The organism is Pseudomonas sp. 22082, assembly GCF_052046055.1.
Classification (GTDB): Bacteria; Pseudomonadota; Gammaproteobacteria; order Pseudomonadales; family Pseudomonadaceae; genus Aquipseudomonas; species Aquipseudomonas pharyngis.
This window is the reverse complement of the sequence record NZ_JBQEQB010000003.1, coordinates 29,304-86,974: the sequence shown is the minus strand read 5'-3', so window position 1 is coordinate 86,974 and position 57,671 is coordinate 29,304. Positions and strand designations below refer to the sequence as shown.

Here is a 57,671-nt window from a genome sequence, read left to right as displayed (position 1 = left end):
GTTCATTCTGAGTTCGCTGCAAGAAGGCATGCCGACCGTGCTGATCGAGGCGTTGGCGCTGGGCACGCCGGTGCTGGCCTGCGATTGCGAGACCGGGCCCAGAGAACTGCTGGACCACGGCCGACTCGGTCAACTGGTGATCGTCAACGATGTACAGGCACTGGCCGACGGCATGCTGCGCAACCTGACCTCAGGTCATGCCATCGGCCCCGGCGAAGAGACGCTCACTGCCACCCTGCGCCCGTACACCAGTCAGTACGCGGCGCAGGCGTACTACCAGGTCTGGAATCAATGAAAAAATTACTGATCATCCTCCATGACCTCAGCGCCGGCGGTGCTGAAAAAATGATGTCGCGCCTGGCCAAAGCGCTGGTGGATGCAGGCAACGACGTGACATTGCTGATGCTCACCGGCGGCGGCATTCACGCAGCCCATCTCGACCCGCGCGTGAAAAAAGTCGAATTGCACAGCCCGCGCAGCGTCCGTGCGGTGCCGGCACTGACGCGATTCCTGCGTGACAATCGCTTTGACGCCCAACTGGCAGCCCTCACCCACGTCAACGTGGTGGCGATCATCGCGGCGGCACTGTCCGGCACGCTGACCCGCCTGCACGTCAGCGAGCGCAATGCCTTTTCCCATGACCGGCACGTGAACCCCGATTTCATGGTGCGCATGGCATATCGGGTGGCGCCGCTGCTGTATCGGCTGATTCCCAATCCGGTGATCTGCGTTTCGCGCGGTGTCGCCCAGGACCTGGTCGATACCACACTCGCCCGACGCCGGGACGTGACCATTGCCGACAACCCGGTGCTCGACAACGACTTTCGCGAGAAGACACCGGGACTGCCCCGCCACCGCTGGCTGCTGGAAAAGTCCGGCACGGTGATTGTCGCCGTGGGGCGTCTGGCGCCACAAAAAGGTTTCGACACGCTGATCACAGCGTTCGCCGCACTGCCGGATCGCGATGCCCGCCTGATCATTTTTGGCGAAGGCGCCCTCAGGGCCGAACTGCTTGAACAGGCGAAACAGCTGGGGGTGGCGGAGCGCTTCGATCTGCCGGGGTATGCCAACGATCCCCTGGCAGAAGTAGCCGCAGCCGATTGCTTCGTGCTGTCGTCGCGTTTCGAGGGCAGCCCCAACGCGCTGGTCGAGGCGTTATCCACGGGTACGCCGGTGGTGGCGACCCGCTGCCCCCATGGCCCTCAGGAGATTCTCGGCGGCGGCGTGGTTGCCCCGCTGGTCGCAGTGGAGGATCCCATCGCCCTGGCACAGGCCATCGTCGAGCAACTGTCCATACCGCGCGATCTGCAGCGTCAATCACGCCTTGATGCGGCCGCACGATTCATGAGTGCCAGTGCAGTGCAGACCTACCTCAAAGCACTGGTTGGAGACCCGTCATCATGAGCCCACTGACGATCCGCTATTCGACACTGCGCGACGCCTTCACGCTGTTCGGCATCCTGTTCTACATCCAGGTGATTACCTTTGTCCTCGGTCTGGGCAGTGCCGCGAGCTTCGGCGATATCAACAAAGACCTCGAAGGCAATGTCGCCAATCAGGTCTGCGGCCTCATCACGCTGCTGGTGCCGTTGTTCTTTTTCATCCGCAACAAGGTGTTCCTCAGCAAGACCTTTTATCGCAGCAACTTCTTCCTGCTGGTGTTCCTGCTCTGTGTCATCGCATCGATCGGCTGGTCCCACGACCCGATGCTCAGTCTCAAGCGGTTTATCGCCCTGCTCGGCGTGGTGTTTTTTGCAGGCTTCATTGCCTATAACTACTCCCTTGAAAAAATCGCCTTCATGCTCGGCTGCGCCATTGGCATCGCGGCGTTGATCGGGTTGTTGCTCGCCGTTGTCATGCCTGAAGTGGCGTTTCTCTCCGGGGGCATTCGCGACGGCGCGTTCAAAGGCGTTTTCGCCGAAAAGAATGCCGGCGCCCGACTCAATGCGATCGCCATCATGCTGTTGCTGCCGATGATCCGGCAGCGCAATCGCTGGGCGCTCTTGTGCTCATTCTTTTCGCTGGTCGCGATCCTGCTTGCCCAGTCAGCCACCGGTGTAGCGCTGATTATTTCCGGCACGATCAGCTACTGGTACTTCCTCACGATGATCCGCCTGGGCATCAATCGCTCACAGTTGCTGTTCCTCGGATGCACCCTCCTTTACCTGCTGGTTTGCCTGTTTCTGTACAGCAACTTTGCGATGCTGCTGGAAATGGCCGGGCGCGACCCGTCACTGACCGATCGGACCCTGATCTGGGAACTGCTCGCGCCTTTCATCGACAGCCAGTTACTCAAGGGCTACGGCTTCGGCGCCTTCTGGGCAAGTCCCGATGCCGATGCGTTCATTACCCGCTGGGGTTACATCGGCAACGCCCACAGCGGCTACATGGAGACCCTGCTCAATGGTGGCCTCATTCAGCTGACGGCGCTGGCGTTGATGTTCGGTGAAGCACTGTTCAAGCAATACCGCGCCGTGACGGCGAATCAGGCAGCCCGGTTTCGTGCCAGTGCGCTGGTCATCATCGGTCTGTTCGCCGTCACCAATTATGTGGCGTACGTGATCCCCAACTACCGCTCCGCCGAGTTTCTGGTGTTCTGCACCCTGGCCCTGACCTTCCGGCACCACCACGCGACCTACCCCGAATCCTCACCGGCAGCGCTGCGTCAGCGTTCGTCGGGCCGCGCACTACCGCGCGATTCCGCCCGCGCGTAACCCAAGGAGAATCACCGTGCCCAACCAAGCTCCCCGTTCAGCAGATTCAGTGTGCGTCATCATTCCGATGTACAACGGCGCCGACAGCATCGAGCAGACGCTGACCTCCCTGGCCCGGCAAACCCGACTGCCCGATCACGTCATCGTCATCGACGACGGGTCCACCGATGACGGACCACAACGGGTCCGAGACTTCACCGCGCCGTTTCGCCTGACCCTGTTGCAGCAAGCCAACGAAGGCCAGGCCAGTGCCCGTAACCATGGGATGCGCCACTCTAAAGAGACGTTTGTGGCGATGCTCGATGCCGATGACCAATGGCATCCGCGAAAGCTGGAGTTACAGCTGGCACTGTATGGCGAGCTCACGCAACAGGGCCGGCCGGTGGGGCTGATCGACTGCTACGCGCAAGTCAACTACAGCGATGGCAGGCGCCAACTGGACGACCGGTTGAAGAACGGCCGGCACTTCTACGATTTCATCCACGCCAACGTCGTCAATGGCGTTTCCACCGCGCTGGTCAAACGTGACGTGATCATGCAACTCGGCGGCTTCGACGCCAGCCTGCGTTATTCCGAAGACCGCTTCATGTGGACGCGGATCGCCGAACACTGGGAGATCCACACGGTGCCGGAGGTGCTGCTGGAGCGCACGGTCAATGGCGGCAACATGACCGCGAATCCGAAAAAGTACTACCAGAACAAAATCCGCTTCATCGAGGTGTACCTCGCCCGTTACGGCGCGCAACTGACCCGGCAGCAGCGGATCGATTTCGTGCTGGGCAACCACACCGATTTTCTCGAGGCGTTTTCCCGACGTGGCGAGCATGACCAGGTCCTTGGCGTATACCGGCGAATGCTGGATTGCTCCTGGCAGGCCCTGATCTTCGCCAGCGGCAAACCGACCTTGCGCTACCTGTATGCCCGCGCCAGAACCTTGCGCAAGGCAACGGCTTCAACCACGGCTCATTGATCCGGTATCCGCCATGGCCAACCACCGTCTGACGACATTGACCTGGATCTTCACCGAGAAATTCGGCCTGATCCTGTTGTCGATGATTACCTTTGTCGCCTACGCCAGGCTGCTGTCGCCTGCCGAGCTGGGTGTGGGCACGGTAATCATCGCCATCGTCGAGTTGATCGGTCTGGTGTACTCCTCGGTGCTCGAAGACCCGCTGGTCCGGCTTGAGCGACTGGAAGACAAGCACATCAGCACCGCCTACTGGGCGGCGGTGCTGGTCAGTCTGGCGAGCATTGGCGTCATTTCGGGCGCGGTCATGCTGTACACCCCCGACCCGCTGCTGCAATGGATGACGGCGATAGCCTCGATAAAGATCCTGTTCACCATGATGGCGCGGGTCTATGTGGCGCAGATGCGCCGCTGCGGTAACTTCAAGATGCTGGCGTCGCGCACATTGCTGGGCAAAGTGGCGGGTGGCGTCGGTGGCATTGCCGTTGCGCTTTGGGGACTGGGTGCGTGGGCGGTCATTGCCCAGGCGCTGATCATGGAACTGGTGTCGATCATTGTGTTGATGCGCGCCGACCCGCGACGTATCCCTTTCTACATCGACGGTCCGATCCTGCGTGAATTGTTGAGGTCAGGCGCACCGGTGGCCATCAACGCGCTGAGCTCGCAAACCTTGCAGCGCGGGGTCAACGTGGTGCTGGGCATCACCGCCGGCGCGAACGCGGTCGGCATGTTCAACATGGCGATGCGCATCATTGAACTGCCACGCACCGCAATCTACAACGGCTTGCTGAGCTACGCACTGCCGGCGTTCTCCCGGCGCAGCGCAGAACCCAAGCGATTGATCGGGATCGTTGGCGATTCAACCGCCGTCAGCGGCTTTCTGTTGACGCCCCTGTTCATCGGACTCGCACTTACGGCAAGCGACCTGATCCTGTTGATCTTCGGCGCCAAATGGGCAGCGGCCATCCCGCTGCTGCAAGTGCTGGCCTGCACCGCCGCCATCGGCAACAGCGCCATGTACGCCACCACCGCACTGGTGGCGGTCAACCGCAGCCACCTCACGATCAAGGCTGAAGTGCTGACCACCGCGCTGGCCCTGGCGCTGGTCTACGCCCTCGGCAACCTGTACGGCGGCATGGCTGCAGCCGTCGCTCTGCTGGCGCGCATGCTGGTCATCACGCCGCTGCAGATCCGTGGCCTGAACACGGCGATCGGTTACAGCTGGCGCGGCTTTTTCGAAGCCAGTTACCGCAGCGTGATCGCCTCCCTGGTCATGGCTGCAACCGTGCTGCTGGTGCTACCGCAGCTGGGTCTTCAGGGTTACCTGCATTTGATCGGCAGCGTCGTGCTCGGCGCACTGAGTTATGCCGTGGGTTACAGCGCCCTGCACCCGCACTGGCCACAGGAATTCAAATCGGTTTTCACCTCCCGCTGAGTTCAGCCCTGAGACAGGAAGGCCTCACCATGCGCAAAACCACGTTGATTACTGGCGGTGCCGGCTACATCGGCTCGCATACGGCTCTGGCCCTCATTAACGCCGGCCACAAGGTGCTGGTGCTCGACAACCTGTGCAACAGCTGTCGAGAGTGCATCCGGCGCCTCGAGCAACTGACCCTGACCCGCGTCGACTTCATCAAGGGCGATATTCGCGACCCGGTCCTGCTCGACGATATCTTCAGCCGATACGACATCGACGCCGTCGTGCACTTTGCCAGTCTCAAATCCGTCGAAGAAAGCGTGCGCAAGCCGCTGGACTACTACGTCAACAACGTTGCCGGCACGCTTGGCCTCTGTCAGGCGATGGCCCGCAATAACGTATTCCGGCTGGTGTTCAGCTCGTCAGCCACGGTGTACGGGGAGCCGACGCGCACGCCGATTGCCGAAGATTTCGGCACCGGCAAACCGGTCAATCCCTATGGCCGCACCAAGCTGATGATCGAAGAGTTACTGACGGATCTGTGCAACTCCGATCCGCGCTGGAGCATTGGATTGTTGCGTTACTTCAACCCGATCGGCGCCCACGAAAGCGGAATGATCGGCGAAGACCCGAGCGGCCGCCCCAACAACCTGTTGCCGTGCCTGACCCAGGTTGCCATAGGCCGGATACCCGAACTCACGGTGTACGGCAGCGACTATCCCACCGTGGACGGGACCTGCGTGCGCGACTACATCCACGTGGTCGACCTGGCCATCGGTCACCTCAAGGCCCTGCAAGTGCTGCAGCACGACAATGGCATTCACTTCTGGAACCTCGGCACCGGCGTCGGCTACAGCGTGCTGCAGATCATCCACAGTTTCGAGGACATCACCGGCATCAGCATTCCCTACCGCTTCGCCCCTCGACGTCTCGGCGACATCGCCAAGTGCTGGGCCGATCCGGCCAAGGCGGGACGCGAACTGGGCTGGAGCGCGCAGCGCGGCCTGGAACAGATGATCACCGATAGCTGGCGCTGGCAGTCGTGCAATCCGCAGGGGTATCAATCGTCATTCAAGATTCCGGCACCCGTTGCGGTGAAGTGATGCCGATGCTCAAGGAATGTCTGCTGGTCGTGCTGTTTTCGGTTGCGCTGGCAAGCAACGCCGCGCAGGCGCCTACGCCCGTACCGACCACCGGCCTCGTGTTGTGGCTGGACGCGGCCGACTCATCCGCGATGACCCTGGATGCGCAGAACCGGCTCCAGCGCTGGAGTGACAAGTCGGGCAAGGCCAATGACGCGACGGTCGCTGACGCCACCTCACCGCCACAGTGGGCAAGAAACAGCCTCAATGGCCATTCGGTGGTGCGCTTCGACGGCAATTCGGGATTACTCGGCCGGGCCCTGCGCACGGCTAAAGGATCTGTGACCGTACTGATCGTGTCCCGGCGGTTGCCGGAACAGGCCGGAGTCGATCCCTGGCAACGGTTGTTCAGTTCACGCCCGCAGGCCGCCAGCAACGACAACGTGCTGCCGAATTTCGCGGTCAGCCTGGCGCAAACCGGGGAGTACGAGCCGACGGTTTCCGTGCTGGAACTGCACGACGTGCCGATCGGCCCCTACGGGGTCGGGCGCAATGCCGTCGGTCACTCGGAAAACTTTCGCGGCGACATCGCCGAAGTGCTGGTGTATGACCGTCCATTCGCCTCGCTCGCCGAGCGCCAGCGCGCCTTTCAATACCTGGCAGACAAATGGTCCGTGGCCATCCCCACGCATGCCGACACCTGGACCCGCGTCGGCCCATTGGGGACATTGCCGACGCGCATCAACGCCCGGTTGCCCTTGTCCGATCAGGCCAATGCCGGTCAATGGGTGCTCAACACGACGCTGTCCGACGAGTTCGATGGCACCACCCTCGACCGCACACGCTGGCACGTCAACAATGCCGTCGGGAATGAGTCGCTGGGCCGCAAGCCGGCGTTGTTCACCGAGCGCAACGCCAGTGTCGGCAATGGCAACCTGAACATTGTCTTTCGCAAGGAAACCTTGCCGCAGAAATACGTCGAGCTCGGCTTCAAGGACTACACCTCAGCCATGGTGCGTACCCTTGAACGCGGCTTCTACGGGTACTACGAAGCGCGGGCCAAACCCATGAATTCCGCAGCGTCCAGCGCCTTCTGGCTGGCCTGGACGGGCATGACTGACAACGCCACCGAAATCGACATCTTTGAAATCGGCGGCAAGACCAAAAATGCGCTTTCAGACCGCGCCTACAACATGAACGCCCACCTCTGGGCCACGCCGCACAGCACCGAACATATCGCCAACGGCAGCACCTGGACCAGTCCCTGGCGGCTGGCCGGCGACTTTCATGTCTACGGCTTCGACTGGCAGCCCGATACCCTGCGCTGGTACGTCGATGGTGTGCTGGTCAGAGAATCGAAGAACCATTATTTCTTTTTCCCCATGCAGATCGTCTTCGACAGCGAGGCCATGTGGAAATGGTTCGGCGTGGTCGACGATGCTGACCTGCCCTCCACTTTTGAAGTCGATTACATCCGCATGTGGCAACGCAATCCTTGACCCTCACACCAAGCCTGGGGCCAGACGATGAGCCGCCCCAACCGTCATAGCTTTCGCCTTGAGTCGATTTTCACTCGGCACAGTCGTCAGTTTTCAATCCGCGCTAACACCCCCGGAGCGCATGCACATGAACAACAGACGGCTGACAGAACTGGATTTGCTGCGCTTTCTTGCGGCGTTCGCGGTGGTGATCTTTCACTATGCGTTTCGCGGCTATGCGAGGGGTGAGATGTCGGTCATGCCCTATCCACTTTTGGCTGACGTTGCCAAATACGGTTATCTGGGCGTTGAACTGTTTTTCATGATCAGCGGATTCGTGATCCTGATGACGGCTTCGAGCAACAACCTCAAGGTGTTCTTCATTTCCCGCGTCATTCGTCTCTGCCCGGCGTTCTGGGTGTGTTGCACGATCACGTTTCTCATCACGCTGGCCATCGGGCAGCCACGATTTTCGGCCGATTTCTATCAATACTTGATCAACCTGACCTTTCTGGGCGACCTGCTTGGTGTGCCCCCCATAGACGGGGTCTACTGGTCATTGTTCGTCGAGATAAAGTTCTACTTGATGATCGCGATCCTGTTGGCTTTCAAGAAGATAGAGAAAATAGAAACCTTCCTCGTACTGTGGCTGCTGATCTCGGCCGCTGCGGAAGTCTTTGCTTTCGAAAAACTGCGCTCGGTCTTGATCACCGACTACGCGGCCTATTTCATCGCTGGCGCCACGTTCTACATCATCTGGGACAAGGGTTTTACCAAATCCCGTATTTCCCTGCTGGCAGCCGCGCAGGCATTGGCCAGCTTCAACGCGATCAAGTGGGCCGAGTCGATTGAACTGAAATATTCGACCGAATACGACTCCTTGATCATCTGCGGTGTCATTGCCCTGTTTTTCATGACCTTCCTTTTTATCGCGACGCATAAGACGTCAGCCGTGGGGAAGTTCGACTGGACAGCATTGGGCGCACTGACTTACCCGCTTTACCTGCTGCATCAAATGATCGGCTTCATGATCTTCAACATCGCTTATCCGACCATCAATCCACACGTGCTGCTCTGGGGCACCATCGCTTTGATGATAGGTGCGTCCCATGTCATCCATAAGGAAATAGAAACCCCGATGGCCAGACTGATGAAAAGATCCCTTTCGTCCTCCTTCAAGCGTCTCAGAGTGGGTTAGCCGGTAACGCAACAGGCTTAGCAATATCGGCAGATGAAAAAGGCGGGAGAGGCTTCGGTGAATACCGAAACCTCTCCCGCCTTTTTTTTGTTTGTGGCGCAGAGCACCCGTTACAAGGACGATGAGCGCTTCAACGTCTCGCTCGGTAACTCCTTGAACAATGCTCGATAACTGCTTGAAAAACGGCCCAAATGCCAGAACGACCAGTTCATCGCCACTTCCGCCACGGTGGTCTCCGCAGGCGAACGATTGAGCAATTCGCGCCGCGCACTGTTGAGCCTGCGCAACCGTAGCCAGTGGCTCGGCGACATCCCCGTATAGGCCTTGAAGGTCTGCTGCAACTGGCGCAGGGAAACCCCGGCGACCCGCGATAATTCCAGCAGATTGAGGGTTTCTTCCGGCGAATCCGCCGCCCACTCGCCCACGCGTTTGAGGGTGATTCGCTCCTCGGCGCGACGCTGCAAACCGCCGCCATCCAGACACACGCTCGCGTTGTCGAGGATGAACAGGCAATCCTCCAATAGCTGCTGAGTCAGTGCCTCTTTACTCGGCAGATCAAGGGCTTGCGACAACTTCGTGAGAGTCGAGCTTAACCAGCGGCTGAACAATCCATTCTGCGCGCCATTGAGCGGCGCCATGAACAGACCTTCCAGCCTGGCCACGTCCAGTCCGTTGCGCTGGACGAATTCCGGGCCGAACACCACGGCGATTTCCTGGTAGTTCTCCGGGGTGATCCAGATGTTGCGGCTCTCTTCATTGAGCAGATACAGCGCGTTGTCGCTGCGATCGAAACAGAACGCCAAAGACCCTTGCGGTGCGCTGAAATTCTGCTCGACCCGGGTGTTCATCTGTTCTTCGTAAACCTCCACTCCCTGCAAATCCAGATAGCGGATCTGCCCGGCGAAATGCCCTGGCGACATCTGCTGGTAATGCTGCACCCAACCCGGCGTGGCGCGGATTTGTTCGGTGACATCGGCGGTGTTGAACGCTTGGACCTGAAGCGGATTGCACGTCGTCATGGGGAACCTTGCGCACTCTTTTGGTGCGCTTTGGTGCTGCTGAAAGTGGATAGATGGAACGGCAAGGCCCGCCCAAGATAGTCGTCAACGCGCCACAGGGGAAGCCTGCGAAAGATGAAATCGCGTTCCCCCGCGTCAACAAAACCAACGACGAGGTCTTTATGAATGCCCCTTTCGATCAGCTGTTCACATGGCTGAAAGATCACAAGATTACCGAAGTGGAATGCGTGGTCAGCGACCTGACCGGCATCGCCCGCGGCAAGATCGCACCGACCAACAAGTTCCTGCATGAGCGAGGCATGCGCCTGCCGGAAAGTGTGCTGCTGCAAACGGTAACCGGGGATTTTGTCGACGACGACATCTACTACGACCTGCTCGACCCGGCCGACATCGACATGGTCTGCAAGCCGGTGAGCGACGCGGTGTACGTGATTCCGTGGGCCATCGAGCCGACCGCCATCGTCATCCACGACACCTTCGACAAGTTCGGCAACCCGATCGAACTGTCGCCGCGCAACGTGCTGAAGAAAGTCCTGCAGCTGTACACCGACAAAGGCTGGAAGCCGATCGTGGCGCCGGAAATGGAGTTCTACCTGACTCAGCGCTGCGAAGACCCGGACCTGCCACTCAAGGCGCCGCTCGGCCGTTCCGGTCGCGCCGAAAGCGGTCGTCAGTCGTTCTCCATCGACGCCGCCAACGAATTCGATCCGCTGTTCGAAGACGTCTACGACTGGTGCGAACTGCAAGGCCTGGACCTGGACACGCTGATCCACGAAGACGGCCCGGCGCAGATGGAAATCAACTTCCGCCACGGCGATGCACTGGATCTGGCCGACCAGATCACCGTGTTCAAACGCACCCTGCGTGAAGCCGCGCTCAAGCACAACGTGACCGCGACCTTCATGGCCAAGCCGATCGGCGATGAGCCCGGCAGCGCCATGCACCTGCACCAGAGCGTGGTCGAGATCGCCAGCGGCCAGCCGATTTTCGCCAATGCCGACGGCAGCATGAGCGACCTGTTCCGCCATCACATCGGCGGTCTGCAGAAGTACATCCCGAAGGTGCTGCCAATGTTCGCGCCCAACGTGAACTCGTTCCGCCGTTTCCTGCCGGACACCTCGGCACCGGTCAACGTCGAATGGGGCGAAGAAAACCGCACCGTCGGCCTGCGTGTACCGACCTCCGGGCCCGAGGCGATGCGGGTCGAAAACCGTCTGCCGGGCGCCGACGCCAACCCGTACCTGGCCATCGCCGCGAGCCTGCTGTGCGGTTACATCGGCATGGTCGAAGGCATCGAACCGAGCGCTGCCGTCGAAGGTCGGGCCTACGAGCGCCGCAACCTGCGCCTGCCGATCACCATCGAAGAAGCCCTGACCCAGATGGAAGAGTGCGACACCGTCGCGCAATACCTGGGCAACAAGTTCGTGCGCGGCTACGTCGCGGTGAAACGCGCCGAACATGAAAACTTCAAGCGCGTGATCAGTTCCTGGGAGCGGGAGTTCCTGTTGCTGAGCGTGTAACCAACACCCGCCCTTGTGGGACCTGGCTTGCCAGCTCCCACAAGGGAACGTGCTCACCTGAAAAACCCAATAATTCGAAGAGGTGTCGATATGCGTCTGTTGAAATCCCTGATTCCCGCCGCGCTGGCCCTGGCGTGCAGTGCCGGCGCCTTCGCCCAACCCCAGGTCAGCGTCTACAACTGGACCGATTACATCGGCGAAACCACCCTCGCCGACTTCCAGTCCAGCAGCGGGATCAAGGTGATTTATGACGTCTTCGACTCCAATGAAACCCTCGAAGGCAAACTGCTCGCCGGGCGCACCGGCTATGACGTGGTGGTGCCGTCCAACCACTTCCTCGCCCGTCAGGTAAAAGCCGGTGCGTTCCTCAAGCTGGACCGCTCGCAACTGCCGAACTGGAAAAACCTCGACCCGAAACTGCTGGCCCTGCTTGAGAAGAACGATCCGGGCAACGAACACTCGGTGCCGTATCTGTGGGGCACTAATGGCATCGGCTACAACGTCGACAAGGTCAAGCAGGTGCTGGGCATCGATCACATCGATTCCTGGGCCGTGCTGTTCGAACCGGAGAACCTGAAAAAGCTCAGCCAGTGTGGCGTGTCGATGATGGACTCGGCCGATGAAGTGTTCCCGGCGATCCTCAACTACATGGGCATGGATCCGCGCAGCGAGAAACCCGAGGACTACAAGAAGGCCGAAGAGAAACTGCTGAGCATCCGGCCGTACATTACCTATTTCCATTCCTCGAAATACGTGTCCGACCTGGCCAACGGCGACATCTGCGTGGCCTTCGGTTATTCCGGCGACGTGTTCCAGGCCGCCAACCGCGCCAAGGAAGCCAAGAACGGCGTGAACATCGCGTACTCGATTCCCAAGGAAGGCGCGAACCTGTGGTTCGACCTGCTGGCGATTCCCGCCGACGCCGGCAACACCAGGGAAGCTCACGCCTTCATCAATTACCTGCTCGATCCGCAAGTGATCGCCAAGGTCAGCGCCTCGGTCGGCTACGCCAACCCGAACCCGGCGGCCAAGCAATACATGGATACGGAGCTGGTCAACAATCCCGAGGTCTATCCGTCTCAGGAAGTCCTCGACAAGCTCTACATCTCCTCTACCCCGCCCCAGTCGATCATGCGTCTGATGACCCGGTCCTGGAGCAAAGTGAAGTCGAACAAATGAATCAGTACACCCAGGAACACGCCCGCTCCTATTACGCCGCGTCGGCCCGGGCCAGCACACCCTATCCGGAACTGACGGGTGACTTGATTGCCGATGTCTGCGTGATCGGTGGCGGGTTCACCGGCGTCAATACGGCGATTGAACTGGCGCAGCGCGGGCTTTCGGTGATTCTGCTCGAAGCCCGGCGCATCGGCTGGGGCGCCAGCGGGCGCAATGGCGGGCAGTTGATTCGCGGGATCGGTCATGACGTAGAAGGCTTCGCCCGGCATGTCGGCAGCGAAGGCGTGCGCTACCTGCACCGAGCCGGGATCGACTCGGTGGAACTGGTGCGCCAGCGTATCACCGACAACGCCATCGAGTGCGACCTGCGCTGGGGCTTCTGCGAACTGGCCAACACGCCAGCGCAGTTCGACGCCTTCAGGGCCGAGCAGGACAGCCTGGCGCAGTTGGGCTACCGCCATGAAACGCGGCTGGTTGCCCCTGAGCTGATTCGTCAGCAAGTGGTGAACGCGGGGGTCTACAAGGGCGGCCTGATCGACATGGGCTCAGGCCATCTACATCCGCTGGATCTGGTGCAGGGTGAAGCGCGGCTGGCGGCATCCCTCGGGGTGCGGATTTTCGAGCAGAGCCCGGTGCTGGAAATTCTCCACGGCCCGACCGTTCAAGTCCGCACCCAGAGCGGCAGCGTGCGCGCCGGCAGTCTGGTACTCGGCTGCAACGCGCATCTGGACGAACTCGAACAGCAACTCAGCGGCAAGGTCCTGCCCGCCGGCAGCTACATCATCGCCACTGAACCGCTGCCGGCGGAACGCGCCGCCGAGCTGATTCCGCAGAACCTGGCGCTGTGCGACCAGAAAGTCGGCCTCGATTACTACCGGCTCTCGGCGGACCGACGCTTGCTGTTCGGTGGCGCCTGCCATTATTCGGGGCGGGATCCGACGGACATCGCCGCCTACATGCGACCAAAGATGCTCAAGGTGTTCCCGCAACTGGCGGATGTGCGCATCGACTATCAGTGGGGCGGCAAGATCGGCATCACCGCCAACCGCTTCCCGCAGGTCGGTCGATTGAAACAGCACCCGAATGTGTTCTACGCCCAGGGCTATTCCGGCCATGGCCTGAACGTCACCCACTGGTGCGCCAAACTGCTGGGCGAAGCAATTCATGCCGGTCACAGTCAGGGCATGGATGTGTTCAGCAGCGTGCCGCACATGACCTTCCCCGGCGGCCCGGCGCTGCGTTCGCCACTGCTGGCACTGGGCATGTTCTGGTATCGCCTGAGGGAACTGCTGGGATGACGCTTCCCGGTTAAAGCGGCCTGCGCATTTGCTCTATCGCGAAGCACTTCTATATTGATGAAGTGCTTTTGCGTTCCTGACGCTCAGTGCCCAACACACCCTGGAGGTCATGGATGGAGTCGTCAGCCGCCGATCAACCGCGAGCGCCCGGCCAGGCGCCGGTCAAGACCCGCCGTTTCAGCATTTCGCTGGTGTGGATCGTGCCGATCGTCGCGGTGCTGGTGGGCTTGTCGCTGGTGGTGCACAACCTGATGCAGGAAGGCCCCACCATCACCGTCACCTTCAAGACCGGCAGCGGCCTGACCGCCAACAAGACCGAAGTCAAATACCGCAACGTGGTCATCGGCCAGGTCACAGACGTCGAGCTGAGCGACGACCAGAAAAGCGTCAACGCCACCATCAAACTGGCCAAGCAGGCCGAAACCTTTACCCGCGAAGATTCGCAGTTCTGGGTCGTCCGGCCGCGCATCGGTGCGGGCGGTGTCTCGGGCATCGATACGTTGCTTTCCGGTGACTACATCGGCGCCGACATCGGTCAGTCCAACTCGCGTTCGAAGCATTTCAAGGGACTGGAAAACCCGCCGCCGATCACCTACGGCGAACCGGGTAAACGCTTCAACCTGCACGCTTCGGATCTCGGCTCGCTGGACATCGGCTCGCCGGTCTATTACCGCAAGATCCCGGTCGGCCAAGTCGTGGCCTATGCGCTGGACGCCGATGGCAAAGGAGTGAACATCGAGGTGTTCATCCATGCGCCGAACGACGCCTACGTCACGGAAAACACCCGGTTCTGGAACGCCAGCGGCATTGACGTCAACGTCGGCGCCAACGGTTTTGCGGTGAAAACCGAATCGTTGTCGACCTTGCTGGTGGGCGGCATCGCCTTCCGCGCGCCGGAGTACAGCCCCAACGACGTTGCCGCCGCCGAAGAAAGAACTTACGACCTGTTCGACGACCAGCAAACCGCCCTCGCCCCGCCCAACGGCAAGGCGCAATACCTGACCCTGCGTTTCGATCAGGCCCTGCGCGGGTTGAAAGTCGGCGCACCGGTGGAGTTTCTCGGCATCGAAATCGGCCGGGTGGTGAGCGTCAACCTGGATTTCGACGCGAAGAAACGCAGCTTCCCGCTCAACGTCGGCATCGTGATTTACCCGCAACGCCTCGGTCAGGCTCACGTGAAGATGCTCAAGGTACTCGAGCACAATCCGGACGACGAAGCCGCCGCCGTGCGCCTGATCGGCACCTTTATCGACAACGGCCTGCGCGCCCAGGCCCGCAGCGGCAACCTGCTGACCGGCCAGTTGTACATCGCGCTGGATTTCTTCCCCAAAGCCGAAAAAGTCGCGTTCGACCCGACCGCCCGCCCGATCAGCGTTCCGACCGTCCCCGGCAGCCTCGAACAGTTGCAGGAAAAACTCGAAGCGATGATCGACAAGCTCAACAAACTGCCGGTGGAACGGATTGCCGGCAACCTCGACAGCAACCTCGTGGAATTGCGCAAAGGCCTGACCCAGTTCAATGCCAGGACCCTGCCCGGCGTGCAGAACACCCTCGCCGACCTGAGCAAGACCCTGCAGTCGGCCAGCTCGACCTTGGCCGAAGATTCGCCGCAACGCGAACAACTGACCGAAACCCTCGACGAGCTTGGGCGCATGTCGCGTTCGCTGCGTGAACTGTCCGATTACCTGGGCCGTCATCCGGAATCGTTGATTCGCGGCCGCCCCGACAACGCCCCGCCGCTGGACCTCAAAGGGCCGCCGCGTAATTGAGCACAGGAGCTGTCCCATGGCTTTAAAGCTGAAGTTCACCGTGCTCGCGATCGGCCTGCTGCTGGGCGCCTGCAAAAGCGCCCCGATCAGCTTTCACACCCTGACGCCGACGCAACCGATGGCCGGCCGCGCCGGTTCGGAAATCACCATCGAAGGCATCAGCGTGCCGCCGCAGGTCGACCGGCCGCAGATCGTCATCCGCCAGGGCAACAGCGGCCTGGCGATTCTCGAGACTGAATGGTGGGGCGCCAGCCTCAGCGATGAGTTGCGCAGCGCGCTGGTGGATCAACTGAGTAATGCCGGCGGCCCGCGCAAAACCTCGGTGCGCATCGATGTGCAACGCTTCGATTCGATTCCCGGGCAGTACGGGCTGATCGACGTCAAATGGCGCCTGCGCCAGGCCAACACCGGTGACGACGCCCTGCTCGCCTGCCGCTCGCTGCTGCAAACCCCGTCCGGGCCGAGCATTGACGATCTGGTGGCGGCCCAGCAGAACAACGTCAAGCGCCTGGCCGCGTTGATCGGTCAGGCGGCGGGCACTGCGCGGGGCTGTCCACCGGCGTCCTGAGCGTCCGTCTTCAAAAGGACGGTAAAGCGACAACCGTGGGGCTCACGGGTTGTCAGCTCGACCTGCCAGTGCTCGCGATTGCAAATCCGCTGCACCAGTGACAACCCCAGCCCAAGCCCCTCGCCTCGACGCTCGTCACCCCGCACGAATGGCTGGAACATCGCTTGTCGGCGTTCTTCGGGAATGCCGATGCCACTGTCTTCAACCACAAATCCGCATTCCCCGACGGTCAGCCTGACAAAACCCTGATCGGTGTAATGCCAGGCATTGCGCAGCAGGTTACCCATCACTGACTGCAAAAAGGTCTGGTTGTAACGAGCCGTGCCGGCCGGATTGATGTCGCAGAAAAATTCCAGCCCTTTTTCGCGGATCAGCCTTCCCCAGATCTCCGCCTGAACGCGTGCAACCTCCCCGAGGGAAACGCAAATGTCGCCACCGGTATCTTCCTGGGCGCGGGCGAGCATGAGGAAGGTGTCCACCAACTGACGCATTTCATGGCTGGCCCGTGCGATGCGGTTGACCTGCGCGGCCGAGCGGGTATCGAGCGACGGATTGGCGAGCAGCAACTCGCAGGCGCCGCCGAGCACCATCAATGGTGTGCGAAGTTCATGGCTCACGTCGCTGGTGAAGAGCTTTTCGCGGCTCAGTGTTTCGCGCAGCCGGCCCAGTGTCTGATCGAACGACAGTGCCAGTTCTCCGACTTCGTCCGCCGCGTAGTCCGGATGCAGGGGCGGCGCCAGTACCAGTAACTGGTCGCGGTGACGAACCTGCCGCGCCAGGCGAATGACCGGGGCCATCACCCGTCGCGCCAGCAATCGACCCAGCACAATCGCCAGCAGAATGCTCAGGATGAACCCGACCGCCACCACAATGAACAACAGACGCTCACGCTGTTCGAGACTTTCCTGGTCACGCAACAGCACGTACTTGCGTCCGCCCACCATCTCGACCATGGCGAAAAAGCCATCGCCCTCGAACATGACCTCCTGAAACCCCGGCGACAGAGCCGCCAGTGACGGGACGAGCGCCATGGCGCCCGGTCCACCTTCGAAGAAAAACAGCTCGCTCTTTTCCGGTCGATGGCTCCAGCGACTGATGTCATCCATTGCCAGCAGACGATGCAGTCCGCCCATCAAGGTCGTGGCCGTCAACTTGTGTTCCACCACATGCACGGTGGCTACGATTCCCAGCGCAAATACGCCGGCCACCAGCGCACTCATCGAGGCGAATACGATGACGATCCGTTTCGTCAGGCTTTGCTTGAAATCCATTCGGCTGGAGGACTCCACCTCGGTTATCAGACTCAGCGGTCAACATCAGGTGTGTACTCAATAGATGGACCGAACAGATTCAGCTTCACCTCAAACAGCAACAGTTGTTAAGCCAGCCCGGTAAAAAAAGCGTATTTGAGTCTGGTTATCAGAAACTTGATTAATTGCACATTTTCAACTCCCGCAAATTTTTCACATGTTCTTCACTGCGGCCCGACGTGAACAGTCCCAACATTCAGCCAGCATTCAAGTACGCAACCATAAAGTTGATTAAATCGCAGGCCAGTTGCGCCTGCGAAGTTAAGGGGCATGGCGTGGAGCGACAGATGCTATTAACAGCAGTCTATAAACAACGTCGAATATTGCGACTTGGAAAACTGCTGACGGTCATCGGTGCAGGGGTGGCGATTGCACTGGTCAGCGGCTTTGTCTGGGTCACCCGCTCACCCATTGATCTGGGCCAGGCGGGCAAGGCGGCAAGGGCTGACTGGACCAGGGCCTGGCAGGCGGGCGAAGTGGTGGCACTGGTGCGCCATGCTGAACGTTGCGACCGCTCCGACCATCTTTGTCTGGGCCCGGAAGACGGCATCACTCAGGTAGGCAATGACTCGGCTGTGCGAGTGGGCAAGGGTTTCACGAGCCTGGGCATGCAGCAGGCACAGGTATTCACCAGCCCGCTGACCCGAACCGTGCAAACGGCGCGTGCCATGTTCGGGCAGGACGCTACTGCCCAGCCCTGGCTTGAATCCTGCGGTTCGTCGCTGCGTAACGAGGTGGTGGCGCACAAAGTTGCACAGCGCAATCTGGTGCTGGTCACCCACAGCGGCTGCATCAGCGACTTTGAAAAACAGACCGGTTTTCCCCATGCAATCGCCGCTGATTATGGAAGCACGCTGTTTGTTCGCATTGATGCCAAGGGGCAACTTGAAGTGCTGGGCATTCTGAATGCCGAGGCCTGGTCACGACTCAATAGCGATTAACGTCCTGGTTACAGCTAATTGACAGTTCTGAGCTGTTTTTAATTAAACAAAGCACACTTCATTAAATTGTAATGAGAGATGTATCTGCCCCCCGACTTGCTGGACAGCTGGTTTTTTCATGCTTGGCTATATCGCGAGAACTTCGGCCTGGAGGTACGACAGTTCTCTGGATACAGGAAATGCCCGACACCTGCATTCATTCAACATGATGACTCGCCCGCTCAGGAACACGCCGGGCAGGTCATCGACATCAGAACTTCGTACGGTACCAAGGCTTTGTCATGACGTCTGAAAACAACCCGCTGCGACACACTGCCCTTTTCCCTTCGACGACTGCGGTCGAACGCTGGGCCGTCCCCGGCCTCATTCTGGCGTTCGTAATGTTTTACCTGCTGCCATTGATGAGCCACGGCCTGTGGATCCCCGATGAAACCCGCTACGGCCAGATCAGCCAGGAAATGCAGCTGAGCGGTAATTGGGTCGCCCCGCACTTCATGGGCATCCGTTATTTCGAGAAGCCGATTGCCGGCTACTGGATGATTGCCATCGGCCAGGCGATTTTCGGTGACAACCTGTTCGGCGTACGCATTGCTTCGGCGCTGAGTACCGGAGTGAGTGTCTGGCTGACCTACCTGCTGGCCCGTCGACTCTGGAACAACCCGCGTATAAGCGTCGCGAGCGCCCTGCTGTACATGAGTTTCGGGCTGATCGCAGGTCAGGCCGGCTATGCCAACCTCGATCCGCAATTCACCTTGTGGGTCAACCTGAGCATGGTGGCTGCGTGGTTTGCCATCGACAGCCGTACGCCCCGCGCTCGCCTGGGTGGCTGGGCACTGCTGGGTGTTGCGTGCGGCATGGGTCTGATGACCAAAGGGTTCCTGGCCCTGCTGTTGCCGGTGCTGATCGCCCTGCCCTACATGGTCTGGCAACGGCGGTTCGGTGAGCTGGTGCGTTACGGACTGATCGCTGTGGTGGTCTGCGCCCTCGTCAGCCTGCCGTGGGTATTGGCGGTCCATTACCGGGAACCGGACTTCTGGCGGTTCTTCTTCTGGCACGAACACATCCGTCGTTTCGCCGCCGGTGACGACGCGCAACATGCCCGCCCGTGGTGGTTCTACCTGCCCTTGCTGTTTGCCTCGACCCTGCCCTGGGCGCTGCTTCTGCCTTCGACCCTGCTGCGCATGTGGCGCGAAAAGCGTGAGGTAAAAACCGCGTACCTGGCACTGTGGTTCCTGCTGCCACTGGCATTTTTCAGCCTCAGCAGCGGCAAACTTCCTACGTACATCATGCCGTGCCTGCTTCCCGTCGCGCTGTTGATGGGGCAGACCGTGGTCAAGTGGCTGGATCAACGCAATGGCCGGCTCTTGCGTCTGAACGGTGTGATCAACACGGTGCTCGCCAGTGCTGCGCTGGTGGCCCTGCTCTATCTTCAGGCCACGAAGGAAATCTACGAAAACACCGAGATGTTCAGCCTGTCGCTGGCTTATATCGTGCTGGTGGGCTGGATCATCGCCAACGCCTTGCAAGTGCTGCGGCCACTGACATTGTGGGCAATGCCGGCGCTGGGCATCGGCCTGCTCGTGGCGTTGCTGCCTGCAGCCATGCCGGCGCAGATCGTCAACAGCAAGATGCCCGATCAGTTCATTGCCGAGCATCAACGGGAACTGAGTGAAACCGCGTCCCTGCTGAGCAACGACCTGGGCGCGGCCTCGGCGCTGGCGTGGCGCCTGAAGCGTCCGCAGGTGGATCTGTTCAATACCATCGGCGAATTGAAATACGGCCTCGAAGACCCGGCCATGGCGGCACGCAAAGTCACCCTGGACAGCGTCGGCCAGTGGATGACTGACGCGCGGAAAAAAGGCGCCGTCGGTGTGGTCTTGCGCGTCAACAGTACGCAGGAAGAACAGGAAGTCGAATTGCTGCCCGTGGACGGCAAGCATTATCGGCGCGGCAATCTGCACATTTTCATCTTTGCGCAGAAACAGCCATGACGGTGAGCAACAACGACCGCGCCGCCCTGTTGCTCCTGCTGGCGGCCAGCGCCCTGATGTTGCTGCTCGGCCTGGGCAGTCGCGAACTGTGGGGCGCGGAAACCCGCTGGGCGAACATCGCGTTGCAGATGTTGCAAAGCGGTGATTACTTCGACCCGTACCTCAAGGGTGATCCCTACTACGACAAGCCGCTTTTGTCGTACTGGCTGATCACCGCGACCGCCTGGCTGACCGGCAGTCTCGATCACTGGTCGCTGCGCCTGCCTTCGGTGGTGTCCGCGTGGTTAAGCGTGTGGATGGTGTATCAACTGGGCGAGCAGTTGTTTCGCAAAGGCACGGGGCTGATCGCCGGGTGGATGCTGGCGACCACCTTCTACTTCGTGTTCTGGGCGCGGGTCGCCACTGCCGACATCCTGACGGTCTGCGGTGTGCTGGCGGCGGTCTGGTGGTACTGGCGCGGGCCGGACGATACGCGGTTTTCGCGCTATCTGGTGTTCTGCGTCCTGCTGTCCCTGACGTCGTTGTTCAAAGGCCTGATCGGTTTCATCCTGCCCGGGCTGGTGCTGCTGCCGCACCTGTTGCATGAAGGCCGCTGGAAGCGTCATCTCAATCTACGTCTGCTGGCAGCGCTGGTGATTGCCGGGGCGTTCTACATGACGCCGTTCCTGCTGTCCCACTTCTACGGCGCGCCAAATTACGGGGAAAGCGGCCTCGGGCTGGTCTTGCGGGAAAACGTCGTGCGGTTTTTCCAGCCATTCGACAACATTGGCCCGATCTACACCTATTTGCTGTACCTGCCGATCTACACCCTGCCCTGGGCACCGTGCTGGATCATTGCCCTGTGGGTCGCGGCGCGTAACTGGAAACACATCGAACCGGACACCCGCTGGCTGATTCAGGGCCTGGGGTTATTAATGCTGTTCTTCACGGCCAGCGGCAGCCGACGCAGTTATTACGTGCTGCCACTGGTGCCGTTCGCGCAACTGCTCGGGGCGTGGTGGATCACCCGGCGTCTGGCGGCTCGAAATGCCGCAGGCCCGTTCGGCGGACGTGGTTTGAAAATCGGTTTCGGCGTGGCCACTGTCCTGCTGCTCGGCATACTCGGTGTGCTTTACCCGTGGACCAACAGCGGAGGCGGTGCAATCCGTTTCGGCGAAACCGTGCGCCTGCAAGCCAGCCAACGCGCTCCCTTGAGTCAATGGCATCTGGTCATGGTCGAGGTCGACAATAAAGTGCCGATGTACCTGCAGACCGGCGGTGCGCCGTTTTACTACGTGCCGCAGAGCCGGGATTTCCCGCGCGACGGCGATGCCGCAGCCATGTTCGCCTGGCTGGAACGCACCAGCGGCCAGCACTGGGATCCGCAACGGACCCTCTTTATCGCCCAGTACCGCACCGGCGATCCCGTTCCGCTGAGTCACCTCAGCCGCGATCATCAGGTCATTACCACCACGCCCACCCGCGGCGAACAGCTGTTCCACGGTCGCGAGGATCAAAGCGTCGCCTACCTGCCCCAAGGCTCCTGAAAGACGGCGCCGGGTCCTCCCGGCGTCCCCGCCAAGTGACTGCTAACCTGAATGGCAATGACATGTATTAACGGTTGTTTTGACGTTTTTTTCTCATTTGCCTCTCTACATTGCCAGCCAGCCAACATATGCAAATCATTCGCATTGAAACTCCCGCGAATGCTTGCCCATAACGTCTAAAAACAGGAGCTGCCCCCGCCATGAGTCCATCCCTTCCGTCCTTTCTGAAACAGGCCGCGCTGGCGACTGCGCTGCTCGCGGCCGGTCAGGTGTTTGCCGCCGACTCCGTCGGCCTTGTGGTCTACAACGCCCAGCACGAAACCCTGACCAAGGCATGGGTCGCCGGCTTCACCGAGGAAACCGGGATCCCGGTCACCGTGCGCAACGGCGACGACACGGAAATGGGCAACCAGATTGTCCAGGAAGGCGCGTCTTCTCCTGCCGACGTATTCCTGACGGAAAACTCCCCGGCCATGGTGCTGGTGGACAACGCCAAGCTGTTCGCGCCGGTGGCTCCGGCAACCCTTGAGCAAGTCGATGCGGCTTATCGCCCGGCCCACGGCCAATGGGTCGGTATCGCCGCGCGCTCCACGGTGTTCGTCTATAACCCGGCCAAACTGCCGGAAAAGGACCTGCCCAAATCCCTGATGGACCTCGCGACCCCGGCCTGGAAAGGTCGCTGGGCCGCGTCGCCTGCCGGTGCGGATTTCCAGGCCATCGTCGCCGCCGTGCTGGAACAGAAAGGCGAAGCCGCCACCCTCGAATGGCTCAAGGGCATGAAAGCCAACTTCACCGCCTATCGTGGCAACAGCTCGGTGCTCAAAGCGGTGAATGCCGGGCAAGTCGACAGCGGCGTGATCTATCACTATTACGCGTTCGTCGATCAGGCCAAGACCGGCGAAAACAGCAAGAACACTGCCCTGCACTACTTCAAGCATCAGGACCCGGGCGCGTTCGTGAGCATTTCCGGCGGCGGCGTGCTGGCTTCCAGCAAACACCAGGAGGAGGCGCAGAAATTTCTCCAGTACATCACCGGCAAACAAGGCCAGGAAGTGCTGCGCACCGGCAATTCCTTTGAATACGCCGTGGGCAAGGACACTGCTTCCAACCCAAAACTGGTGCCGTTGAAGGACCTGGACGCGCCGAAAGTCGATGCATCGAAGCTCGACAGCAAGAAAGCCGTCGAACTGATGACCCAGGCAGGACTGCTGTAATTGATGCCTGAAACGCTGCCTGCGGAGATCGCTGCGGCGCCCTCCGCCCATTTGTCACGCCGGACCCGCGCCCTCAATGGGCGCGGAAGTCCGTGGGTGGTCGTGCTGGCCATCGCGGTGTCGCTGTTGTCGCTGCTGCCGATCGGTTTTGTGGTCGGCGTGTCGTGGTACACCGGCTGGGCGACCATCGAAGCCTTGATCTTCCGTCCGCGGGTCGCCGAGTTGCTGATCAACACTGTGTTGCTGGTACTGATCACGCTGCCGATCTGCATCGTGCTCGGCACCACGCTGGCGTGGTTGACCGAACGCACCGACCTGCCGGGGCGACGGCTGTGGTCATTGCTGGCGGTTGCGCCGCTGGCGGTGCCGGCGTTCGTGCACAGCTACGCGTGGGTCAGCCTGATTCCGTCGATCAATGGATTACCGGCCGGGGTGCTGGTGTCGGTGATCGCCTATTTCCCGTTTCTCTATCTGCCGATTGCCGCGACGTTGCGTCGTCTCGATCCGGCGATTGAAGACGTGGCCGAATCCCTCGGCCTGAAACCGTGGGCCGTGTTCTTCCGGGTGGTGCTGCCGCAATTACGGTTGGCGATCTGTGGCGGTGCGTTGCTGGTCGGCCTGCACTTGCTGGCCGAATATGGCCTGTACGCAATGATCCGTTTCGACACCTTCACCACGGCGATCTTCGACCAGTTCAAATCGACCTTTAACGGCCCGGCCGCCAACATGCTCGCCAGCGTTCTGGCGTTGTGCTGCCTGGCGATGCTGGTGGTGGAATCCGGCGCCCATGGTCATGCGCGATACGCCCGCGTCGGCTCCGGTAGCGCTCGCGAACAACGCACCGTGCGCCTGCAACGACGCACTGCCGCGCTTGGATTGTGCCTGCAAGGCGTGACCTGCCTGCTGGCCCTCGGTGTGCCGATGCTGACGTTGGGCAAATGGCTGATCGCCGGCGGTGCCGAAGTCTGGCAAGGCGAAGAATTACTGCCGGCATTGCTTCAGACCCTGTCATTCGGCGTGGCCGGCGCGCTGTTGACCAGTCTGGCGGCAATCCCGATTGCATGGCTGTCGATCCGGGCGCCCGGCAAGCTGCAACGCCTGCTTGAGGGCTGCAATTACATCACCAGCGCATTACCTGGAATTGTCGTGGCGCTGGCGCTGGTCACCGTGACCATCCATTTCGCCCGACCGATCTACCAGACCACCATTACTGTGCTGCTGGCCTACCTGCTGATGTTTCTGCCCCGGGCGCTGGTCAGCCTGCGTGCCGGGTTTGCCCAGGCCCCGGTGGAGCTTGAAAACATCGCACAAAGCCTTGGTCGCTCACCGTTGCGCGCCCTGTGGCTGATTACCTTGCGCCTCGCTGCACCCGGTGCGGCGGCGGGCGCAGCGCTGGTGTTTCTGGCGATCACCAATGAACTGACCGCGACCCTGCTGCTCGCGCCCAACGGCACGCGCACCCTGGCCACCGGTTTCTGGGCCATGACCAGCGAAATCGACTACGCCGCCGCAGCGCCTTACGCACTGCTGATGGTGCTGCTGTCGCTGCCGCTCACGGCCATCCTCTATCACCAATCCAGGCGCAGTGCCGGCCGATGAACGCTCTCGACATCATCAATCTCAGCAAATCCTTCGGCGCACAGACGGCGCTGGACTCCATCAACCTGTCCGTCCCGACCGGCAGCCGCACGGTAATCGTCGGCCCTTCGGGCTCCGGCAAGACCACCCTGTTGCGGATGATCGCCGGGTTCGAATTCCCCGACGCCGGCAGCCTGACGCTCAACGGCCAGACCCTGGTCGACAGCACCCACGCCGTGCCCGCGTATCAGCGGCAGATCGGTTACGTGCCGCAGGACGGCGCGCTGTTCCCGCACATGACCGTGGCCGACAACATCGGTTTCGGCTTGGCAGAAACCGGCAGCGCCAGAGCCGAACGTATTCAGGCGCTGATGGACAACGTCGCCCTGAACGCCGACATGGCCACACGCTGGCCCCACGAGTTGTCCGGCGGCCAACAGCAGCGGGTGTCCCTCGCCCGGGCACTGGCCCAACGTCCACGCCTGATGCTGCTCGACGAACCCTTTTCCGCCCTCGACACCGGCCTGCGCGGCGCCATGCGCAAAATGGTCGCGCGCCTGCTGGAGGATGCCGGCGTGACCACGATTCTGGTGACCCACGATCAGGGCGAAGCGCTGTCGTTCGCCGATCAGTTGGCGGTCATGCGTGACGGGCGTCTGGTGCAGTCGGGCCATCCGATGGACCTCTACCGCTACCCCAACGATGAGCAAACTGCGCATTTTCTCGGCGAAGCCGTGGTCATGCCCGCCCGGATCGAAGCCGGCTGGGCGCACTGCGACCTGGGCCGGGTGATGATCAACAGCAACGGGTTTTCCGGCGCCGCGCAGATCATGCTGCGGCCCGAGCAACTGCAACTGTCGGACATTCCCGCCGACCTTCAGGGCTGCCACGCAGTGGTGACGGATCGGGACTTTGGCGGCAACGTCTGCACCCTGACGGTGGAGCTGCGCACGCAAGCCAGCCCCGGTCGCTCACTGCTGGTGCGCAGCTCCGGCATGCACGCGCCACCGGCCGGCAGCGCCGTGCAATTGTCCATTCTGGGGTCGGCCCACGTCTTTGCAACGCCCTGACTACAGGTCGAAGCGATCCACCGCGCGGCGCCGCTCGTTGTCGTCGCGCACGTCGTAGTTGGCGGTCGTCTGGATATTGCTGTGGTGGGCGAGCTTCTGGGCAATCGACAGGTCATGCTCCTCGATCACTCGGGTGATGAACGAACGGCGGAAATCATGAGGCATGATCTTCACCCCGACCTGGGTGCCGCGCTGGCGGGCGATGTAATAGATCGCGTGCTTGGTGATGCGCTCGCGGGTGATGTGGCTGCCACGGCGAATGCGGTTGAACAGAAACGCGTCGTCGCTCTCGCCTTCCTTGAGTTCCGAACGACGAAACTCCAGCCAGGCATTCAGTTTGGCGAACGCCCAGGCTGGCGCGTATTTGATCAGTTGTTTATTGCCCTTGGCAGTCACGCACAGACTGCGCTCGTTGAAATCGACCTGATTGAGATCCAGATCCACCGACTCCGACTTGCGCATGCCGGTGCCGTACAACAGCGCAATCACCGCCGCATCGCGCAAACCTTGTGGTCGCGGATCGGCCGCGCAGACTTCCATCAATTCTTGAATCAGCGTGCGCTTCAGATTGCGCCCCTGGGACAGTCGCGTGCCGGCAATGCCTTTGACCGAGCGCATCTTCAATAGATGTTCCTGGCTGATAAGACTCATGCGCCAGGCTTCATTCATTACACCGCGAATGGCGTTTACATACAGCGAAGAAGTATTCGGTGCGTAATTGTCGGCGCGCAATGCAGCGACTAATGCAACCACATCTTCCGGTTGCAGCGCATGCCAGGGAATTTCTTCGACGTTCATGTCTTCGAAACCGAGACGGTCGGCGGCATCTTGTAAAACGTACCGCATGGTGAGTTGGCTGGAGGGAGCCAGACGCGCCAGATACACGGTCATCGGGTTGGTTTTCAGGGGGTCGGGGGATGCAACGGGTAAGTCAATCAAACGTCGGGCCTTGAGTAAAAACAGTTCAACACAGCAACTAACAACTGCAACATTCTTAATATAAGGGGAACACTTCCGTAGGACTTTTCTACTAAAAACCGCGATAAACGGTAGAAGTCTGAACAGTGGCTGTATGGGTTTCAGATAAACGATTCGCCGACCGGTTTTTCATGTTCCTTTCACAAAAACGGGCATAACCTTAATTCCACTGAGTCCTGTGCCGGCGCCGCCCAAGCTGCCGGGCAATGCCTGAAAAGTCAACCGAACCCGACGTTATGTCGTCTTGGCAACTTATTGATGCAAAGGATTTTTTCGCGTCTACGCTTTGATTGGATCCAACCATTCAATGGATCTATTTCTTTTTTCTTTGCAATGAGGTGTGCATGAGTCAGGCGTTTCTCCCCTTCTCCCGCCCCAGTATCGGTGATGAAGAAATTGCCGCCGTGGAGCAAGTCCTGCGCTCCGGCTGGATCACCACCGGGCCGAAAAACCAGGCCCTAGAAGAACAGTTTGCCCAGTACGTCGGCAGTCGTCATGCCGTGGCACTTTCCTCGGCCACCGGTGCCATGCATGTAACGTTACTGGCGCTGGGAATCGGCCCCGGCGATGAAGTCATCACCCCGTCGCAGACCTGGGTGTCGACCGCCAACATGATCTCGCTGCTCGGCGCCACGCCGGTGTTCGTCGATGTCGACCGCGACACCCTGATGACCGACGCCGCGCGCATCGAAGCCGCCATCACCCCGCGCACCAAAGCAATCATTCCCGTGCATTACGCTGGCGCCGCGTTTGATCTCGACCCGCTCTACGCGCTGGCCGACAAGCATGGCATCGCCGTGATCGAAGACGCCGCCCACGCCGCTGGCACCCGCTACAAGGGTCGTCACGTCGGCTCCCAAGGCACCGCGATCTTTTCGTTCCACGCGATCAAGAACATGACCTGCGCCGAAGGCGCGATGTTCGTCACCGACGACGAGGCGCTGGCCAGCCGTGTACGCATGCTGAAATTCCACGGTCTGGGCGTCGATGCCTACGATCGTCTGACCGGTGGCCGCAAGCCTCAGGCCCAGGTCATGGAGCCAGGCTTCAAGTACAACCTGGCCGACATCAACGCCGCGATTGCCCTGGTGCAGCTTGAGCGTCTGGACGCGATCAACGCCCGTCGCACCGAACTGGCCACGCAATACCTGCAAAAACTCGAAGGCCTGCCGGTGCAACCGCTGGCCGTGCCGCAATACGCCCAGCAGCACGCCTGGCACCTGTTCATCCTGCGTATCGACAGCAAGCGCTGCGGCATGGACCGCGAAGCCTTCATGAAGGGTTTGCAGGATCAGGGCATCGGCACCGGCATCCACTTCATCGCCACCCACCTGCACACCTGGTATCGCCAGCGTGAGCCGCATCTGTCCCTGCCCGACACCGAGTGGAACTCGGCGCGGCTGTGCTCGATTCCCTTGTTTCCCGACATGACCGACCAGGATCTGGACCGGGTCGTCGGGGCCATTGAACACCTGATGGGGAAACGCCCGTGAGACCTTATCCGATTCATTGCGTGTCGATCGTCATCCCGGTCTACAACGAAGAAGACAGCCTGCCGGAACTGCTGCGTCGCACCGAAGCCGCCTGCAAGCAACTGCGTCATGATTACGAAATCGTGCTGGTCGACGACGGCAGCCGCGACGCCTCCGCGCAACTGCTCGAGGACGCTGCCTCGGTCGATGACAGCCCGTTTGTGGCCGTCATCCTCAACCGCAACTACGGCCAGCACGCGGCGATCATGGCCGGTTTCGAACAGTGCAAGGGCGACGTGGTGATCACCCTCGACGCCGATCTGCAGAACCCGCCGGAAGAAATCCCGCGACTGGTGGCCGAGGCCGAAAAGGGCTTTGACGTGGTCGGCACCGTGCGCGGCAACCGTCAGGATTCGGCGCTACGCCGTTATCCGTCGAAACTCATCAACCTCGCGGTGCAGCGCTCCACCGGCGTCGCCATGAGCGACTACGGCTGCATGCTGCGCGCGTACCGCCGCACCATCATCGACGCGATGCTCGCCTGCCGCGAACGCAGCACGTTCATTCCGATCCTCGCCAACAGCTTCGCCCGCCACACCACGGAAATCACCGTGGCCCACGCCGAGCGCGAACACGGTGATTCGAAATACAGCCCGATGCGTTTGATCAACCTGATGTTCGACCTGATCACCTGCATGACCACCACGCCGTTGCGCCTGCTGAGCATCGTCGGCTTCGCCATGGCCGGGCTCGGCGTGCTGTTCGCGGCGGCGCTGATCTTCATGCGCTTGGCCTTTGGCGCCGGATGGGCCGGCGACGGCCTGTTCGTACTGTTCGCCGTGCTGTTCGTGTTCACCGGCGGTCAGTTCATCGGCATGGGCCTGCTCGGCGAATACCTGGGCCGCATGTACAGCGACGTGCGCGCTCGTCCACGTTTCTTCATTGAAAAAGTCCTGCGCGGCCATCCCGCCACGCCGGCCCCCGCCATCACCGTTGACGGCCTCACTTCCAACTCCACGTCCGATCAGGTTCTCTCATGAGCGCAAAAACCGTTGTCTTCGCTTACCACGATATTGGCTGCGCCGGCATTCAAGCCCTGCTCGACAGTGGCTATGACATTGCGGCGGTATTTACCCATGCCGATGACCCGAAGGAGAACACCTTCTACGCCTCTGTTGCACAACTGTGCGCCAACAAAGGCATCGCGGTTCACGCACCGGAAGACGCCAACCATCCGCTGTGGATCGAGCGGATCGCCAAGCTCGACCCGGATTACATCTTCTCGTTCTACTACCGCAACCTGCTGAGCGAGCCGCTGCTGGCGCTGGCCAAAAAAGGCGCGTTCAACCTGCACGGCTCCTTGTTGCCGCGCTACCGTGGCCGCGCGCCGGCCAACTGGGTGCTGGTCAACGGCGAAACCGAAACCGGTGTCACCCTGCACCGTATGGTCAAACGCGCCGACGCCGGCGCCATCCTCGCCCAACAACGTGTAGCCATCGAACGCAGCGACACCGCGCTGAGCCTGCACGGCAAACTGCGCACGGCCGCCAGCAACCTGCTGCGCGACGCGCTGCCGGCGATGCTTCAGGGCAAGATCACCGAGACCCCTCAAGACGAATCCAAAGCCACCGTGTTCGGTCGCCGTACCCCCGCGGACGGCAAACTGGTCTGGGCGCAACCGGCCGAGCAACTGTTCAACCTGGTGCGGGCCGTGACTCAGCCCTACCCCGGCGCCTTTTGCGCCGTGGGCGAGCACAAGCTGATCGTGTGGAGCGCCGACGTGGTCAAGGGCAACGAAGGCCAGGCGCCGGGCCGGGTCATCAGCGTCGATCCGCTGCGCATCGCCTGCGGTGAAGATTCGCTGGTGATCAACGCCGGCCAGCGCAACGACAACGGCCTGTACCTGAACGGCCCGCAACTGGCCAATGAACTGGGTCTGGTGGACGGCTCGCTGCTGCGCGGTGCCGAATCCGGCCGTGGCCCGCGCCGTACACGGGTGCTGATCCTTGGCGTCAATGGCTTCATCGGCAACCATTTGTCCGAGCGCCTGCTGCGTGACGAGCGCTACGAAGTCTATGGCCTGGACATCGGCTCCGACGCCATCGACCGCCTGCGCAGCCACCCGCGTTTTCACTTCGTCGAAGGTGACATCAGCATTCACTCGGAGTGGATCGAGTACCACATCAAGAAATGCGACGTTGTGCTGCCGCTGGTGGCCATCGCCACGCCGATCGAATACACGCGCAACCCGCTGCGGGTGTTCGAGCTCGACTTCGAAGAAAACCTGAAACTGGTGCGCTACTGCGTCAAGTACAACAAGCGCGTGATTTTCCCGTCGACCTCGGAAGTCTATGGCATGTGCCAGGACAAGCACTTCGACGAGGACAGCTCGAACCTGATCGTCGGCCCGATCAATAAACAGCGCTGGATCTACTCGGTGTCCAAGCAACTGCTGGACCGGGTGATCTGGGCCTACGGTGCCAAAGGCCTGAACTTCACCCTGTTCCGCCCCTTCAACTGGATGGGCCCACGGCTGGATCGCCTCGATTCGGCGCGCATCGGCAGCTCCCGCGCCATCACCCAGTTGATCCTCAATCTGGTGGAAGGCACGCCGATCCGCCTGTTCGACGGCGGCGAGCAGAAACGCTGCTTCACCGATATCGCCGACGGCGTCGAGGCGCTGGCGCGGATCATCGATAACGACAACGACGTCTGCAACGGCCAGATCATCAACATCGGCAACCCGGACAACGAGGCCAGCATCCGCCAGTTGGGCGAAGAGTTGCTGCGTCAGTTCGAGGCTCATCCGCTGCGTTCCAACTTCCCGCCGTTCGCCGGTTTCCGCGACGTGGAAAGCAAGGCGTTCTACGGCGCCGGTTACCAGGACGTCGAGCACCGCAAACCGAGCATCGCCAACGCCAAGCGTCTGCTGGACTGGACGCCGACCGTGGAAATGCGCGAGACCATCGGCAACACGCTGGATTTCTTCCTGCGTGAGGCCATGGCCGAAATCGAGAGCAAGCGTTGATGCAGGCCGGCCTGCGCATCGATGTCGACACCTTTCGCGGCACCCGTGAAGGTGTGCCGCGTCTGCTGGAAATTCTCGATGAAGCGCAGATCAAGGCGACGTTTTTCTTCAGTGTCGGCCCGGACAACATGGGCCGGCATCTGTGGCGCCTGATCCGTCCGCAGTTCCTGTGGAAGATGCTGCGTTCCAACGCCGCCGGCCTGTACGGCTGGGACATCCTGCTGGCCGGCACCGCCTGGCCGGGCAAGCCGATCGGCCGCGACCTCGGGCACCTGATGCGTCAGGCCCGGGCCGCCGGCCACGAAGTCGGCCTGCACGCCTGGGACCACCATGGCTGGCAGGCCAATGCCGGGCGCTGGAGCGATGCGCAACTGGTCGAGCAGATCCGTCAGGGCGTCGACACTTTGGGCGACATCCTTGGCGAAAAGGTCACGTGCTCGGCCGCCGCCGGTTGGCGCGCGGACGAGCGTGTGATCGAAGCCAAGCAGGCCTTCGGCTTTCGCTACAACAGCGATTGCCGTGGGCAGCGGGTGTTCCGTCCGTTGCTGGCCGATGGCTCGGTCGGTGCGCCGCAGATTCCGGTGGACCTGCCGACCTTCGATGAAGTGGTAGGGCCGAGCGTGACAGCGAAGGATTTCAACGCCTTCATCCTCGACCGGTTCCGCCCTGAAAACCTCAACGTCTACACCATTCACGCCGAAGTAGAAGGGATTCTGATGGCCGAAGACTTTCGTCGACTGCTGGCCGACGCACGCCAGCGACATATCCACTTTCAGCCCTTGGGCGATTTGCTGCCCGAGTTTCTCAACACCTTGCCCGTTGGCCGCGTGCACCGCGGAGCCCTCGAAGGCCGTGAAGGCTGGCTGGGAGTGCAAGGCGCATGAGCAAACGCTGGGCATTGCCGCTGTTGCTTGGGATTTTCCTGCTGGCCTATCTGTTGCCGTTGGGCAGCCACGGTTTGTGGATTCCCGATGAAACCCGTTATGCGCAAATCAGCCAGGAAATGCTGCTGAGCGGCAACTGGGTATCGCCGCATTTCATGAACCTGCGTTACTTCGAAAAACCGGCAGCCGGTTACTGGATGATCGCCCTCGGGCAGGCCGTGTTCGGGCAGAACCTGTTCGGCGTGCGGTTTGCCTCGGCCCTGAGCACCGGGCTGAGCGTGCTGCTGTGTTTTCTCATCGCCCGCCGTTTGTGGAATGACCCGCGCAAAAGCTTCGTCTGCGCTCTGCTCTACATGAGTTTCGTCATCGTCGCCGGCCAGGCCGGTTACGCCAACCTCGATCCGCAATTCACCTTCTGGGTCAACCTGAGTCTGGTGGCGCTGTGGTTTGCCCTCGACAGCCGTTCCAATGGTCAGCGGATCGCCGGCTGGGCGGTGCTGGGTCTGGCCTGCGGCATGGGCTTCATGACCAAGGGGTTTCTCGCCTGGCTGTTGCCGGTGCTGATCGCGTTGCCGTGGATGCTCTGGCAAAAGCGCTGGAAGGAATTGCTGTTGTACGGTCCGGTGGCCATCGCGGTGGCGATCATCGTCAGCCTGCCGTGGGTGCTGGCGGTGCACGGTCAGGAACCGGATTACTGGCGGTTCTTCTTCTGGCATGAGCACATTCGTCGGTTTGCCGGTGACGACGCCCAGCATGACGCGCCGTGGTGGTTCTATCTGCCGCTGCTGGTGGCCTTCAGTCTGCCGTGGGTCGGGATGCTGCCGGTGGCGCTGAAGCAGGCGTGGCAGACCCGCCGCGACACCGGCATCGCGTTTCTCGGCCTGTGGCTGCTGATGCCGCTGCTGTTCTTCAGCCTGAGCAACGGCAAGCTGCCGACCTACATCCTGCCGTGCCTGCTGCCGCTGGCCTTGCTGTTGGGCCACGCGCTGGCCGATCGCTTGCGTCTGGAGCACGGCCGGGCTCTGGGCCTCAATGGCCTGCTGAACCTGTTGCTGGGCATCGTCACGCTGATCGGGCTGGTTTACGTGCAGCTCAAGCGTCCGCTGTACGACCACGAATTGCACAGTCTGGTGTTGGTGTTCATCGCCCTGACCGGCTGGATCATCAGCAACCTGCTGCAAGCGTTCCGCCCATTGCAATGCTGGGCGGCGCCGGCGGTGGGCAGTCTGCTGCTGATCGCGCTGCTGCCGGCGGCGCTGCCCAAATCGGTGGTGGCGAACAAGATGCCCGACCAGTTCGTCCTCGCCCACCAGACGGAACTGGCGAGCGCCACTCACCTGTTGAGCAACGACCTGGGCGCCGCGTCGGCCCTGTCCTGGCGCCTCAAACGCCCGCAGGTGGCGCTGTACAACACGATAGGCGAATTGAAATATGGCCTTGCCTATCCTGACGGCATTCACCAACGGGTCGACCCCGATCAGGTGCAACAGTGGATGCGCGAAGCCCGCAAGACCGGTTCGGTCGGCGTGGTGATGCGGGTCAAGGGGCAAGACGAACTGGACGAACTCGACAGACTGCCCAAGGACGGCGTTCGTTATGAGCAAGGCAACCTGGTGATCATGATTCTTCCGCAGGAGGCGTCATGAGCCTGTGGCTGCTGTTGCTCGCCTGCCTGCTGACCTGCCTGGGCCAGGTCGCGCAGAAATTCGCCGTCGAGCGCTGGCGCGGCGCGAGCCTGTCGTGGTCGCGCAAAGTGCGCTCGCCGTGGCTGTGGCTGGCGCTGTTCGCCCTCGGTGCCGGTCTGCTGGTGTGGCTGCTGGTGTTGCAGCGCCTGCCGGTCGGCATCGCCTACCCGATGCTCAGCCTCAATTTCGTGATCATCACCCTGATCGCCCGCTTCGCATTCAAGGAGCCCGTCGACGTTCAGCACTGGTTCGGCGTGTTGCTGGTGATTGGTGGCGTGGCTTTGTTGGGGCAACAGTCATGAACTCGCGTCGTGGAATCGTCTTCGCCCTCGCCAGTGTGCTGCTGGTCAGCATGGCGCAATTGAGCATGCGCTGGAGCATGACGCGCCTGCCCCGGCCGGATCAGTGGCTGTCCGTGCCCAGCGTCGATTCAACCGCGCTGGCCGTGGTGCTCGCGGCGATCTTCGCCTATGCGCTGTCGATGCTCTGCTGGCTCGCCGCCCTGCGCGATCTGCCGCTGGGCCGGGCCTATTCGCTGCTGAGCATCAGCTATGCGCTGGTGTACCTGCTGGCGGCCAGTCTGCCGCTGTTCAACGAATCCTTCAGTTTCTCTAAATCACTGGGTGTGGCGCTGGTCATGCTCGGGGTCATCACCATCAACACTCGTCCGGCCCGTGCGCCCGAATTGAGGAGTTCGCCATGAAAATCACAGTGTTTGGTAGCGGTTATGTCGGCCTGGTGCAGGCCGCCGTGCTGGCCGAGGTCGGCCATGACGTGGTGTGCATGGACATCGACGAGAAAAAAGTCGAGCTGCTGCGCCAGGGTCACGTCAGCATCTTTGAGCCGGGCCTGGCCAGTCTGGTCCGCGAAGGCCTGGATGCCGGGCGCCTGCAATTCACCTGCGATGAAAAACTCGCGGTACAGCACGGCAAGGTCGCGTTCATTGCCGTTGGCACTCCGTCGAAAGAAGACGGTTCGGCCGACCTGCGTTACGTGCTGTCGGTGGGCGACGCCGTGGCCCGGCACCGTGAACAGCCACTGATTCTGGTGGAAAAATCCACCGTACCCGTCGGCACCGGTGACACCCTGCGCACGCACCTGGACAAAGCCCTGGTCAAGGCCGGACGCCTGCTGCAGTTCGATATCGTCTCCAACCCGGAATTTCTCAAGGAAGGCTCGGCAGTCGCCGATTGCCGCCGGCCCGACCGGATCGTCATCGGCTGCGAACGCGAAGAAGTGCGCGACGTGATGCGCGACCTGTACTCGCCGTTCAACCGCAACCACGACCGCATCATGTTCATGGACCTGCGCAGCGCCGAGCTGACCAAGTACGCTGCCAACTGCATGCTGGCGACCAAGATCAGCTTCATCAACCAGATCGCCGAACTGGCCGAACACCTTGGTGCGGACATCGAGTCGGTGCGCCAGGGCATCGGCGCCGACAGCCGTATCGGCTATCACTTCATCTACCCCGGTTGCGGCTACGGCGGTTCGTGCTTCCCGAAAGACATGCGCGCGCTGATCCACAGCGCCGAAGAGGCGCACTGCTCCAGCGACCTGCTGCAAGCGGTGGAAGCAATCAACCAGCGGCAAAAACACAAATTGTTCGAGCGCATCAACGCGTTCTACAAGGGCGAACTGCGCGGCAAGACCTTCGCCGTCTGGGGCCTGGCCTTCAAACCCAACACCGACGACATGCGCGACGCGCCGAGCCGGGTCCTGCTCGAATCGCTGTGGGCCGCCGGCGCCAATGTGCGCGCGTTCGATCCGGAAGCGATGCAGGAAACCCAGCATCTGTACCCGGACGAATCGAAACTGATGCTGATGGGTACGCCGGAATCGGTACTCGCCGGTTCCGATGCGCTGATCATCTGCACCGAATGGCAGCAGTTCAAGGCGCCGGATTTCGACCTGATCCAACAACGTCTCAAGGCCCCGGTGATCTTCGACGGTCGCAACTTGTACGACGCCGAACGCCTGGCCCGCAACGGCTTCCATTACTTCCCGATGGGCCGTGGCGAATCGCGCTCCCTGCCGATTCCTTTGCAGCAGTGGCCGCACGCCTCGGACGTGGCTTGATGGGGTTAACCCCCGCCCTGCGCCGGCAGTCCCTGATCGCAGGGCTGCTGGCGTTTCTGCTGTTCATCACTGGCGTGTACGGGCAGGCGCCCATCGGTTTCGACTCGCGCTTCGTGTTGTTCGCGCAGGAAATGCTCCGGCACGGGCCCAGTGTATTTCCCACCACTTACGGTGAGCCGTACGCCGATTATTCGGCGCTCTCGACCTTGTTCATCTGGCTGTTGTCGCTGCCGTTCGGCACGGTCAACAGCCTGACGGCGTGGTTGCCGAGCGCGGCTGCCGGCGCGGTGATCGTGACGTTGATGTATCGCTTGCTTGCGCCCTCATCCGTGCGTTGGGCGGTGGTCAGCATCGCGCTGCTGATGCTCACCAGCACCTTCATCACCGAGACCCGCGCGGTGTCGCAGGACCTGATGCTCGCCGCCGTGGCGTTTTCGGTGTTCTACCTCGGTTATGCCCATGACCATTTCGCTGCCGGTCGGCGCTGGCCGCTGGTGTTCGTTCTGTTGCTGCTGGGGTTCGGTATTCGCGGGCCGATCGGGCTGGTGGTGCCGACCGGCATGCTCTGCAGTTACTACCTGCTGGATCGCCAATGGTCACGCTTGTTGACCTTCGGCGTGCTGGCGTCGCTGCTGCTGGCGGCTTGTGTGGGGCTGCTGTTGTGGCTGGCGGAGGTCAGCGGCGGGCCGGCGTTTCGGCAGGACGTGATCCGCATGCAGTTCATGGGGCGCATGGACGGCAGCGAAGGCGTCAGCGGTTCGCTGTATTACTTCACCAGCTCCCTGGGCAACTACGCGCTGGCGTATCCGCTGGCACTGCTCGCGCTGGCGGCGGCATGGCTGAGCAAGCCCCGGCAACGCGGCCCGGCCTTGCGACTGGTGCAGTATTGCGCCGCTGCGGGTTTGATCGTGATGCTCGGGCTGTCGATTCCCCAAGCGAAAAAGGCCCGTTACCTGCTGCCGATGTTGCCCATGGCGGCGATCATTGCGGCGTATCCGTTTCAGGTGCTGCACGGCCGGGTGTTTGCCTGGCTGCGCGTCGGCATGCAGGGATTGTGGTTGTTGATTCCCGCATTGTTGATCGTCTTGTTGTGGGTGGCGAAGTGGCGGTTTCCCGAGTCGTTGACCGATCTGACGCTGGTAATGATCGTGCTGGGATTGCTGCAACTGGCCGCTTTGTCACGGTTGTGGCGACCGCGCTGGCGAACCGAAGTCCTCGCGTTCAGCGCTGTGCTGGCGGTCTGGTCGGCCTACGTTCTGGTGTTCGAGCCGGTGGAAGGGCTGCTCTACGACACGCGAACCTTCAGCCAGGCTGCGCTTGCGCGAATCCACGCGCAACCCGCGCCGCTGGTGTTGCACGGCATGGGCAAGGACGCCAAGGCCATCAAGTTCATGGTCAACGTCGATCAGGATCTGCAACCGCAGTTCAGCGAAACCACGCAAGCGCTCGAAGCACTCAAGGGGCCGGCATGGTTGATGATGGATCGCAGCGACTATCGAGCGCTGCAAGGCACGCCGCTCGGGGCGTTGCAGCCTGCGTTGAGCGGCCGTTTCGATAAAAACGATTATGTGTTGCTGTGGCTGGCGCCTTAACCTGCGCGACGTGATTTCCACAGGGACCGCTGACTGATGACCTTTACCGTGCGACAGGCCCTTGCAGCCGATGCCATTGCCCTCCCCACCATCGAGCGTTCGGCCGCCGCGCTGTTTCGCCTCGACTCTTCACTGGCCTGGCTGGCGGCTGCCGCCGTGCCGCAAGCCTCGGCGCATTTACCGGCCATTGAACGGGGTGAACTGTGGGTGGCGCAAAACAACGACGGGCAACTTGCAGGTTTTTTAAGGGCGGTGACGGTCGACCAACAGTTGCACATTGAGGAACTGTCCGTCAGCCAACACTTTCAGGGCCGGGGTGTCGGTCGCAAGTTGCTGTTGGCGGCGATTGAACAGGCACGTCTGTGGCAACTTCGGGCGGTGACGCTGACGACCTTTCGCGATCTGCCGTGGAATGCGCCGTTCTATCAACGCATGGGTTTTGCGCTATTGAACGCCGAGGAAAAGGACGCGCGTCTGAACCATGTATTGCGCGATGAAATCGCTCACGGATTGCCCGGCGAGCGACGTTGCGCCATGCGCCTGATCCTCACGCCGTCGCCTTGAGATCAACCCCCAGCGCCTGGGCGAACGCCTTGACCAACGGACTGCGCACGGTGTTGTGGCGCAGGATCAAATTGAACGGCGTGACGAAGTGGATCAGTTCCGGGCACACCGCGCGAAACTGCCCGGCGGCCACCAGCGTGGCGGCGTAGTGTTGCGGTAGAAAGCCCACGAAACGCCCGGTCTTGATCAACAATGCCACTGCTTCGACCTGGGTCGCCGAGGCGGAAAAGCTGTCGTAGCGGGCGAAGTTGAGCTTGTCGCGATGGATTGCGTAGCGGTGGTTGATGCACTCGTAATCCTGCAGCACGTTGCCGCCCATCTGCTCCGCCGGCATCTCGAACAACGGATGACCGACGGCGCAGTAAGCCTGCGAGCGTTCTTCATAGAGCGGGTAATAATCGAACTCTTCGCGCTTTTGATAAACCGGGACTATTCCGGCAACTAAGCGCCCCTCTACCACGCCTCTTTCCACTTCATCCAACTGGGTCGCCTGAAGTTGAAACCTTACTTTCGGCGAATGTTCATTTATCTTTCTAAGCGCGGCAACTAACGGTGAATTATCGTCGCTAATTGTATTGTCGACCACTCCCACTCCAAGGTCGCCGATAAGTTCGTTCTGCGCGGAGCTAAGCCGGTCACGAAAGTTGTCGACCGAAGCAAACAGATCAATCGACGCCTGATACACCAGACGCCCTTCTTCGGTCAGGTGAAACCCCTCGCGGCCACGGGTGCACAGGCGCATGCCGATGCGGATTTCCAGGTCGGAGATCTGTTTGCTGATCGCGGCCAGGCCCACATTCAGCTCGTTTTGCGCCGCGCTGAAGCCGCCGGCCTCGACCACCGCCTTGAACACCTTGAGCAGTTTGAAATCCAGTCCGCTGAGGGCCAAAGGTGCCCGGTGAGCGGTTTTGACCGGTGGGTTTCCGGAATTGGAAAGTGGGGTTTCCATAATGCTGATTTACCTCTGGCGCAATGTTCAACAATCTGTGTCCAACAACAAAAACATCGCCGGCTAATAATAATGATCACAGAAAACCAGCCTTGGCAACCGCCAGAAAATCCCGAACATCAGTGCCAACTCACTGATCGCCAAACATTAAAAGCTGACACTTCGATCAGCTCTTGTCTCTTGCAACTGCCCTCTTGAAAACTGCTTTGGCCTGATTCTGTCTGCCGCTTCTGTCCACTAATTGGCCGGCACGATTTTTCAGGGCCCAGCACACCGATTTCAGTTCGCGTTACCGACGAGGAAAACAACAAATGTCTCAAACCACCGACCGTCTCTGGGGTGCCCGTTTCAAAAGCGGCCCGTCCGCAGCCCTGGCGGCCCTGTCCCGTTGCCCTGAGCGCTATTTCCGCCTGACGCCGTACGATCTGGCCGGCTCCAAGGCCCACGCCGGGGAACTGCAACGTGCCGGCCTGCTCGACGAGCAGGAAACCAGCACGATGATCGAAGCCCTGGACGGCATCGGTGCCGATTTTGCTGCCGGGCGCATCGCCCCGACCCTGGACGACGAAGACGTTCACACCTTTATCGAGCGCCTGCTGACCGAACGCCTCGGCGCGCTGGGCGGCAAGCTGCGCGCCGGCCGTTCGCGCAACGACCAGACTGCCAACGACCTGCGCCTGTTTCTGCGGGATCACGTCCGCACCCTGGCCGTGGAAGTGCTGGCCCTGCAAACGGCGCTGGTCGATCAGGCCGAGCAGCACGTCGAGAGCATCTGCCCCGGTTTCACCCACTTACAGCAAGCGCAACCGATCGTGTTCGCCCATCACCTGCTGGCCCACGCGCAATCGATGTTGCGTGACGTGCAACGCCTGGTGGATTGGGACGCGCGCACCTCGCTGTCTCCGCTCGGTGCCGCAGCCATGGCCGGTTCCGCGATCGCTCGCCAGCCGCAGCAGTCGGCCAAGGAAATGGGCTACGCCGGGGTCTGCGAAAACTCCATCGACGCCGTGGCCAGCCGCGATCACGTCGCCGAGTTCCTGTTCATCGCCAGCATGCTCGGGATCAACATCTCGCGTCTGGCCGAAGAGTTCTGCCTGTGGTCGTCGCGCCAGTTCCGTTGGGTCGATCTGGACGACGCCTACGCCACCGGCAGCTCGATCATGCCGCAGAAGAAAAACCCCGACATCGCCGAACTGGCCCGGGGCAAGGCTGGCCGTCTGATCGGCAACCTGACCGGCCTGCTGTCGACGCTCAAATCTCTGCCGCTGTCCTACAACCGCGACTTGAGCGAAGACAAGAACGGCGTGCTCGACAGCGTCGACACCCTGCTGCTGGTGCTGCCGGCCATGGCCGGGATGGTCGCGACCATGACCGTCAACGTCGAGGAACTGCGGCGTCAGGCACCGCTGGGTTTCACCCTGGCTACCGAAGTCGCCGACTGGCTGGCGGTGCGCGGCGTGCCGTTCAAGGAAGCCCACGAAATCACCGGCGCGCTGGTGCAGGCCTGCGAGAAACACGGCATCGAACTGTGGGAAGCCTCGCCGGCGCTGCTGGCCGAGATCGACCCGCGCCTCACGGCAGACGTGCGTGACAGCCTGACCCTGGAAGCCGCCATCGCAGCCCGCAGCGGCTGGGGCGGTACCGCACCGCAACAGGTGCGCGAGCAGATCGGCCGCCTGAAAACCGCCCTCGCCGCGCAGCGGCAGTGGACCGAAAACTACCAGGGCTTCCGCCTCTAACGGCCAATACGCAAACCCTGTAGGAGCGAGCCTGCTCGCGATGGCGATGGATCAGCCAGCAGAGATGTCGAGAGTGCTACCGCAATCGCGAGCAGGCTCGCTCCCACAGTGGAATGCGGTGGATTTGAAAGTACAGTTCGGAGAAACACCATGAGCCAGACTCAGGCAGAACGACTCCAGGCGGAGCGCAAACTGGCGGAAAACCAGTTCGACATTACCCAGTACCAGCATGTGCCACGGCGTTATTACGGGCGGATTTTCTTCGCCACCCTGATCGTCATCGCCATCATCGGTCTGGTGCGGGCCTTCGCCGAAGGCAAGATCGAATGGTCGTACATCGGCCAGTTCCTCACCTCCGAAGCGATCATGTGGGGCCTGTTCAACACGATCATCATGGCCGTGCTGGCCATGGCGCTGGGCATCGTGTTCGGCGTGATCACCGCGATCATGCGCATGTCGGCCAACCCGATCCTGCGCTACGTGGCAGTGACCTACACCTGGCTGTTTCGCGGCACGCCGCTGATCCTGCAACTGCTGTTGTGGTTCAACCTGGCGCTGATCTTCCCCACCATCGGCATCCCCGGCCTGTTCGAACTCGACACCGTGAGCCTGATGACCCCGTTCGTGGCCGCCCTGCTCGGCTTGAGCATCAACCAGGGCGCCTACACCGCTGAAGTGGTGCGCGCCGGCCTGCTGTCGGTGGACACCGGCCAGTACGAAGCAGCCAAATCGATCGGCATGCCGCGCCTGCAGGCGCTGCGCCGGATCATCCTGCCGCAGGCCATGCGGATCATCATTCCGCCGGTCGGTAACGAGTTCATCGGCATGGTGAAAATGACCTCGCTGGCGAGCGTCATCCAGTACTCGGAACTGCTCTACAACGCCCAGAACATTTACTACGCCAACGCCCGGGTCATGGAGCTGCTGATCGTCGCCGGTATCTGGTACCTGGCCACCGTCACCGTCCTGTCCTTTGGTCAAAGCCGTCTGGAGCGTCGTTTCGCTCGCGGCGCCGGCAAGCGTTCTTGAGGAGTCGAACATGAGAAACATCGTCAAGGCCGTGAGCCTGAACAAATATTACGACCAGTACCACGCGCTCAAGGACATCAACATCGAGGTCGAGCAAGGCGAAGTGCTGTGCATCATCGGCCCGTCCGGCTCGGGCAAGAGTACCCTGCTGCGCTGCGTCAACCAGCTGGAAAAGATCGACAAGGGCGGCCTCTGGGTCGACGGCGAACTGGTCGGCTACCGCGTCGTCGGGCACAAGCTGCACGAACTCAACGAGTCGCAGATCGCCCGTCAGCGCCTGGCCACCGGCATGGTGTTCCAGCGCTTCAACCTGTTCCCGCACATGACCGTGCTGCAAAACATCATCGAAGGCCCGTGTCAGGTGCTCAAGCGTTCGCCCAAGGAGGCGCACGAAGAAGCCCTGGAACTGCTGGCCCGCGTCGGCCTGGCCGACAAACGCAACAGCTACCCGATCGAGTTGTCGGGCGGTCAGCAGCAACGGGTGGCGATTGCCCGCGCCCTGGCCATGCGACCCAAGCTGATGCTGTTCGATGAACCCACTTCGGCACTCGACCCGGAACTGGTCGGTGAGGTGCTGTCGGTGATGCGCGATCTGGCGCAGACCGGCATGACCATGATCGTCGTAACCCATGAACTGGGCTTCGCCCGGGAGGTTTCCAACCGCATGGTGTTCATGGACGGCGGGCAGATCGTGGAGGCTGGAAGCCCCGAAGAAATACTAATAAGTCCGCAAAACCCGCGCACCCAAAGCTTCATTTCTGCCGTTCGAACCTGAGGCCCCTTTGGCCTTCACAACACTCATAAGAGAACGTCCATGAAGAACTTCGTCATTCCAGCAGTACTCACCTCCCTCATGTCTTGCGGTGTCGCCGTGGCCGCCGAGTTGCCGGCCAGCATCAAGGAAAAAGGCGAGATCGTCGTCGCGATTATGCCCAACTATCCGCCGATGGATTTCAAGGACCCGGCCACCAACAAGCTCACCGGCCTTGACTACGACCTGGGCAACGCCCTGGCCGAACGCCTCGGGGTGAAGATCAAGTGGCAGGAAACCGGCTTCGAGCAAATGATCAACGCCCTGACCACCGACCGCGTGGACATGGTCCTGTCGGGCATGACCGACACCGCCGAGCGCCAGGCCAGCGTGACCTTCGTCGACTACTTCACCAGCGGCCCGCAGTTCTACACCTTGCAAAAGAACGCAGCGACCAACGAGATCATCGACCTGTGCGGCAAGAAAGTCGGCACCAGCCGCCGCACGACGTTCCCGGCGGAAATCGCCGAGTGGAGCAAGGCCAACTGTGAAGCCGCCGGGAAACCAGCGATCAACGTGATCGGCACCGAAGGCTCGGCCGACGCCCGCGCCCAACTGCGCCAGAGCCGTATCGACGCGGCGATGCAGGGCAGCGAAACCCTGTCGTACCTCAAGACCCAGGAAAAGGACATGTACAAGACGGTCGGCCAGCCGATCTCCGTGCAGTTCACCGGGCTGGGGGTGAGCAAGAAAAAGCCTGAGCTGAGTGAAGCGGTGAAGGTGGCGTTGCAAAGCATGGTGGATGACGGCAGCTATAACGCGATCCTGAAGAAGTGGGATCTGGAACTGGGTGCGATCAAGGATGTGACCATCAACGCCGGTAAGTAACTGGTTCCTCTGTGGGAGCGGGCTTGCCCGCGATGGCGCTCGATCAGTCGACATCAATGTTGAATGTACCGGCCTCATCGCTGGCAAGCCAGCTCCCACAGGGGTCGTGAACAGTTGGAGAGTTATCGATGTCCTCCTTGCAACCCACCTGGCCCGACCAGCACAAAGCCTGCCTCGCCCTGGCCTTCGACCTCGACGGCCCGACCGGCGATGCCATGCTCAACAACTCGATCTGGCACAAACCCGAATACTTCGGCTTTGGCGGCTACGGCCCCTACCGCGCCTTGCCACGCCTGCTGGATCTGCTCGACACCTTCAAGATCCCGACCACTTTCTTCGTCCCCGCCTGGGTCGTGGAAAACTGGCCGAAACAGTGCCAGGCCATCGTCGAGCGCGGTCATGAGGTCGCCTACCACGGCTACAAACACGAATCCTTCTACGCCCTGACGCTGGACCAGCAGCAGGCCGTGATGAACAAATCCCGCGACGTCTTCTGGCAATACCTGCACATCCGCGCCGAGGGTTTTCGCACCCCGTCCGGCGACTGGCGCGCCGAAACCCCGGCGATGCTGGCCGACAACGGCGTCATCTATTCCAGCAGCATGCGCGGCGATGATCGCCCGTATCTGGTCAACGTCCCCGGCCACGACACGCCGCTGGTGGAAATCCCCGGCCGCTGGGAAATGGACGACTACGCCTCCCTCGCCTACACCCGCGCACCGAACTTCCCGTCCGGGCTCGATCGCACCGCCAGCTACGAGCTGACCCTCGACAACTGGCAACGCGAGTACGACGGTGCGATGGACGAAGGCCTGTGCCTGACCACCCTGTTCCACCCGAAAATCACCGGCAAACCGGGGCGCATCCTGTTGCTGGAGAAACTCTTCGAGCACATGCGCCATCGCGATGACGTGTGGTTCGCCACTTGCCGCGACGTCGCCCGCTGGTGGCTGAAGGAGCATCACCATGGCTGACGCTGACAACCTCTGGCCCGCCGGCAAACGCTGCGCGGTGGTGCTGACCGTCGATTACAACGACATCCACGGCATTCTCACCCAGGCCCCGGAAGTCGCCGGGCGCGACAAGACGCTGTCGGTGTGGCGCTACGGCACGCAACGCGGCGTCGAGCGTTTGCTCGGCCTGTTCAGGGAACTCGGGGTGCGCAGCAGCTGGTTCGTGCCCGGCATCGTCGCCGAGGAAAACCCGCAGCACATCGCCGCGATTCTGGCTGACGGCCATGAAATCGCCTGCGCCGGCTACCGCCATCAGGATTTCGACACGCTGGATCTGGCGGCGCAGAGTGCGGAAGTCGCCAAAGGCTGCGCAGCGCTGGAAGCCTTGACCGGCGTGCGTCCGACCGGTTTCCGGATTCCCGCCGGCAACGGCGCGCCGGGCTTCATTGAAGCCTTGAAAGATCACGGCATTCTCTGGTCGTCATCTTGGCGTGGCGATGACCTGCCGTTCTTGCATCCGACCGCGCCCGAAGTGGTCGAGCTGCCGCTGCATTACGAACTGGAAGACGAACCCTACTTCGCCTTCAACCTGAGTCCGGCCGTACCGCCGGCGCAATCGCGGATCGCCTCCTACAGCCACACCCTGGGCAACCTGCAAATGGACTTCGCCGGATTTCACCGCTTCGGCCTGTGCTACGTGCTGCGCCTGCACCCGGAAATCATCGCCACGCCGGGGCGCATCGGCGTGCTGCGCGAATTGCTGCAAGGCATTCAGCAGCATGACGACGTGTGGATCGCCACCGGAGCCGAAGTCGCGCAGTGGTGGGCGCAGACGGCGGCGCCGGTTGCGCAGGATCATCCGGCGTCGGTGTATGAGCGCCATTATCGGGACTACCTCGTATGACCGAACGCATGCAGCGGCTGGCGCAGTTTTGCGTCGAAACGCGGTTTGAAGATCTGCCGCCAGCGTTGGTGGAACAAGCCAAGCGGCACATTCTCGACACCTTCGGCGCAGCACTGGCCGGGGCTGACAGTGCGGTGGCGCTTCAGGCGCGACAGGTGTTCGGCGCCGAACCCGGCACTGCGTTGGTCTGGGGTTCATCGTTGCGGGTCGGCGCAGGGCATGCGGCCTTGCTCAACGGCATCGCCGCCCATGCGCTGGAGCTGGACGACACCGGCGGTTGCGATCACTCGGGCGCGGTGGTGTTGCCGGCGGTGATGGCGGCGCTGTCACTGGTGGATCGGCCGGTAGACGGTCGCGAGTTCATCACCGCCGTGGTGATCGGCTACGAAATCGGCCGGCGGGTGCTGGAAGCCTGCGGCAGTTATTCGGCGCACAACGGCGCCGGCTGGCATTCCACCGCCACTTGCGGCGTGTTCGGCGCGGCGGCAGCCTGTGCGCGGATCTTTGCGCTGGATGTCGGGCAGACCGTGTCGGCACTAGGCATCGCCGGCAGTTTCAGCGGCGGGTTGTGGGCGTTCATCCACGACGGTTCGCAGAGCAAAAAACTACACAGTGGCCGGGCGGCCGAGGGTGGCTTGCTCGCCGCGCGTTTTGCTCGCGAAGGCGTCAGCGGGCCGTCGGTGTTGTTCGAGGATGTCTGGGGTGGTTTTCTCAAGACCCTGGCGCCGGCCAGCGCACAACCGGATGCGCTGGATGCCGATTTGGGAAAGGTCTGGAAACTCGCGCGCTGCTCGATCAAACCCTATGCCGCGTGCCGTGGCACCCATTCGGCCATCGATGCGCTTGGGTTGTTGCTGGAGCAATTGCAGGTCGGCGCCGATCAGGTGGAAGACATCCAGGTGCACCTGTGCGGGTTTCTGCTCGACATGTGCGGCGGTCGCGACATCCAAAGTCTGGCCGCTGCGCAGATGAGCCTGCCCTACGCCCTCGCCGCGCGGCTGGTGCACGGTCATTGCCGACTCGAGGCTTACGATGAGCAGCCACGCAACGATCCGCGCATCGCTCACTGGCTGACGCGCATTCGCCTTGAAGTGGATGAGCGACTGTCGGAGGATGGCGAGCCGGTGGTCGTCATGCGAACCCGCGACGGGCGCCAGGCGAGTCTGTGTGTCGAGGTGCCGCTGGGCGCGCCGGGCAATCCGTTGAGCGAGGCGGCGCTGGAGGAGAAGTTTTTCAGTCTGGCGCTGCGGGTGATTCCACCGGTCAAGGTTGAGCCATTACTGGCGCAGCTGCGGCAACTGCAAACGCTGGATTCCGTGCGCGATCTCGAGCGCCTGTTAACCGAATAAGGACATTTGATTTTCCGTGGCCACCTACTCGCTCGTTATCCGCCGCCTGATGATCGTCTCGCTGACCATCGTCGTCAGCCGCGCCATCACCAGTCCGTTGCTCACGCTGTTTCTGAGCAACAAGCTCGGTCTCAACCAACAGGACGTCGGGTTGTTATTGGGCATCGCGGTGTTCATCGCCACCCTGCTTGCGCTGTACGGCGGCTACATCATCGACCGGCTCGAGAAGCGCCGGTTGCTGATTCTGGCGATGCTCTCCAGCGCCATCGGCTTCGTGCTGCTGACCTTCGCCAAAGACCTCTACCTGACCACCGCAACCCTGGTCATCACCGAAACCGCCTCGGCGCTGTTCTTGATCGGCTCCAAGGCGGTCCTCAGTGAAAACCTGCCCATGGGCCAGCGGGCCAAGGCGTTTTCCCTGCGCTATACGCTGACCAACATCGGCTACGCCACGGGTCCGATGCTCGGCGTGGTGATCGCCGGGGTGTACCCGATTGCGCCGTTCCTGATTGCCGCCGGCATTGCTTTCGGCAGCATCTTCCTGATGATCGGGATTCCCAAGGATGCCAGCCCGGTCGCCGCCATCGGCCAGCCGCAAAGCTTCCTGAAAACCCTGATCACCCTGAAAAACGACCGCACGCTGATCATGTTCACCTGCGGCTGTCTGCTCAGCACCGTGGTTCACGGCCGCTTCACCCTGTACCTGTCGCAATACCTGCTGGTGGTCGAGGATTCGCAGCGCGCGTTGCAAACCATGGCCGCCCTGCTCGCCTGCAACGCCATCGCGGTGATTCTGCTGCAGTACCAGATCGGCCGCTTCCTCAACCGGGAAAAACTGCGCTATTGGATCGCCGCCGGCACCAGCCTGTTCATCGTTGGATTGATCGGCTTCAGCCTGGCCGACAGCCTGGTGACCTGGTGCATCGCGATGTTCATCTTCACCCTCGGCGAGATGATCATTTACCCGTCGGAATTTCTGTTCGTCGACACTTTGGCCCCGGAAGAACTGCGCGGCAGCTATTACGGCGCGCAGAACCTGGCGGCCCTCGGCGGCGCGCTGAGCCCGGTGATTTGCGGCTTTCTGCTGATGCATACGCCTGCGCCGACCATGTTCTACGCCCTCAGCGCACTGACGGCGATGGGCGGGATTCTGTGTTTCATGAGTGGGCGGCGCGTGGCTTTACTGCATAAATAATGCACTGAAACTGCATTTATATGAATTTGTCAGCATCGTGATTGCTTGGCACACTGTGCGCGTTCCTCCCCCAATAGTTGGAACACTTCGAAGGACTTTCCGCGTTTACGGACAAGTCCTTTTTTTTGCCCCGGATTTCGCAAAGGATCGATTCTGCATGCTCGCTCGCTGGTTGCCCGCCGCCATCAACACCCGTCCCACCGAATGGAGCCGCGCCGCCATCGGCATGGCCCTGGGCACGTTGTTCAGCGTGTGGGCGTGCAGTCAGGTGTTCGGCATTGAAGTGGCCTACCACCTGATCGGCCCGCTGGGCGCTTCGGCAGTGTTGCTGTTCGCGGTGTCCTCCGGCGCCCTCGCCCAGCCATGGTCGATCATCGGCGGCTACCTGTGCGCAGGCGTCGTCGCGTTGCTGGTGGCCCACGTCCTCGGCCGAACCCTCGGCAGCGCCTGCCTTGCGGCGGGTATGGCGCTGATCCTGATGTGCTGGCTGCGCTGCCTGCACCCACCGGCCGGCGCCGTGGCATTGACGATGGTGCTGGCCGATCCGATGACCATCGCCATGGACTGGAAAGCCCTGGAACCGGTGATGCTCAGCGCCGCCTGCCTGCTGCTGGCCGCCCTGGCCTACAACAACCTCACCCGCATCCGCTACCCGAAACGCCCCGCCGAACCGGCGCCGGCCGTGGCGCCGGTGGATATTCAGTCCATCACGGCCGAAGATCTGAAACTGGCACTGGCCGATATGGAGGCGTTCATCGATGTCACGCCGGAGGATCTGGAACAGTTGATTCATGCCAGTGAGTTGCATGCCAAACGGCGGAGTATTGGTGAAGTGCTGAGTGGACGCCGGTAAGACGTGATCCGACCGAAGGTTGTCGGGCGCCCTTGCCAAGACATGGCCAACGTCTACCTTTCAACCTTGTACCGCACAGATCTGTCTGCTTTTCACTTGGAAGTCTGGCCCGCAGTAATGTCCAGTAGCGATGACATCGGTAGTCTGGCTATGGAAGAACGCTCAACGTTGTTGAGAAGCGAGCTGGCTTTGCGCTTTGACTGAACCGTTACTTTCCTCAAACATCGCAGTTCCCGCGTAACCTGCAGTCCGCCCGGATGCCCCGCTTTTCACTGGCGGGCCAGCGTGTTTTCGCCAGCTCCGCGAATCTGGTGGTTTTCGAATCCATGGTTTCGAAATCTGCGAGAGGAACGTTTCATGAGCGACCCACTGCTGAAGTTGCTGCAAACGCCCTTGTTCGACCCCGAGAAGCGCCATCGCGCGTCTCTGCGCGAATATATGGATCTGAATATCGATCGTATGCGCGCGATCATCGGTAACGGGCTCATGACTAATGCCATGTGGCTGGGCCAACCCCGTCAGTCTGAATTCCGGTTGATGCTTGAACGTGCAGCGCTTATTGGCGCCTGGGACTATTCACTGATTGCCTGCATCGTCGACCACTTCATTGCCGGTGACGCTTTTTTTGCCCATGGCAGTCAGAACCAGATCGCGCAGTATCAACAGGAGATCTGTCAGCTGGATGCGGTTTACGCTTTTGGCTGCACGGAGATCGCCAGCGGCTCCGATGTTGGCAACCTGCAAACCACAATCACCCATGCCCCTCACAAACATTGTCTGATTCTGAACTCGCCCACTGCACAGTCCTGCAAGTTCTGGATCGGCAACGCCCTGCACGCAGCAGTGGTGGTCATGGTACTGGGGCGTCTGATGGTCAAAGGTGTGGATGAGGGGTTGCACTGGTTCCGCGTGCGAATTCGCGAGGAAGAAAATGGCCCGCTTTTGCCAGGCGTCAGGATTACCACTTGCGATCCCAAGGGCGGGATCCACGCCAATCAAGTCGCCGGCATCCGCTTTAGCAAAATGAAGTTGCCGCTGGGCGCGCTGATGCAACGCTATGCCAGGTTCTCTGCGCAAGGTGATTTCAGCAGCGACATCCCGCCAAAAGAACGCTTGAAAAGCGCGATGCAGACATTCATCCAGGAACGCCTTTTCCTTATTGCTGCCGCTCGTGGTGGCGCCAGTATGTGTGTTTACCTGACGTATCGTTTCGGCTTGAATCGTTTGCTCAAGGGTAACGAAGGCAGCCAGTCTCTTCTGACCAAGGCACTGTTCCAACAACGCCTGTATGTCGAACAACTCAAGGTGCTGGCCCTGAAGATGCTGGAGCGGGCGGTGCTGTCGCGGTTCGAAGCGTACTGGCATCAGCCGGCCAGACGGACAGAACTGCATATTCTTGCCGCCATCGTCAAAATTGTCGGCACGTGGCTGGGTCTGGAGGTCATGAGGGCATGCAGAGAGCTTTGTGGTTCGCAGGGTTTTCACCATCACAACCAGATCGTCACCTTGTGCATGGATCACGAGATCAGCACCACCTTTGCTGGTGATAACAATGTCCTGTGCTGTCAGGTTGCCCGGGACGCGATAAACCGGCCGCGGTCTGCCTCTGACAACATCGCACAGCAAATTGAATCTTCAATTGTTGATGAGTGCCGCCGTGCCGGTGATTTTTCCCATTGTCAGGCTGTAGCGCTCACCTACGCTCGAGCGCTGGATCTGATAATCGACGAAGGTAAACGCAATAGGCTTGTGTCATCCGAGATATTCGAGGACATCGTCCACGTCTTTTCCCCGAAACTTTACCAATGGGGGCTCGCTGCCAACACCGAGCTGGAGCAGAACGCCACCGAAGCTCGACTGAGCTTGATAAACAAGCTGCTCAAACCACCGTCAGAGCTGGTCAGTGCCCCCATCGACAAAAAAGACTACATAAAACACTTCACGAAACCGCTGTACGAAAGGGAGCCGGATTTCTCGAACCGCAATACGATTCGCAACCCTTACCGGGCGTATGCCTGGCTGCGGGAACATCAACCGGTCTACTGGTGCGAACACTTGCAGGCGTGGTTTCTGACGCGTCATTGCGATGTTTTCGCTGCACAAGCTGACGCCCGGCGTTTTTCGTCAAACCGCATGCAACAACTGATCGACGCGCGGGTGCCTGAAAACAAACGCACGCATCTGACCGAATTCATCAAACTGGCGTCCCGATGGATGTATTCCCAGGATGGCGCAGTTCACAAGGCCAGTCGTCAATTGCTGGGCAATGCCTTTACACCCCGCTCCATCGAATCCTTGCGGACAATCATTCAAGACATCACTGATCGCGAACTGTCGAGGCTGCGCGGACAGACCGATTTGAAAGCCAGGCTTTTTGACCGGATTCCAGCCCTGATTCTGGCTTGGCTTTACGGCATGGAGGAGGATGACGCGCTAAAGCTTCGACGCTGGACGCGAGACATTGTCATGTTTCTCGGCGGCAGCCAGGATGCGGATCAGGGGCCGGATCAGGCCCTGGAAGGCATCAAGGAAATGTACGCCTTTTTCGCTGAGCTCATTGAAGAGCGGCGCAGGCAACCCAGAGATGACCTCGTGAGTCGGGTACTGGAGAGTGGCCAGAACAGCGCCGCCAGTGTTGATGAAGTGCTGGCACAGATCGTGTTCATTCTGGTTGCGGGTTACACCACCAGTGCAGACCAACTGTGTCTCGGCCTGTTGCATTTGCTAAAGCATCCCGAACAACTCAAGGCCCTGAAGGCTGACCCGACACTGATCGACTCATTCATTGAAGAAATGCTGCGCTTCGACCCTGCCGGCTCCTTGAGCCACAGGGTGCTCATGGAGGACGTCACCATTGACAACGTCACGATGAAAAAGGGGCAGCTGGCTTACTTGATACGAGCCTCAGCCAATCGTGATCCGACAAAATTCCCCAATCCCGACAAGTTCAATATTCGTCGCCCAAAGTGCGATCACCTGACGTTTGGAAGAGGCGAACATTTTTGCTTGGGCACGGTGCTATTCAGGCTAGAGGCCAAGATCGTATTCACCTCGCTGTTGCAACGCTTCCCCGACTTGCATCTCATCACGCACCGGCCTGCTACGTGGCGCAACAGCAACCTGCAATTCCGGGGTTTGAAGACACTTCCAGTCGATCTGGGCACAGGAGCCTGAGTCATGAAATTCAAACGTGTTTATTCCGGAGCACCTTGGGAACGCCTCGCCGGTTACTGCAGAGCCGTGAAGGCTGGCAACACTATTCTGGTCGGAGGGACGGTGGCATTTCGCAAAAACGGCAAGCCCTTCAAACCTGGCGATGCGTACGCCCAGACACGGCGATGTCTGAAAATCATCGAACAGGCGCTGAAGCAACTGGGTGAGGATCGTACCCGCATCATTGCCACGCGCATGTACACCACCAATATGGATCACTTGCCAGAAATCGCGCGGGCGCACAAAGCGTTTTTCGAAGGGCATCCACCGACGACAATGTTGCTGGAAGTCTCTCGACTGGTCAGCCCTGAGTACGTTATCGAGATCGAGGCAGAGGCCCGTTCGGGCAGGAGCTGCGGCCATGGATGAAACCTCGTTGACTGTAGAGGACGCCAGAACGGCGTTGCGTGAGGCGCAAGTCACCTGCGTTCATGACCTGGCGATTCAAAGCCATGGCCGGTCACTGCCGCTGCGCCTCTACACGCCACCCGGCAAGAGGCCATTTCCCGTGCTGGTTTTCTTTCATGGCGGGGGGTGGGTCACGGGAGACCTGGACACGCATGACGGATTCTGCCGGTTGATGTGTGAGTGGGCTGGTTGCGCCGTGGTCGCCGTTCATTACGCCCGCCCTCCGGAACACTTGTTTCCGGCAGCTCTGGAAGACTGCTGGACAGCTTTCAAGTGGGTGACACGGCAAGGCGTTGATTGCGGACTGGATATTTCAAGCATTGCAGTCGCAGGAGGTGGTTCAGGAGGCGGGATGGCCGCCGTCATCAGCCAGCGCGACGCTGAATGTGACAAGCCAGGTATCTGCTCTCAGTTGCTGCTTTACCCTTTGCTCGATTGCCACACACGCCGCCGCTCCCACACGAAATTCGGGCAAGGACATGGACTGACCACAGACATGATCGAATGGTACCTCGGTCACTACCTGCCGCCCGGTACATCGCGCGTGGACAGACGGCTGTCGCCCCTGCTCAGTGACTCGCTGCGTGGATTGCCCCGGACGTTGATCATCACCTGCGGACTTGATGTTCTGCGGGATGAAGGCCGTGCCTACGCGAGGCGATTGCGAGCAGCAGGTGTCACTGTCGAACACAAAGAGTTTTCGGGGATGCGTCACGGTTTCATGAACTACCCCGCCGCCCATGAAGAGGCCAGGCGCGCCCTGTTGCTTTGCGCCCGGACCCTTCAAGCACAGCTTCGCGGCGAATGACGGCAGGGACTGGAATCAACGCCTGCAAGCAGCTTTCCAGACAAGGCAAAAATGCAGACAGCCCATGCACATATCCCCGTTGTACACGGCAAATTTGCACTGTTACGATCCGCTAACGCTCGCGCGCGAGCTTCTCGAATAAAGACAATAAAAGCAGGGAGTTAGTGATGACTGCTCAGGCTTCATCCCCGCGGACTTCGTCCATGGATGCCACGCCGCACGAAGTGCTGGCCGAGGTTCGCAATCACATCGGTCATCTGACCCTCAACCGCCCCGCCGGCCTCAATGCCCTGACCCTCGACATGGTGCGCCAGCTCCAGCGGCATCTGGACGCCTGGGCCGCCGATGCCGATATCCACGCGGTGGTGCTGCGCGGTGCCGGCGAAAAAGCCTTTTGCGCCGGTGGCGACATTCGCTCGCTCTACGACAGTTTCAAAAGCGGCGAGACGCTACACGAAGATTTCTTCGTCGAGGAATATGCCCTCGACCTGACAATCCACCATTACCGCAAACCGGTGCTGGCGCTGATGGACGGTTTCGTTCTCGGCGGCGGCATGGGTCTGGTGCAAGGTGCCGATCTGCGGGTGGTCACCGAGAAGAGCCGTCTGGCGATGCCGGAAGTGGCGATCGGGTACTTCCCGGATGTCGGTGGCAGTTATTTCCTGCCACGGATACCCGGCGAGCTGGGGATTTACCTGGGCGTCAGCGGCGTGCAGATCCGTGCAGCAGATGCGCTGTATTGCGGGCTGGCCGACTGGTATCTGGAGAGCAGCAAACTCGGCATCCTCGACGAACAACTCGATCACCTGGAATGGCACGACACGCCGCTCAAGGACCTGCAAAGCCTGCTGGCCCGCCACGCTGTGCAAACCCTGCCGGATGCGCCGCTTGAAGCCTTGCGCCCGGCCATCGACCACTTCTTTGCGTTGCCGGACGTGCCGAGCATCGTCGAGCAACTGCGCGCCGTGACCGTCGCCGACAGCCACGAATGGGCAACCACCACCGCCGACCTGCTGGAAACCCGCTCGCCGCTGGCCATGGGTGTGACCCTGGAAATGCTTCGTCGCGGCCGCCATCTGAGCCTGGAACAGTGCTTCGCCCTCGAACTGCATCTGGATCGCCAGTGGTTCGAACGTGGCGACCTGATCGAAGGCGTGCGCGCCCTGCTGATCGACAAAGACAAATCACCACGCTGGAATCCGCCGACCCTGGCCGCGCTGCACGCCGAACAGGTCGCAAGTTTCTTCCACGGTTTCGCAGAGAGCGGGAGCTGAGCCATGCACGATCTCGAATTGACTGAAGACCAGGTCATGATCCGCGACATGGCCCGGGACTTTGCCCGCGGCGAAATCGCGCCCCACGCACAAGCCTGGGAAAAGGCCGGCTGGATCGATGACGGTCTGGTGGCGAAGATGGGCGAACTCGGCCTGCTGGGCATGGTGGTGCCGGAAGAATGGGGCGGCACGTACGTCGACTACGTGGCCTATGCGCTGGCAGTGGAAGAGATTTCTGCCGGTGACGGCGCCACCGGCGCGTTCATGAGCATCCACAACTCGGTAGGCTGCGGCCCGGTGCTCAACTACGGCAGCGAAGAACAGAAACAGACCTGGCTGGCGGATCTGGCCAGCGGCGCGGTGATCGGCTGCTTCTGCCTGACCGAACCCCAGGCCGGCTCCGAGGCGCACAACCTGCGCACCCGCGCCGAACTGCGCGACGGGCAATGGGTGATCAACGGCGCCAAGCAATTTGTCAGCAACGGCAAGCGGGCGAAACTGGCGATCGTGTTTGCGGTGACCGATCCGGATCTGGGCAAGCGTGGCATCTCGGCGTTTCTGGTGCCAACCGATACGCCGGGGTTCATCGTTGATCGCACCGAACACAAGATGGGCATTCGTGCTTCCGATACCTGCGCAGTGACGCTGAACAATTGCAGCATTCCTGAAGCCAATCTGCTGGGTGAACGCGGTAAAGGTTTGGCAATTGCCCTTTCCAACCTTGAAGGCGGACGCATCGGTATTGCCGCGCAAGCATTGGGCATCGCCCGTGCGGCGTTCGAGGCGGCGCTGGGTTATGCCCGTGATCGGGTGCAGTTTGGCAAGGCGATTGTCGAGCACCAGAGCATCGCCAACCTGCTGGCGGACATGCAGATGCAGATCAACGCGGCCCGCTTGATGATCCTGCACGCGGCGCGGCTGCGCACGGCGGGCAAACCGTGTCTGTCGGAGGCTTCGCAGGCCAAGCTGTTTGCGTCGGAAATGGCCGAGAAGGTGTGTTCGTCAGCGATTCAGATTCATGGCGGGTATGGGTATCTGGAGGATTACCCGGTTGAGAAGTACTACCGGGATGCGCGGATTACCCAGATTTATGAGGGGTCGAGCGAGATACAGCGAATGGTGATTGCTCGGGAGTTGAAGAACTACCAGCTCTAAAAGCATCGCCAGCAGGCTGGCTGCCACAGGGATTTGTGTAATCACAGATCCAATGTGGGAGCCAGCCTGCTGGCGATGGAAGCGCCGCGTTACTTGCCCTGGAACTCGGCAGGCCGCTTGGCCACAAACGCCGCCATCCCTTCCTTCTGATCCTGCGTCGCAAACGCCGCATGGAACACCCGACGCTCGAAACGCACGCCTTCAGTCAGGTTCACTTCGAACGCACGATTCACGCTTTCCTTGACCATCATCGTAATCGGCAGCGATTTGCTGGCGATCACTGCGGCGACTTTCAGCGCTTCGTCCAGCAATTCGGCACTCGGCACGATCCGCGCAACGATGCCGCAGCGCTCGGCTTCCACCGCGTCGATCATGCGGCCGCTCAGGCACATTTCCATGGCCTTGGCCTTGCCCACCGCGCGCGTCAGGCGCTGGGTGCCGCCCATGCCCGGCAGCACGCCGAGGTTGATTTCCGGCTGGCCGAATTTGGCATTGTCGCCGGCCAGGATGAAGTCGCACATCAGCGCCAGTTCACAGCCGCCGCCCAGGGCAAAACCGTTGACTGCGGCGATGATCGGCTTGCGCCGGTTGGCTACGCGGTCGCTGTCGCTGAACAGGTCGTCCATGTAGATCTGCGGGTAGGTCAGATCGGCCATTTCCTTGATGTCCGCGCCGGCGGCAAAGGCTTTGGTCGAGCCGGTGATGACGATGCAGCCAATATTCGCGTCGGCTTCAAAACCATCGAGCGCGCGGTTCACTTCGCTGACCAGTTGCGCGTTGAGGGCATTCAGCGCCTGCGGGCGATTGAGGGTGATCAGGCCGACGCGGCCATGGGTTTCCAGCAAAATCGTTTCGTAACTCATGTGCAGATTCCTTCTCAAAGATTGCGCGAAATGACCATGCGCTGAATGTCGCTGGTGCCTTCGTAGATCTGGCAGACCCGCACGTCGCGGTAGATGCGCTCCAGCGGGAAGTCGCTGAGGTAACCGTAACCGCCGAGGGTTTGCAATGCCATGGAGCAGACCTTCTCGGCCATTTCCGAGGCGAACAGTTTGGCCATCGACGCTTCCACCAGCGCCGGCTGACCGCTGTCGCGCAGGGCGGCGGCGTAATGCACCATCTGCCGCGCCACGGCGATCTGAGTCGCCATGTCCGCCAGACGGAAGGCCACGGCCTGATGCTCGATGATCGGCTTGCCGAAGGTGTCGCGTTCGCGGGCGTAATCGCGCGCCGCTTCGAACGCGGCGCGGGCCATGCCCACCGATTGCGAAGCGATACCGACACGGCCACCTTCGAGGTTGGCCAGGGCGATCTTGTAGCCCTCGCCCTCCTCGCCCAACCGGTTGGCCACCGGCACTTTCACGTCTTCGAACAGAATCTGGCAGGTGTCCGAGGCGTGCTGGCCGAGCTTGTCTTCGATGCGGGCAACTTTGTAGCCCGGCGAGTCGGTCGGCACGATGAAAGCGCTGATCCCGCGCTTGCCGGCACTCGGATCGGTGACCGCAAACACGATCACGACCCCGGCGTTCTGCCCGGAAGTGATGAACTGTTTGCAGCCGTTGAGCACGTAGTGATCGCCTTCCAGCCGTGCACGGGTTTTCAGGCTGCTGGCGTCGGAACCGGCCTGGGGTTCGGTCAGCGCGAAGGCTCCGAGCATCTCGCCGCTGGCCAGCGGTTTGAGGAAGCGCTCGCGCTGGTCGTCGTTGCCGAACTTGAGGATCGGCACGCACCCCACCGAGTTGTGCACGCTCATGATCGTCGAGCATGCGCCGTCGCCGGCAGCGATTTCTTCCAGGGCCATGGCGTAGGCCAGGTAGCCGGTGTCGCAACCGCCCCACTGCTCCGGCACCAGCATGCCGAAGAAGCCCAGCCCGGCCATTTCGCCGATGGCTTCTTTCGGGAAGCGGTGTTCGCGATCCCACTCGGCGGCGAACGGTTTGAGCCGTTCCTCGGCAAACTGCCGGGCCATGTCGCGGATTTGTTGTTGGTCGTCATTGGGAATCATGGTGAATCCTTATTCATTGGCACCGTCTATCCCCTGTGGGAGCGGGCTTGCTCGCGAAAGCGGTGGATCAGCACAGT

49 protein-coding genes (1 of these 49 only partly in view) are annotated in these 57,671 nt (G+C 61.1%); 43 read left to right on the top strand and 6 right to left on the bottom strand.

Annotated features, from left to right (window positions below; translation table 11 throughout):
* From ACTJK9_RS04710 to ACTJK9_RS04675, 8 genes are all read left to right on the top strand, one after another.
* On the top strand, nt 1-295 hold the 3' portion of the coding sequence (locus ACTJK9_RS04710) for a glycosyltransferase (RefSeq protein WP_440812517.1). It extends 785 nt beyond the left edge of the window; the window shows 295 of its 1,080 coding nt (coding positions 786-1,080); its start codon lies off the left edge, out of view; the stop codon is at nt 293-295.
* On the top strand, nt 292-1,404 hold the full coding sequence (locus tag ACTJK9_RS04705) for a glycosyltransferase (protein ID WP_440812515.1): 1,113 nt from the start codon (nt 292-294) through the stop codon (nt 1,402-1,404). Before ACTJK9_RS04710 ends, ACTJK9_RS04705 begins: the two co-directional genes overlap by 4 nt.
* Nucleotides 1,401-2,714 (top strand): O-antigen ligase family protein, encoded by a 1,314-nt coding sequence (locus ACTJK9_RS04700; protein WP_440812513.1) that lies wholly within the window; start codon nt 1,401-1,403, stop codon nt 2,712-2,714. Before ACTJK9_RS04705 ends, ACTJK9_RS04700 begins: the two co-directional genes overlap by 4 nt.
* A gap of 16 nt (nt 2,715-2,730) precedes the next feature.
* The gene (locus tag ACTJK9_RS04695) at nt 2,731-3,684 is read left to right on the top strand and encodes a glycosyltransferase family 2 protein (RefSeq protein WP_085646629.1); all 954 of its coding nucleotides are present in this window, start codon (nt 2,731-2,733) and stop codon (nt 3,682-3,684) included.
* Nucleotides 3,685-3,697: 13 nt separating this feature from the next.
* Nucleotides 3,698-5,116 (top strand): oligosaccharide flippase family protein, encoded by a 1,419-nt coding sequence (locus ACTJK9_RS04690; RefSeq protein WP_440812509.1) that lies wholly within the window; start codon nt 3,698-3,700, stop codon nt 5,114-5,116.
* A 29-nt stretch (nt 5,117-5,145) separates the two neighbouring features.
* Complete coding sequence (gene galE / locus ACTJK9_RS04685) at nt 5,146-6,201, top strand: UDP-glucose 4-epimerase GalE (protein ID WP_085646631.1); 1,056 nt, start codon at nt 5,146-5,148, stop codon at nt 6,199-6,201.
* Nucleotides 6,201-7,679: a family 16 glycosylhydrolase gene (locus tag ACTJK9_RS04680; RefSeq protein ID WP_440812507.1), complete on the top strand. Its 1,479-nt coding sequence runs from the start codon at nt 6,201-6,203 to the stop codon at nt 7,677-7,679. The genes galE and ACTJK9_RS04680 overlap by 1 nt, the downstream gene beginning before the upstream one ends.
* A 127-nt stretch (nt 7,680-7,806) precedes the next feature.
* On the top strand, nt 7,807-8,856 hold the full coding sequence (locus ACTJK9_RS04675) for an acyltransferase family protein (RefSeq protein WP_074690531.1): 1,050 nt from the start codon (nt 7,807-7,809) through the stop codon (nt 8,854-8,856).
* A 110-nt stretch (nt 8,857-8,966) separates the two neighbouring features.
* Here the strand turns inward: ACTJK9_RS04675 and ACTJK9_RS04670 are convergent, their stop codons facing one another.
* Entirely contained in the window at nt 8,967-9,875 is a 909-nt protein-coding gene (locus ACTJK9_RS04670; protein ID WP_440812505.1) for a helix-turn-helix domain-containing protein, read from the bottom strand.
* Between the two features lie 161 nt (nt 9,876-10,036).
* On the opposite strand from ACTJK9_RS04670, the gene ACTJK9_RS04665 reads away from it, so the two are divergent.
* The 5 genes from ACTJK9_RS04665 to ACTJK9_RS04645 all read left to right on the top strand — a co-directional run bounded on the left by ACTJK9_RS04665 (nt 10,037) and on the right by ACTJK9_RS04645 (nt 16,209).
* Nucleotides 10,037-11,395 (top strand): glutamine synthetase family protein, encoded by a 1,359-nt coding sequence (locus ACTJK9_RS04665; protein WP_064600843.1) that lies wholly within the window; start codon nt 10,037-10,039, stop codon nt 11,393-11,395.
* Nucleotides 11,396-11,485: 90 nt separating this feature from the next.
* Nucleotides 11,486-12,574, top strand: coding sequence for a polyamine ABC transporter substrate-binding protein (locus tag ACTJK9_RS04660; RefSeq protein WP_440812503.1), 1,089 nt, complete (start codon nt 11,486-11,488; stop codon nt 12,572-12,574).
* Complete coding sequence (locus tag ACTJK9_RS04655) at nt 12,571-13,872, top strand: NAD(P)/FAD-dependent oxidoreductase (RefSeq protein ID WP_440812501.1); 1,302 nt, start codon at nt 12,571-12,573, stop codon at nt 13,870-13,872. The genes ACTJK9_RS04660 and ACTJK9_RS04655 overlap by 4 nt, the downstream gene beginning before the upstream one ends.
* A 113-nt stretch (nt 13,873-13,985) precedes the next feature.
* Nucleotides 13,986-15,641 (top strand): PqiB family protein, encoded by a 1,656-nt coding sequence (locus ACTJK9_RS04650; RefSeq protein WP_440812499.1) that lies wholly within the window; start codon nt 13,986-13,988, stop codon nt 15,639-15,641.
* Between the two features lie 16 nt (nt 15,642-15,657).
* The gene (locus ACTJK9_RS04645) at nt 15,658-16,209 is read left to right on the top strand and encodes a PqiC family protein (RefSeq protein WP_440812497.1); all 552 of its coding nucleotides are present in this window, start codon (nt 15,658-15,660) and stop codon (nt 16,207-16,209) included.
* Here the strand turns inward: ACTJK9_RS04645 and ACTJK9_RS04640 are convergent.
* The gene (locus ACTJK9_RS04640) at nt 16,167-17,480 is read right to left on the bottom strand and encodes a sensor histidine kinase (RefSeq protein WP_414881773.1); all 1,314 of its coding nucleotides are present in this window, start codon (nt 17,478-17,480) and stop codon (nt 16,167-16,169) included. The genes ACTJK9_RS04645 and ACTJK9_RS04640 overlap by 43 nt on opposite strands.
* Nucleotides 17,481-17,644: 164 nt before the next feature.
* Here ACTJK9_RS04640 and ACTJK9_RS04635 point away from each other — a divergent pair, with 164 nt between their 5' ends.
* The 6 genes from ACTJK9_RS04635 (at nt 17,645) to ACTJK9_RS04610 (ending at nt 25,839) form a co-directional block, all read left to right on the top strand.
* The gene (locus tag ACTJK9_RS04635) at nt 17,645-18,460 is read left to right on the top strand and encodes a histidine phosphatase family protein (protein ID WP_440812495.1); all 816 of its coding nucleotides are present in this window, start codon (nt 17,645-17,647) and stop codon (nt 18,458-18,460) included.
* A gap of 281 nt (nt 18,461-18,741) precedes the next feature.
* On the top strand, nt 18,742-20,451 hold the full coding sequence (gene arnT, locus ACTJK9_RS04630; protein ID WP_440812493.1) for a lipid IV(A) 4-amino-4-deoxy-L-arabinosyltransferase: 1,710 nt from the start codon (nt 18,742-18,744) through the stop codon (nt 20,449-20,451).
* Nucleotides 20,448-21,977: an ArnT family glycosyltransferase gene (locus tag ACTJK9_RS04625; RefSeq protein ID WP_440812490.1), complete on the top strand. Its 1,530-nt coding sequence runs from the start codon at nt 20,448-20,450 to the stop codon at nt 21,975-21,977. Before arnT (ACTJK9_RS04630) ends, ACTJK9_RS04625 begins: the two co-directional genes overlap by 4 nt.
* Nucleotides 21,978-22,177: 200 nt before the next feature.
* A complete protein-coding gene (locus ACTJK9_RS04620) occupies nt 22,178-23,191 on the top strand; it encodes an iron ABC transporter substrate-binding protein (protein WP_085610351.1) in 1,014 nt (337 codons plus the stop codon).
* Between the two features lie 3 nt (nt 23,192-23,194).
* Nucleotides 23,195-24,790 (top strand): ABC transporter permease, encoded by a 1,596-nt coding sequence (locus ACTJK9_RS04615; RefSeq protein WP_440812487.1) that lies wholly within the window; start codon nt 23,195-23,197, stop codon nt 24,788-24,790.
* Complete coding sequence (locus ACTJK9_RS04610) at nt 24,787-25,839, top strand: ABC transporter ATP-binding protein (protein WP_440812484.1); 1,053 nt, start codon at nt 24,787-24,789, stop codon at nt 25,837-25,839. The genes ACTJK9_RS04615 and ACTJK9_RS04610 overlap by 4 nt, the downstream gene beginning before the upstream one ends.
* Here the strand turns inward: ACTJK9_RS04610 and ACTJK9_RS04605 are convergent, their stop codons facing one another.
* Nucleotides 25,840-26,730 carry a site-specific integrase gene (locus ACTJK9_RS04605; RefSeq protein WP_085610353.1) on the bottom strand — a complete coding sequence of 297 codons (891 nt, stop codon included), beginning with the start codon at nt 26,728-26,730 and terminating at the stop codon, nt 25,840-25,842.
* A 431-nt stretch (nt 26,731-27,161) separates the two neighbouring features.
* Between ACTJK9_RS04605 and arnB the strand changes: the two genes are divergently transcribed.
* The 10 genes from arnB to ACTJK9_RS04555 are packed head-to-tail and all read left to right on the top strand — an operon-like array spanning nt 27,162 to nt 38,121.
* A complete protein-coding gene (arnB, locus tag ACTJK9_RS04600) occupies nt 27,162-28,310 on the top strand; it encodes a UDP-4-amino-4-deoxy-L-arabinose aminotransferase (RefSeq protein ID WP_440812482.1) in 1,149 nt (382 codons plus the stop codon).
* Complete coding sequence (arnC, locus tag ACTJK9_RS04595) at nt 28,307-29,329, top strand: undecaprenyl-phosphate 4-deoxy-4-formamido-L-arabinose transferase (RefSeq protein ID WP_085610355.1); 1,023 nt, start codon at nt 28,307-28,309, stop codon at nt 29,327-29,329. Before arnB ends, arnC begins: the two co-directional genes overlap by 4 nt.
* Complete coding sequence (gene arnA, locus ACTJK9_RS04590; protein WP_440812479.1) at nt 29,326-31,317, top strand: bifunctional UDP-4-amino-4-deoxy-L-arabinose formyltransferase/UDP-glucuronic acid oxidase ArnA; 1,992 nt, start codon at nt 29,326-29,328, stop codon at nt 31,315-31,317. The genes arnC and arnA overlap by 4 nt, the downstream gene beginning before the upstream one ends.
* On the top strand, nt 31,317-32,201 hold the full coding sequence (arnD, locus tag ACTJK9_RS04585; protein WP_440812476.1) for a 4-deoxy-4-formamido-L-arabinose-phosphoundecaprenol deformylase: 885 nt from the start codon (nt 31,317-31,319) through the stop codon (nt 32,199-32,201). The genes arnA and arnD overlap by 1 nt, the downstream gene beginning before the upstream one ends.
* Nucleotides 32,198-33,847, top strand: coding sequence for a lipid IV(A) 4-amino-4-deoxy-L-arabinosyltransferase (gene arnT / locus ACTJK9_RS04580; protein ID WP_440812473.1), 1,650 nt, complete (start codon nt 32,198-32,200; stop codon nt 33,845-33,847). The genes arnD and arnT (ACTJK9_RS04580) overlap by 4 nt, the downstream gene beginning before the upstream one ends.
* Complete coding sequence (gene arnE / locus ACTJK9_RS04575) at nt 33,844-34,188, top strand: 4-amino-4-deoxy-L-arabinose-phosphoundecaprenol flippase subunit ArnE (protein WP_440812470.1); 345 nt, start codon at nt 33,844-33,846, stop codon at nt 34,186-34,188. The genes arnT (ACTJK9_RS04580) and arnE overlap by 4 nt, the downstream gene beginning before the upstream one ends.
* Entirely contained in the window at nt 34,185-34,589 is a 405-nt protein-coding gene (gene arnF / locus ACTJK9_RS04570; RefSeq protein ID WP_440812468.1) for a 4-amino-4-deoxy-L-arabinose-phosphoundecaprenol flippase subunit ArnF, read from the top strand. Before arnE ends, arnF begins: the two co-directional genes overlap by 4 nt.
* Nucleotides 34,586-35,965, top strand: coding sequence for a UDP-glucose dehydrogenase family protein (locus ACTJK9_RS04565; protein WP_064596803.1), 1,380 nt, complete (start codon nt 34,586-34,588; stop codon nt 35,963-35,965). Before arnF ends, ACTJK9_RS04565 begins: the two co-directional genes overlap by 4 nt.
* Nucleotides 35,965-37,557: an ArnT family glycosyltransferase gene (locus ACTJK9_RS04560; protein ID WP_440812465.1), complete on the top strand. Its 1,593-nt coding sequence runs from the start codon at nt 35,965-35,967 to the stop codon at nt 37,555-37,557. The genes ACTJK9_RS04565 and ACTJK9_RS04560 overlap by 1 nt, the downstream gene beginning before the upstream one ends.
* Before the next feature lie 36 nt (nt 37,558-37,593).
* Entirely contained in the window at nt 37,594-38,121 is a 528-nt protein-coding gene (locus ACTJK9_RS04555) for a GNAT family N-acetyltransferase (protein ID WP_440812462.1), read from the top strand.
* Here the strand turns inward: ACTJK9_RS04555 and ACTJK9_RS04550 are convergent.
* Entirely contained in the window at nt 38,105-39,070 is a 966-nt protein-coding gene (locus ACTJK9_RS04550) for a LysR family transcriptional regulator (RefSeq protein ID WP_221397398.1), read from the bottom strand. The two genes, ACTJK9_RS04555 and ACTJK9_RS04550, sit on opposite strands and share 17 nt — an antisense overlap.
* A gap of 311 nt (nt 39,071-39,381) precedes the next feature.
* On the opposite strand from ACTJK9_RS04550, the gene argH reads away from it, so the two are divergent.
* The 14 genes from argH (at nt 39,382) to ACTJK9_RS04480 (ending at nt 55,589) form a co-directional block, all read left to right on the top strand.
* Nucleotides 39,382-40,809 (top strand): argininosuccinate lyase, encoded by a 1,428-nt coding sequence (argH, locus tag ACTJK9_RS04545; RefSeq protein ID WP_440812459.1) that lies wholly within the window; start codon nt 39,382-39,384, stop codon nt 40,807-40,809.
* A gap of 150 nt (nt 40,810-40,959) precedes the next feature.
* The gene (locus ACTJK9_RS04540; RefSeq protein ID WP_085610364.1) at nt 40,960-41,838 is read left to right on the top strand and encodes an amino acid ABC transporter permease; all 879 of its coding nucleotides are present in this window, start codon (nt 40,960-40,962) and stop codon (nt 41,836-41,838) included.
* Nucleotides 41,839-41,848: 10 nt separating this feature from the next.
* On the top strand, nt 41,849-42,613 hold the full coding sequence (locus ACTJK9_RS04535) for an amino acid ABC transporter ATP-binding protein (RefSeq protein WP_039768627.1): 765 nt from the start codon (nt 41,849-41,851) through the stop codon (nt 42,611-42,613).
* Between the two features lie 39 nt (nt 42,614-42,652).
* Nucleotides 42,653-43,477 (top strand): ABC transporter substrate-binding protein, encoded by an 825-nt coding sequence (locus ACTJK9_RS04530; RefSeq protein WP_074690517.1) that lies wholly within the window; start codon nt 42,653-42,655, stop codon nt 43,475-43,477.
* Between the two features lie 128 nt (nt 43,478-43,605).
* Nucleotides 43,606-44,451 (top strand): polysaccharide deacetylase family protein, encoded by an 846-nt coding sequence (locus ACTJK9_RS04525; protein WP_440812455.1) that lies wholly within the window; start codon nt 43,606-43,608, stop codon nt 44,449-44,451.
* Nucleotides 44,444-45,334: a polysaccharide deacetylase family protein gene (locus tag ACTJK9_RS04520; protein WP_440812453.1), complete on the top strand. Its 891-nt coding sequence runs from the start codon at nt 44,444-44,446 to the stop codon at nt 45,332-45,334. Before ACTJK9_RS04525 ends, ACTJK9_RS04520 begins: the two co-directional genes overlap by 8 nt.
* Nucleotides 45,331-46,683 (top strand): MmgE/PrpD family protein, encoded by a 1,353-nt coding sequence (locus ACTJK9_RS04515; RefSeq protein WP_440812450.1) that lies wholly within the window; start codon nt 45,331-45,333, stop codon nt 46,681-46,683. Before ACTJK9_RS04520 ends, ACTJK9_RS04515 begins: the two co-directional genes overlap by 4 nt.
* Nucleotides 46,684-46,699: 16 nt before the next feature.
* Nucleotides 46,700-47,878 (top strand): MFS transporter, encoded by a 1,179-nt coding sequence (locus ACTJK9_RS04510; protein WP_440812448.1) that lies wholly within the window; start codon nt 46,700-46,702, stop codon nt 47,876-47,878.
* A 157-nt stretch (nt 47,879-48,035) separates the two neighbouring features.
* On the top strand, nt 48,036-48,731 hold the full coding sequence (locus ACTJK9_RS04505; RefSeq protein ID WP_085610369.1) for an HPP family protein: 696 nt from the start codon (nt 48,036-48,038) through the stop codon (nt 48,729-48,731).
* Between the two features lie 357 nt (nt 48,732-49,088).
* Nucleotides 49,089-51,905 (top strand): cytochrome P450, encoded by a 2,817-nt coding sequence (locus ACTJK9_RS04500; RefSeq protein WP_085610370.1) that lies wholly within the window; start codon nt 49,089-49,091, stop codon nt 51,903-51,905.
* A 3-nt stretch (nt 51,906-51,908) separates the two neighbouring features.
* On the top strand, nt 51,909-52,313 hold the full coding sequence (locus ACTJK9_RS04495; protein ID WP_085610371.1) for a RidA family protein: 405 nt from the start codon (nt 51,909-51,911) through the stop codon (nt 52,311-52,313).
* Complete coding sequence (locus ACTJK9_RS04490; protein ID WP_085610372.1) at nt 52,306-53,160, top strand: alpha/beta hydrolase; 855 nt, start codon at nt 52,306-52,308, stop codon at nt 53,158-53,160. The genes ACTJK9_RS04495 and ACTJK9_RS04490 overlap by 8 nt, the downstream gene beginning before the upstream one ends.
* A 167-nt stretch (nt 53,161-53,327) precedes the next feature.
* Nucleotides 53,328-54,434: an enoyl-CoA hydratase/isomerase family protein gene (locus tag ACTJK9_RS04485; RefSeq protein ID WP_440812444.1), complete on the top strand. Its 1,107-nt coding sequence runs from the start codon at nt 53,328-53,330 to the stop codon at nt 54,432-54,434.
* A 3-nt stretch (nt 54,435-54,437) separates the two neighbouring features.
* Entirely contained in the window at nt 54,438-55,589 is a 1,152-nt protein-coding gene (locus ACTJK9_RS04480; RefSeq protein WP_039768643.1) for an acyl-CoA dehydrogenase family protein, read from the top strand.
* Between the two features lie 89 nt (nt 55,590-55,678).
* On the opposite strand, the gene ACTJK9_RS04475 is transcribed toward ACTJK9_RS04480, so the two are convergent.
* Nucleotides 55,679-56,452: an enoyl-CoA hydratase gene (locus ACTJK9_RS04475; RefSeq protein WP_064381493.1), complete on the bottom strand. Its 774-nt coding sequence runs from the start codon at nt 56,450-56,452 to the stop codon at nt 55,679-55,681.
* A gap of 14 nt (nt 56,453-56,466) precedes the next feature.
* Complete coding sequence (locus ACTJK9_RS04470) at nt 56,467-57,594, bottom strand: acyl-CoA dehydrogenase (RefSeq protein WP_440812441.1); 1,128 nt, start codon at nt 57,592-57,594, stop codon at nt 56,467-56,469.
* Nucleotides 57,595-57,671: the final 77 nt, after the last annotated feature.

Excerpts from the sequence above, each read along its gene's own strand:
- ACTJK9_RS04705 (WP_440812515.1), top strand. The coding sequence starts at position 292 with ATGAAAAAATTACTGATCATCCTCCATGACCTCAGCGCCGGCGGTGCT.
- ACTJK9_RS04700 (WP_440812513.1), top strand. The coding sequence starts at position 1,401 with ATGAGCCCACTGACGATCCGCTATTCGACACTGCGCGACGCCTTCACG.
- ACTJK9_RS04690 (WP_440812509.1), top strand. The coding sequence starts at position 3,698 with ATGGCCAACCACCGTCTGACGACATTGACCTGGATCTTCACCGAGAAA.
- galE (WP_085646631.1), top strand. The coding sequence starts at position 5,146 with ATGCGCAAAACCACGTTGATTACTGGCGGTGCCGGCTACATCGGCTCG.
- ACTJK9_RS04680 (WP_440812507.1), top strand. The coding sequence starts at position 6,201 with ATGCCGATGCTCAAGGAATGTCTGCTGGTCGTGCTGTTTTCGGTTGCG.
- ACTJK9_RS04675 (WP_074690531.1), top strand. The coding sequence starts at position 7,807 with ATGAACAACAGACGGCTGACAGAACTGGATTTGCTGCGCTTTCTTGCG.
- ACTJK9_RS04670 (WP_440812505.1), bottom strand. The coding sequence starts at position 9,875 with ATGACGACGTGCAATCCGCTTCAGGTCCAAGCGTTCAACACCGCCGAT.
- ACTJK9_RS04665 (WP_064600843.1), top strand. The coding sequence starts at position 10,037 with ATGAATGCCCCTTTCGATCAGCTGTTCACATGGCTGAAAGATCACAAG.
- ACTJK9_RS04660 (WP_440812503.1), top strand. The coding sequence starts at position 11,486 with ATGCGTCTGTTGAAATCCCTGATTCCCGCCGCGCTGGCCCTGGCGTGC.
- ACTJK9_RS04655 (WP_440812501.1), top strand. The coding sequence starts at position 12,571 with ATGAATCAGTACACCCAGGAACACGCCCGCTCCTATTACGCCGCGTCG.
- ACTJK9_RS04650 (WP_440812499.1), top strand. The coding sequence starts at position 13,986 with ATGGAGTCGTCAGCCGCCGATCAACCGCGAGCGCCCGGCCAGGCGCCG.
- ACTJK9_RS04645 (WP_440812497.1), top strand. The coding sequence starts at position 15,658 with ATGGCTTTAAAGCTGAAGTTCACCGTGCTCGCGATCGGCCTGCTGCTG.
- ACTJK9_RS04640 (WP_414881773.1), bottom strand. The coding sequence starts at position 17,480 with ATGGATTTCAAGCAAAGCCTGACGAAACGGATCGTCATCGTATTCGCC.
- arnT (WP_440812493.1), top strand. The coding sequence starts at position 18,742 with ATGACGTCTGAAAACAACCCGCTGCGACACACTGCCCTTTTCCCTTCG.
- ACTJK9_RS04625 (WP_440812490.1), top strand. The coding sequence starts at position 20,448 with ATGACGGTGAGCAACAACGACCGCGCCGCCCTGTTGCTCCTGCTGGCG.
- ACTJK9_RS04620 (WP_085610351.1), top strand. The coding sequence starts at position 22,178 with ATGAGTCCATCCCTTCCGTCCTTTCTGAAACAGGCCGCGCTGGCGACT.
- ACTJK9_RS04615 (WP_440812487.1), top strand. The coding sequence starts at position 23,195 with ATGCCTGAAACGCTGCCTGCGGAGATCGCTGCGGCGCCCTCCGCCCAT.
- ACTJK9_RS04610 (WP_440812484.1), top strand. The coding sequence starts at position 24,787 with ATGAACGCTCTCGACATCATCAATCTCAGCAAATCCTTCGGCGCACAG.
- ACTJK9_RS04605 (WP_085610353.1), bottom strand. The coding sequence starts at position 26,730 with ATGACCGTGTATCTGGCGCGTCTGGCTCCCTCCAGCCAACTCACCATG.
- arnB (WP_440812482.1), top strand. The coding sequence starts at position 27,162 with ATGAGTCAGGCGTTTCTCCCCTTCTCCCGCCCCAGTATCGGTGATGAA.
- arnA (WP_440812479.1), top strand. The coding sequence starts at position 29,326 with ATGAGCGCAAAAACCGTTGTCTTCGCTTACCACGATATTGGCTGCGCC.
- arnD (WP_440812476.1), top strand. The coding sequence starts at position 31,317 with ATGCAGGCCGGCCTGCGCATCGATGTCGACACCTTTCGCGGCACCCGT.
- arnT (WP_440812473.1), top strand. The coding sequence starts at position 32,198 with ATGAGCAAACGCTGGGCATTGCCGCTGTTGCTTGGGATTTTCCTGCTG.
- arnE (WP_440812470.1), top strand. The coding sequence starts at position 33,844 with ATGAGCCTGTGGCTGCTGTTGCTCGCCTGCCTGCTGACCTGCCTGGGC.
- arnF (WP_440812468.1), top strand. The coding sequence starts at position 34,185 with ATGAACTCGCGTCGTGGAATCGTCTTCGCCCTCGCCAGTGTGCTGCTG.
- ACTJK9_RS04565 (WP_064596803.1), top strand. The coding sequence starts at position 34,586 with ATGAAAATCACAGTGTTTGGTAGCGGTTATGTCGGCCTGGTGCAGGCC.
- ACTJK9_RS04560 (WP_440812465.1), top strand. The coding sequence starts at position 35,965 with ATGGGGTTAACCCCCGCCCTGCGCCGGCAGTCCCTGATCGCAGGGCTG.
- ACTJK9_RS04555 (WP_440812462.1), top strand. The coding sequence starts at position 37,594 with ATGACCTTTACCGTGCGACAGGCCCTTGCAGCCGATGCCATTGCCCTC.
- ACTJK9_RS04550 (WP_221397398.1), bottom strand. The coding sequence starts at position 39,070 with ATGGAAACCCCACTTTCCAATTCCGGAAACCCACCGGTCAAAACCGCT.
- argH (WP_440812459.1), top strand. The coding sequence starts at position 39,382 with ATGTCTCAAACCACCGACCGTCTCTGGGGTGCCCGTTTCAAAAGCGGC.
- ACTJK9_RS04540 (WP_085610364.1), top strand. The coding sequence starts at position 40,960 with ATGAGCCAGACTCAGGCAGAACGACTCCAGGCGGAGCGCAAACTGGCG.
- ACTJK9_RS04535 (WP_039768627.1), top strand. The coding sequence starts at position 41,849 with ATGAGAAACATCGTCAAGGCCGTGAGCCTGAACAAATATTACGACCAG.
- ACTJK9_RS04530 (WP_074690517.1), top strand. The coding sequence starts at position 42,653 with ATGAAGAACTTCGTCATTCCAGCAGTACTCACCTCCCTCATGTCTTGC.
- ACTJK9_RS04525 (WP_440812455.1), top strand. The coding sequence starts at position 43,606 with ATGTCCTCCTTGCAACCCACCTGGCCCGACCAGCACAAAGCCTGCCTC.
- ACTJK9_RS04520 (WP_440812453.1), top strand. The coding sequence starts at position 44,444 with ATGGCTGACGCTGACAACCTCTGGCCCGCCGGCAAACGCTGCGCGGTG.
- ACTJK9_RS04515 (WP_440812450.1), top strand. The coding sequence starts at position 45,331 with ATGACCGAACGCATGCAGCGGCTGGCGCAGTTTTGCGTCGAAACGCGG.
- ACTJK9_RS04505 (WP_085610369.1), top strand. The coding sequence starts at position 48,036 with ATGCTCGCTCGCTGGTTGCCCGCCGCCATCAACACCCGTCCCACCGAA.
- ACTJK9_RS04500 (WP_085610370.1), top strand. The coding sequence starts at position 49,089 with ATGAGCGACCCACTGCTGAAGTTGCTGCAAACGCCCTTGTTCGACCCC.
- ACTJK9_RS04495 (WP_085610371.1), top strand. The coding sequence starts at position 51,909 with ATGAAATTCAAACGTGTTTATTCCGGAGCACCTTGGGAACGCCTCGCC.
- ACTJK9_RS04490 (WP_085610372.1), top strand. The coding sequence starts at position 52,306 with ATGGATGAAACCTCGTTGACTGTAGAGGACGCCAGAACGGCGTTGCGT.
- ACTJK9_RS04485 (WP_440812444.1), top strand. The coding sequence starts at position 53,328 with ATGACTGCTCAGGCTTCATCCCCGCGGACTTCGTCCATGGATGCCACG.
- ACTJK9_RS04480 (WP_039768643.1), top strand. The coding sequence starts at position 54,438 with ATGCACGATCTCGAATTGACTGAAGACCAGGTCATGATCCGCGACATG.
- ACTJK9_RS04475 (WP_064381493.1), bottom strand. The coding sequence starts at position 56,452 with ATGAGTTACGAAACGATTTTGCTGGAAACCCATGGCCGCGTCGGCCTG.
- ACTJK9_RS04470 (WP_440812441.1), bottom strand. The coding sequence starts at position 57,594 with ATGATTCCCAATGACGACCAACAACAAATCCGCGACATGGCCCGGCAG.